The following is a 51,226-nucleotide window of genomic DNA, read 5'->3' as shown; positions in this document are numbered from 1 at the left end:
AAAATATAAAAACTTCCACCCAGAGCACTGGCGGGTACCTTATTGCCTATTGACTGGTTAATGGCTCATATGTGTTATGTGTAACCTTAAAAGCCATATATGTGTTTTAGCGCAGAGTCAATGTCAGCTTTTTTTGATACTTCAATGTACTTTCGTTCGGAGAAGTGACCATATGCAATTTTTACTGGTGAAGAGCCTTCGCCTGTGAAGTATGACTCTGAATCAAAACTATAAAGTACTGCCACTGTATATTTATGGTTTTTTCCACAGCTAAATTTTAAGCGAAAAAATCCGTGCTCATTACCATAGTTAATGTACTCCTCATCGTGATGATCAATTTTTACATTATCCCAGCCAGGGAGACTTTTTGGACAGCGTGAATTTTCCTCTAAGTACATTCGTATATTGAAGGCACTATTTAGGGCAAATTCATCAGTCATTCTCATAGCGCCACGATGACTTTTTACCGAATCACTGCAATATTTTACTCCTATAGAAATCATTAAAAATACTGTAGCTCTCCAAATATATTTGCCTTGAACATTAAGCATATCTAAAGCACATAAGGCCTGCAGCTGCGGTCGAGCGAAGCGAGGTCCTGCCCCAGCGTCTTTTCGCTGGGGCGAGGCAGGCTGCTCTGGTTAGGTGCTGATATTTGAGACTGCCGCATACCAAGCCCCCAAAATTAATAATTGAATAGCCAGCCACTGCAATGATGCTATTGATTGGCTGATACCATTTTTTACGCGGTTAACAACCAATCTTTGGTACAACACCCCTGAAATATATAACACCATTATGCCGCAAATAATGTAAGCAATAATATTGCTAGTAACGAGCGATAAACTTAAGAACGTCGCGATGTATAGTGGTATAGAAATGACACCCGCAAACCACTTATTTTCGACGATCATTTTTGACACCTAACGCCAGCCACGCAGGAGAGCGTTTTTCATGAGTCCAGGAAAATGCGTTTTTTGCATTTTCCGATTGTGCTGGCCCTTGTTATGGCATGGGCTCAAATTCAAAGTATTCACCATCAATGTAGACTCTAGTTGGAGGCAACTTTCCATCAAAGCTAATAGAGTTGCCAAACTCTGACTCAGGAAATACAAGCTGAAAACCCACTAATTTTGTCGGCATTTCATTGAACCCTGAATAAGCACCCAAATATTTTCCACCTTCTGAAAACACAGCTACCCTTCTCATTCCTTTATTCGTTGGGGTGACGTAGTACACCCCAACCAGATGAAAGCATGTATTCTCATTGCATGCATCTGGATATGTTGAGTAATCTCCAGTTTCTGGGAAGTATCCTTGCGGATTAGCATCCTTTAGCCACTCACTAATATCAGCCGCATCCACGGAACAAAATAGAAGCAAGCCTGAAATCAACGTGATAAATTTCATACGTGTTGAGCCATAACGCTTCAATAACCGGCGCAGTTTTTCTGCGTCCGGCGTCTGAAAGGCGCGTAGTTAATTGACTTGTTAAATCTATAATTCACTAGGATCTACCTCTATAACTGATCGCAACTCTTCAAATCCCCTATATCGATACCCAGATTTAGGAATAATTGGCAAAAAAAACGATGAAAATCTTGTTGTCGGGTGCGCCAGACCAAGGTTCAGTGACGGAATATGAATTTGCAGCCACACAAGTATGATATTTTTGTTTTTTAAAAACGGCGTGTAGAAGTCATACTCAGATTCGATTTTTTTTAGCTTTTCTTGAATTATGTCCCTGCAATGTTCATAAGTAACGCCCCAAGTTACACCCTGATGAGGGTATGCAATCTTCGTAACATCAAAGACGGCCACACCAAGTTCCTTACTTAAAAATTTTGTCTTTTTAGTTTTTCGATCTAGCTGTTTTGCAGCCTCTTTTATTCTAGACTCTATTTTTTTCTTACTACTTAACCTTTTACACTCAATATAGAAAGTGAATTTATTCTTTCTGGTGACGATATCTGTTCTAGTTCTAACATCTACTTCCCAGCCTCTCCTTAGAAAATAGGATAGTATTCTAAGCTCGAATTGATAGTTTCTGGCAGTAGTGTCTTTATCATTTCTGGCATAACTATTTCCGCCAATAGACTTCTTAAATAGGTCTACAACTCCTTCTGGAAATTTATTCTTAATCCCATTGAAAATCCATATGAGTTCATGCACCTCCCTTAGAACATAAAGGTACTCTGTAACTGTGTCTTGATCTTCTTCACTATTTTTAGGATCAAGGCTGTCATTCTTCTCGTAATCTTCTAGAAACTTAATGTATTTTGGAATTCTAGTATTCGAAGCATCTATATTCTCACTCTTAAGCCAATTAAGAAGTTCGTACAGAGGCATTATGTGTTCTTCATTTGAGATACCAGGAATCGCTTTGCTATCTACAGAATATGTTCTTGACTCATCCATGGAAATTTATCAATCCCTCAGGTTAAGGCAGATATAACGCTTGCATCAAGTGACGCCGAAGGCGGTCACCTGGATGCACTTGTTACATGCCGTATTATTTGCTCCACTCGCGGGTGCCACTAATTTGTGACATTACATCTTCAAAATCAAATCTTGGGTCGATATTTGCGTTAAACTCTCCATGGTTTTCACCATATATGAAGTTTGGGCAGTCGCAATTATCTCCATACTCTCCACAATCCATACATTCGGGATTGCAAGCATCTATCATTCTGTCAATTGAATCATGAGGCTCGTAGTCATAAGTAAAGTGACCATAACCAGTGGAGCCGCATATTCTGCCATTGATAAAATCATCAACATCGTTGGTAGTTTTCAATCCACAATTAAAAATGACTGCAATAGGGCGCATAACAACCCTACAATAATCAAATTTGTATGATGATGCCTCAAAGAAGACTTTTCCATCATGGGCTTTTAGGCTATGAAATGTAAGGTCACCATACTCTTCTATTAGATCAGGGTAACGTTTTTGAAGCAGCTCAACATGTTTAAAAGAGTTATTGATGGCATCCAGTAGTCTGAATTTATTGTTTATGTGAACGCATCCATCCACATAATATTGTTCATCAAATTGATTGATGAAGTCTTTTCTTTTAACACTGGTCATCTTGTTTGAGATGAAAACCATATAATCAATCGCATGAGCTAAAATGGCATTAAATGAAAAAGCATGATGCAGCGCCAGTTTATTTTCATCTAAAAGCCCGAAGAATTCTTCTGATGATGGAATTAGCACATCATTGATGTAGGATAATAAATATCCAGCATATTTCTCTTCAGATTTACCATTATAAATATTCAATTTTACTCCTTCGTTGAATTAGGCATGTAACGCCCACATAAAAAGGCGAGCGTTAGCGAGTCCAGCCCGCGCTTTTCGCGGGCGGTTTTTGATGTGCTTGTTATGCATTTGCTAGCACCTCAAACTTTTTGATTGGAAATTCATGCTCTACCCACCGATCCTTGTATTCCTCTACGCCAATGTTTTTATGGATATCCCAAAGAACGCTGGTTATTTGTTGGATGATCCTAGCAACGGAGCAACTGCCATGAACTACAACCTTATATTCTGATTCTGGATGCATATTCCAACTTGCCCAATCATTAAACCAGCGGCCTTCGTAGTTGGCTATCTGGTCCTTGACGATAACTACAAGTTGTAATTCTCCCGGCTCATTCATAAAAACAACTTTCGCTTCTGGTAGTCCGTTTTTTAAGTCTATTGCCATTTGGGCTAGCTCAGCGAGACTATCATGCAAGTAGGATACAGGAGATTTGTATTTCTCTGCATCATCAGTTAACACAACAGTCGCCCAACCATGATCTTCTAGCTTGTACTCAATTCCGAATTTCATCTTATGTCATGCATTGGCTGTCCCGGCCGCGTTTTTCAGCGGCCGTACTTGCTTGGCCTTGTTATATTTATTTACTTTTTGAAATTTTATTAACACGCCTTTTTTCTGAAAGATACTCATATATTGAATAGAGAGCCGCTAAAGTTGCCGCTACGGCAGCGATCAGATTTAAGAGCAGTAAAAGAGCGATTTTTGCTTTATAACCAATATATGCAAAAACACCACAAAAGAAAATAATAAAAACCTCTGTGATTATAGCTTCCACATCAAATGTGGGCGCAGTGTCTATTGTTTTGGAGGCGAAGTGCTTAACTCTAATAGCCATAACCTGACTCCCTAAAAAATATAACGCCCGCATTTGCGGAAAATTGGAGCGCAGCGGAAATTTGTCCGAAACATGCGCTTGTTAGGGCTTGGTATTGATGCCGAATTGCTTCGCAAACTCGGGATCTATCCAAGCCGATTCTACTTGACCATGCTCTAGTTCAACTTCTCCTAGAGCAGTACATCCAGAAACAAAATCATTTACTGATTCAGATAGAAACACGCTCTCTGTTGTTTCGTGATCCCAGAAGCACACTGCCTCATTGAGTAGAACGAAGTAGTTACCGCAACAGTCTTCGGCAAGTATACTCGATGAGGACAAGCCCTCAGGGAAAGGCTCCTTGGCTTCTCGGATTACACCGTACTCAACTCCAGATTCGCTTTTAAATACTTTACCGAATGCTCGATTCATATCTGAGCCCTAACGCCCGCCACTGTCGCGTTGCGCTTTTTGCAACGTCGTTAGCTGGCACTTGTTATAAACTGATGTCATTAATGGCACTTGACCTTAACGATTCGATGTTGTCTATGACCTCGATGGCATTGCCCTTCGAGATTTCATTTATAGTTACTGTACCGTGAGAACAGGCTTTTTCAAGTGAGGCTGGACTCTCACCTGAACTACCCACAGCCCACACCCCCTGACCTTTTCTCCTTGCACCCTCATGCTGGGGATCGACCAATAACGACAAATAAGCTGGCACTCCTTGAGGTGACCAAATAGAGCGCAACTCCCAAATTTCGTCGGCCCACCAATCAAGGTCATCGTATTGGACATTTTCGATGCGCCAACCGTTTTCGATAATGCAGCTCTCCAGTTTTTCTCTAGGAGTCTTCATCTTGCTCCAAGTTTATAACAGCTAAATAAACAGACAAGCAGAATTACAACCAAACAGCAGACGCGTCTTATTAATACGGGGATTTCAGAAATAATAGGATGGTGTCCGTTTTAATACCTAGCTGCATTCCTTTGTCTAAATCTCTAATTTATTGTTTTATCTGGGGTTTTACAAGTACTAGAGAAATCATACTTAATTAACGAGGCCTGGCGCTTAAGTCGTTATTTGTTGGCTGTTAAATTGCTTTTTCTCTTGTGTAGCGGATTAAGAGAACGCAGCTAACCCTCGTATGTGGTTGATTAACTTATAACTTTGAAAGGGTTAATTGTTAATTCCCCAATTAATAGGAAGATACACGGCTAATGGTTTTAAATTTAAACCGGTATTTCAATCCATATACCGTTAGGTTCAAGGTGTTTGCTCGCTTGGGGGAAGCTTTTGATATGGCGTTGGTCTAAGGCAGCTACTAGGGATTAAGGCACCTGGCACCTTTTTAAAAAGGCACCAAGTACAAGGCGGTAGCTAATCAAAAAAGCCAAACAACACTAAGCCGCTTGCGTTTTATTATCACTAAACTCATCAGCAATACGCACAAACTCGCTTTCGCAATCTATAAAGGCTTGGATTATATCGGGGTCGAAGTGTTTGGCGCTGCCTTCTAGGATGATGCTTTTGGCTTTTTCGTGGCTAAAGGCGGGTTTGTACACTCTGGCGCTGATGAGGGCGTCGTATACATCGGCCAGTGCCATTAGGCGGCCGGATACAGGGATGTCTTCACCGCTTAGGCCGGCTGGGTAGCCGCTGCCGTCCCATTTTTCGTGGTGGCTTAGGCTAATCTCTTTGGCGATTCTTAAGAAGGAGTTGCTGCCCAGTTGGCGTTCGGCAACCTCTAATGCATCGGCGCCAATTTGTGGGTGGCCTTTCATAACTTCAAATTCTTCATCGCTAAGCTTGCCGGGTTTTAGCAAGATATTATCGGGAATGCCTACCTTGCCTATATCGTGCAGCGGGGCCGATTTATAAAGCAGTTCTATGGTGTCGTCATCCAGTTGCTCGCGGTATTTTGGATTTTTACGCAGCTCTAACGCTAGCGCTTTTACATAGTTTTGGGTTCGCAGAATATGCCCGCCGGTTTCATTGTCGCGGGTTTCGGCTAGGCTGGCTAAGCCTAAGATGCTGGCATCGCGGGTGATGCTTAGCTCGCGGCTGCGCTCGGCCAGTGCGGCGATGGTTTTATTGGTGTGCAATGCCATAAGGCCAAATTCATCATTGCTGCTTACTGGCACTTCGGCTTCTAAATCGCCTTGGGCGACAGCGGCTAGGGCGCTTTGCTCCATGGTGATAAACATTTTTAAATTATTGGCATAGGCAAAAATAATGCGCAGCACGTACACCATAATCACGGCCACGACAAAAGAGACCTCAGTAAGAATATAACGCTGTGCGGTGGCCAGTGGCAGATCTTCACCCACCTGTTGTAGCCAATGTAAATCTTTATTGATCACCATAAACACTACGCCAATTACCGCGATAGCACAGGCGCAGGCAAAGTGACTGAATTTGTGAGTAAGCGGGTAAGGATTGCAATCTGGGGTGATATGCTCGCCGGCATCGGCTAGCTGCTCGGCTATTTTGCGCTCTTTCAGCAGGGCCTGATCGCAGGCGATAAAGAAGCCAAAGATCGCCATGCCAATAATAACCTTTAAGCCGCTTTCTAGGGGGGATTGGTGTAGCAGGCGAAAGTAGGCGGCCAGGGCAAGGCCGGTAAATAAGAATAGGCCCATATCCAGAATAAACTGGCGTTTAACCTGCTTTTTAAGCTCGGTATTGCTAATTTGCCCATCTAGCAAGTAGCGCCCAAGGCCAATAATGGCAAAGCTCAGCATTATAGGAATCAGCAGTGCGCCCAGGCTCAGGCTGTCTAAAAAGGGGCATACTTGTACGCCGTATAGCCCAAATAGCGCGGCCGCGACCAGATAGTGTTGTCGGTAGCTTTGTGTCATTATTCAGCAAGCCTTTCAGGTATCAATACACAGTTTTAGATTATGTCGGCGGTTTTTAGGCAGTCTTGAAAACATTGTGTTCAGCTCGGTCAACCCATAGCGGTAATGCCGCAAGGAGTCAGCATGGCGAAGGTATTAGGTGTCGGTGGTATTTTTTTCTTCTGTGAGGATCCAAAGGCCTTGGCGGCTTGGTATCAAGAGCATCTGGGCTTGCCGATAGATCCAAGCTATGGCGGCTGTGCCTTACAGCCTGCGGATATGCCCGAGCATGGCTACACCGTTTGGGCGCCCTTTAAACAGGGCAGCGATTATTTTAAGCCTTCCAGTAAAGAATTTATGATGAACCTGGTGGTGGATGATTTGCCCGCCGCACTAGAGCAGGTAAAACAAGGTGGCGCCGAGCTTATCGGCGAGCCGGAATCTTTCGATTATGGCGATTTTGGCTGGTTTATGGATCCGGCCGGTAACAAAATCGAGCTTTGGCAGCCCAAGGGCTAGTGTTTCTCTCTTAGCTGCCTCTCCTGGGCGTTGCTAATCAAAGTGTCGCTAATCTGGGCGGCGCTTGTTCGGGCTGTTTTCTAGGCCACTTTTCGGCTAGCGGCTGTAAAAGCCCCTAGCTTTACAGTTTTATGGCAGTTTTCATTGATTTTATCGCCCCTACACTCGTCTTAGCTCTATGAAGCGGCGGTAATGCAGTAATACCCATTGTTAATAGATATTGTTAAAAAATAACGATATGCCCAGATAATAAGAGAGAAACATGTCTGAATACCCCTTTATCCCACTAGATTTTCAACAGCAAAGCGAAGCCGAGATGGAAGCCAATGCCCTTAGCTTCTACGAGATGATCAAGCGCCGTCGCACCGTGCGCGATTTCTCGCCAGAGCCCGTGCCTCGCTCGGTAATTGAAAATGCCCTAAAAGCCGCGGGCACGGCGCCCAGTGGTGCCAATAAGCAACCGTGGCACTTTGTGGTGATTAGCGATGCGGAAACCAAAAAAGAGATTCGCCTGGCCGCCGAGGAGGAAGAGCGCCAGTTTTATTCCGAGCGTGCTACCGAAGAATGGCTAGACGATTTGGCACCTTTAGGCACCGATGATAAAAAGCCCTTCTTGGAAACAGCCCCTTATTTAATTGCCATCTTTTTGCAAAAGTTTGAATACGATGAAGAAGGCAGCAAGCATAAAAACTATTACACGGCAGAATCGGTAGGCTTGGCTTCTGGCTTTTTAATTACTGCCTTGCATCAGGCGGGTTTAGCGACTTTAACCCACACCCCAAGCCCAATGAAGTTTTTGAATAAAATCTGTAAGCGCCCAGAATACGAACGCCCATATATTTTATTGGTGGTGGGCTATCCAGAAGAAGGTGCCCAGGTGCCAGATATTACTAAAAAGCCCCTAGCAGATTTTACTACGTTTATTGAGTAACAAGGTTTTTTCACCTTTTAAAACACTACAAGACCAGCACTATGAAAATACTAAAATTTATCGCTTACGGTTTGCTGTCTATTATTATTCTGGGCGGCAGTTTTGCGGCCCACGAATGGTATGCCAAGCCATTTTTTATTAATAATTTCTTCAATCGTGAAATTCTTAAACAGGCCTTAAAAAGCCCAGAAATGCTAAGTCAGCTACATATGCTGGAAAACATTGGTATTCGCGGGCACAACAGTAAGCTGGATGACGATAGTATTGCCGCTGGCGATGCCATGATTGCCGATCTAAAAGCCGCCAAGGCGGTGCTAGATGAATACGCGGTAGAAGATCTAAGCGAGGCCGAGCAGTTATCAAAAGCCATTGCCGATTATCTCTTTGCCTCGATGGATGATTTTGAGCGTTATCGCTTTCATAATTATCCGGTAAACCAGTTGTTTGGTGCGCAAAACGGCTACCCAAGTTTTATGGAATCTACCCATGAAATTAAAATAGCCGAAGATGCCGAGAACTATATTTCACGCTTGACGGCGGTGGGTAAAAAGTTTGATCAGGTGCTAGAAGGCCTAAAAGAAAGGGAAAAACGCAATATTCTGCCTCCACGCTTTGTAGTAGATCGTGTGCTAGAGGAAATGAATAACTTTGTTGGCACAGCCCCCAAAGAGAATATTCTCTATACCAATTTAGAAAAGAAATCGGCAGAAATCGAAGGCTACGATAATAGCCAAGTGCTGGCCGATGCTGAAAAAGCGATTCAGGCTGATGTTTACCCGGCCTATCAAAAGCTGATCGATTACTTTACCGCACTGCGCGATAAAACCACCGAAGATGATGGCTTCTGGAAACTACCGGAAGGTGAGGGCGCCTATAAAGCGGCGCTGCGCTTGTTCACCACTACCGATTTAACCGCCGATGAAATTCACAATATTGGTTTATCGGAAGTTGCCCGCATCCAAGCTGAAATTTTGGCGATCTTAGCCGGCGAAGGCTACGATGTTAGCGCAGGCTTTAGCGCGGCTATTGATGAGATGGCCAGCAAGGAAGAGTTTTATTATCCCGATACCGATGAAGGCCGCGAGCAAATTATTGCCGATTACCAAGTAATCCTAAACGAGATTGATAAGGGCTTGGGGCAAGCCTTTAGCTTGCGTCCAGATACTGGTGTGGAAGTAAAACGTATTCCGGCCTTTAAAGAAAAGACCGCACCAGGCGCCTACTATCAGCCGCCAGCTATCGATGGCTCACGCCCTGGTCAGTTCTTTGCCAATCTCTACGATATCAAAGCCACGCCTAAATACAGCATGCGCACCTTGGCTTATCACGAAGGAATTCCGGGGCACCACTTTCAGGTAGCCATTGCTATGCAGCTAGAAGGCATGCCCTTGTTCCGTCGCTTCTCGCCATTTACTGCTTATGTAGAAGGTTGGGCACTTTATGCCGAGCAAGTCGCTTGGGAGATGGGCTTTCAAAAAGATCCTTTCGATAATATTGGCCGCCTACAGGCCGAGCTATTCCGCGCTGTGCGCTTAGTAGTCGATACCGGTATTCACGCCAAGCGCTGGACTCGCCAAGAAGCCATCGATTACATGATTGCCAATACCGGTATGGCCGAATCCGATGTAGTTTCCGAGATCGAACGCTATATCGTCATGCCAGGCCAAGCGACCTCTTATAAGATTGGTATGATGAAAATCTTAGAGCTACGCGAAAAAGCCAAAACCGCGCTGGGCGATAAATTTAACCTCAGTGATTTCCACGATGTGGTGCTTAAAAACGGCGCTGTGCCGCTGGATATCCTTGAGCAGTTGGTGGATGAATATATCCAGGGGAATAAAGCCTAGCCGCCATATTAGCAACTGTTTATCTACAGGCCGCCTTATGGGCGGCCTTTTTCGTTTCTGTATCCCAGGTTTTTTACATCTTGTTTCTGGTATTACCTGTTGCCGGTTTTGCCTATCGCTGGCACCTCCCTTATCCCACACCATTTGAATTTTGTCGCGATCAACCTGGCCAATATCGTTTTCAGCCGCTTGATTATGATTCGCTTGGCACTTTGCTTGGTACTTTGCTGTGGTAGACTCTTGTTTGATAAATGATAATAATTAATAATTGCATTACCATTTAATAACCGTGTTTCTATCTAATAAATACACGCAGCCCTAAGCTGCTGCGATTCATTGATCAAGGCCGATTATGTTCTTCCATCTTATGCCCTTGGCGCTGGCAGCCCTGGCGCCACCGCTGTGTTATGGGCAGTTAGTTAGCAATAAGATTCCCCTTATTATTCAACGTTTGTTAGCACTTGCTTGCTCGCTGGTAGCCGTAAACTATTGGGCTGCCGCTCTTGGCTGGGAATGGGCTATTCCCTTTTTGCTGTGCTCGCTGATGCTGGCAGGCTTTGCTTGGGTGCTGATACTGCGTCGCTACGAGGGTTTTAAAACCTCTTATCAATGGCTATGCCTTGGCCTTGCGGCGGCGGGTTTGCTGCTCAATCTGGGAGGGCTTTGAGATGGGTTTTTCAGCTAGAGCACTTACCGCGGCTATCGTTCTGGGCTTAATCTTTGCCTTGTTTGCAGCGGTTTTTATGGCGCAGTTCTTACCCTTAGAAAAACCTTTGCACCGTACCTTCTGGGCGGGCCTTTCGGTGCCTATCACTTGGGCTTGGGCTAGCTTGTGGCTATTTAGTCGCGAGCGATTTTCTCGCAGCGCATGGATTTTATTATCTGTAGCTTGTGCTCTGTTATTGATAGCCATCGGAGGTATGCAGTTGTGAGCGATCAAAAAAACAAACAGCGTGCTTTCTTCCAAGGCTTAATGCGCTGCCACAAGCAGCTGGGCGCAGCCCTTGGTATTTTTATTTTTGTGCTGTGCTTTAGTGGCACGGTCAGTATCTTCCACGGCGAAATCGCCATTTGGGAAAGTGCTAAGCTATCCAATGCTTATGGGCCCGTTGCCGGCCGTTTTGATGATGCGCCGGTAGATAAAATTATGCAGCGTGCCATTGCCGATTTTGGTGGTGAGGATGGTCGCGATGTCGAGGTCTTCAATGTTCGCCAGGATACCCCTGGACAACGCTTCTTGCTAAGTAATACCCATACCGAAAGCGATGAGGCTTGGCATTTAAGTTATTGGGATGGCAGCACTGGCGAGCTTATTGCCCACCAGCAAATGGGCATCAGTAAAATTGTACGTGAGATCCACACAGATTTTTATCTGCCTAGCCCTTGGGGTCGCTACGCCATTGGTGTGTTGGGTGTCATTTTTATGATGATGGCTGTCGGTGGTATTTTGATTCACCGAAACTGGCGACGCGAATCCGATCAGTTACGTTTCGATCAAAAAGATCGCCACAAGTGGAGCGATCTCCATAAGTTATCTGGTTTTTGGGCGCTACCTTTCCATATTACTATTGGTTTTACTGGGGCTTTGTTGGGCTTGCTGGGTGTCATTTTAATTATGATGGCATTGGTGGCCTACGGTGGCGATCAAGATGCTGCCATTGCGGATATCTTTGGTAAAGATCCAGAGATGTCTCATGAGCAAGCTCCTATTCCGGCTATGCAACCTTTTGTAACGAAGGCCCGTGAGGATATGCAAGCGGGTTTTAATCCTCAGCGTGTTACAGCGGTTTATCCTGGCGACAAAAATATGTTCGTTTTGGTTTACGGTAGCTACCCGGAAACTTTGGGTATCGATAGTTTTGCAAAATATCGTGTCGATACTGGCGAGCCAATTAAGTTTGTAGATTACATTCACGATAATGTTGCCTTACGAGTCTACTCAGCTTCGGTGCCTTTGCACTATGCAACTTTTGGTGGCCCTATGATGAAGTTTATTTACTTTGCTTTGGGTATTTTAAGTTGTTTGCTGCCGGCTACAGGTCTTTATCTGTGGTTACGCCGTCGTCCATTTGATTGGCAGGCTCGTTTAGTTTATTGGGGATTGCTTGCGGTTCCGGTTGCCAGTGCCTTTGGTTTTGCGGGGGCTCTTTTCGTTAAGTGGCTGCCAGCGTTTACGACTTTAAGTTTTGCGACAAGCTCTATTTGGTATTCTGGCGCTGCTTTTGTACTAGGCCTTCTATTTGTCGCTTGGCAAGCTTGGCGTGGTGATAATATGCAAGCAGGCTTTGTTCAGTCGATGGCTCTGAGTGCTATGTTGCTAGCGATTACGGCTGTGTTTGATGTTGTGTTGCAAGCAAGTCAGGGCTTTTCTTTGTGGGCGCCGCAGGCTTGGGGTACGGATGTGGCGTTACTGTTAATGGCGGCGTTGGCGTTTTATTTGAAGCAGCGTTTGCAGCTTAAGTCAGATGTTGCAGATGAGGCTGTAGTGTTGGCTAATTAGAATTTGCAGTTATGGTTTGATTAGAAGGCGTGATTTATTCACGCCTTTTTTATGTCTCTCTAAATGGTTCTTAGTGTTGGGGATACGTGCAAGTCGGGCCGACTATGGAGGGTAGGGTTCGCTATGCCGGGTACGCAAAAAGCAGCATCCATGCTAGCTCGGCTCCTCCTCCGAGTCGGAGACGCCCCAGCATAGCGAACCCTACCCTCCATATTCTACAGTTGTGTGTTTTTTGATTGCTTGGATTTTATTCTTTGGTAGGACTAAATCACTGGATAGCTTTTTGGTAGTTGTAAGCAAAGTTTCAGGTGTTAACAATGTAGATTTTAGGTTGTAGGGTAGCGGGTCAGGAACCGTGGAGCAGCATGGACGCTGCGAAGTCGAGCGCCCCGGATGGTTTAAGCGCGTTCCAGACCCGCTACCCTACGGCCTGAAATCGGTCAGTTCTAATTGATCTCTAAGAATCCCTATAGAGAATATTCGATCGATTAAACTAGGATCCACTTTCTCTACTAGGCACTGTCACACCACAAACATCAACAACACCCGGTTGCTCTACAAACCACTCCTCAGGTCGATTGGCTCGCGACAGAATCAGCTCCTTAAAATCCGCAGAATCGGTCTTCATAACTTGCCAATTCTTTTGCTCGGCCTTGCTTAGATCGGCCGCTACTTTCACAGAGCGGATAGGGTTGTACTCCTTGCTTTCATCCTTCGGCTTTTCACGCTGTAACGATAACAAAGCCCCCATACCGGAAATCACTCGACCAAAGACCGTCACATTTCTATCTAAATAGCGAGGGGCATGGCCAAGAACAACGTAGAATTCTGTACCGCCACTATCAACCGGATTGTTTCTGGCCATCGCAAACGCACCCGGGCAATGTACCATCCAACTTTCACCTTTCGAATTCTTAGCTGCCGCAAAGCCCGCTACAAACCCCGTGTCTTCCGCAAAACTGTCCTTAAAGCCTAGCGGAGTAAAGTCTACTTTATTGCTCGTGTAACGCTCGCTCTTAATCGCACGCTTAGCATTCTTAATGGCCTTCTCCTCAGAGGCATCGCCACCCTGAGCAACAAAGCCCTCAACAAAACGGTAAATGCTTAAACCATCGTAAAAGCCTTCGCGTACCAAAGCTTTAGTATTACTAACATGATTGGGCGCAAATTGCGGGGCTAGCTCAATCCAAACCGTGCCGGTATCAAGTTGCATGCGTAGCAGGTTTTCATTATCGATATCACGCCAGCTACTGTTCTTGGCTTGTGCGCTAATCTCGGAAGGGGATCTAGGCTTGGAGGCCTGCTTGTCTGTGCTCTTATCAGCAATTGCACTGGCGGCGCCCAAGCATAAAGTGGCGGCGGTAATAGAGCAGATTAGCTTCGCGGTAGTGTTCAACTTCGAGTACTTATTGTTTTTCATATTGGCTCCTGCGCTGGGCTCCTGTACTTGGCTAGACGGTGAGCTCGGTAAGCTCCTCAGATTGCCGATTGAGTCTTTGCTCGATAGTAACATTAATGCTAATGTTCGTATATTGTATACAATCTGTATTCTAAAGCGTGCAGCTACCTCTGTGTCGAAATGGAGCCTCTATGAAGATTTGCCTTTCCTTTCTTAAAAACGCCAGCCCAGTAAAAACGAAAGCCATAAAGCCCGTGGCCCTACTGACCGCCTTTTGTGTGGCGCTGACTTTGAGCTGGCAAACGCAGGCCGAGACCAAACGTCGCCATGCCTATGCCATCAACAACGTTACCGTGATTGACGGCAATGGTGGCACGCCCCTAAAGCGCCAGAGTGTATGGGTAGAAGATGGCGTGATTAAAGGCCTAGGGAAGGCGGGCAGCTTGAGCTTGCCGGACTATGTGCAAGTGATTGATGGCCGAGGTAAGTATTTGCTGCCGGGCTTTATCGATACCAATGTACATGCTTCTATTTATGGTAATGCCCGCCGCAAAGAAACCGTCGTGAAATACGGCGAGCGTAATGATGAGCTAGTGCTTGAGTTTGTGCAGCGTCAGCTTAAGCGCGGCGTTACCACCGTGCGTGATAGCTACGGCTCATTAATGCCGCTAATGCAGGTGCGTGATGATATTGAAGCCGGTAAAGCCGTGGGGCCTCGTATGTTGGTGGCCGGTAATATTATTGGTTGGGGGGGGCCGTTTTCCTTAACCTTCTCACTGATTAAAGAATCTGATCTAACCTTGTTCCAACAAAAATGGAATGACAGCATTGCACAAGGTGTTGGTGAAGAAACCATGGATATGGGGCCCGAAGAGCTGCGCAAAGCCATTAATGATTATTTGGATAAAGGGCCAAACTTTTTAAAGTATGGCGGCACTAGCCACTTTGGCTATCCGTCTTTGATTGGCTTCTCGCCGCGTACACAAAAAGTGATTGTTGAAGAAGCTCACAAGCGTGGTTTGGTTGCCGAAACCCATGCAACCAGCCCTGAAGCCCTACGCATGGCGGTGGAAGCCGGCATCGACTTAATTCAGCACCCAGAAATTTTAAGCCGCCGCTACCCGCAAGATTTAATCGATATGATTGTTGAGAAAGATGTGATCTGTGCAATGCGCAGCAACACCTTTACCGGAGATATGTGGCAGAAGCATTTGCAGCGTCGTAATGCCGCGCTAAAAGCCTTAGAAAATGCCCCCGCCCCAGTGACCAGCGCCGAGCAACGTGCACGTAATGGCCGCTTAGGTGAGTTTTATGAAATCGAACGCGATAATGCTATTCGCCTGATCAAAGCTGGTTGCCGTGTCACTATCGCAACAGATAATTACCAAGGTAAAGCACCAGAGTTTCGTAAATCTCCAAAGAGCATCGATCAAGAAGCGGGTATTGGTAGTTTGCTAGCGATTGAAGGTTTGGTAGAGCTAGGTATGAGTGAAATGGAAGCTATTGTAGCGGCCACAAAAAACGGTGCTATCGCCGCTCGCGGCCTAAAACAATTCGGCACGGTAGAAGTAGGTAAGTCCGCAGATCTACTATTGTTGGATGCGAACCCGCTAAAAGATATTCGCAACATCCGCAGGCAATCTATGGTGATGGCCAAGGGTAAGGTGATCAATACTGAAAAGTTGCCGCAGCAGGTGATTTTCTATACCGGAGTTTAATATCGCTGCCCGCGCTAAAGCGAACTATGAAATAAGCCTGTAAGCAAACAGGCAGAAATACCCAAAAAATGGCAGCACTGACCTGCCTATTCAGGGTATATTGCGGCTTCTCTACTGTAATAAACAGTTCAAAACTATAAGGAGAAGCCGCGATGCCAAAAGTGTATGGTGCAATTTTATCCCCCTATGTTCGTAAAGTGCTTTTGGTGCTAGAGGCCAAAGGTGTAGCCTACGAAAATGAGCAGGTTTTCCCAGGTGCTTTGCCAGAAGGTTATACCGATGTCAGCCCGCTAGGAAAAATTCCAGCGCTGAGCGATGGCGATTTCAATCTTTCTGATTCCACCGTTATTAATGAATACCTCGAAGAGCGCTATCCAGAGCCAAGCTTGATGCCGACTTCTGTAGAAGCTCGCGCCGAAGCGCGCTGGCTAGAAGAGTTTGCAGATACCGCATTGGTAGAGGCTTTGCTTGTTCCTTTCTTTCAGCGCGTAGTTGCTCCAATGCGTGGCTTAGAAACCAATGAAGAAGCTATCGCCAAGGCCGAAGCCGGTAGCATTCCTAAAGCACTGGATTATGTTGAAACAGTAGTTAATGGCGCCGAATTTTTGGCCGACGGCAAATTAAGCATTGCCGATATTGCCATGGTTTCTCCGTTTATCAATGCCGAAATCGGTGGCTATAAACTAGATGCCTCGCGCTGGCCAAAAACAGCTGCCTACGTAGCTTTTGTGCGCAGTCAGGAAGTTGTGCAAAAGCGTGAAGCTGAAGAAAAGGCACTGCTTGGCGGTTAACATTAATTTGTTGGCTGATTTTAATTATGAAGTTAAGTGTTCTCGATCAATCCCCATTACGCAAGGGCGGTAGTGCCGAGCAAGCCTTTAGTGAAACCTTGCGTTTGGCTAAGTATGTAGAAGAGCTTGGCTATCATCGCTTTTGGGTTTCCGAACATCACGGCACTGATGCCTTGGCAGGCAGTGCTCCAGAGGTTTTGCTTGGGGCATTGGGCGCGAGCACTGAGCGTATTCGAATCGGCAGTGGTGGCATTATGTTGCCCCACTATACGCCCTATAAGGTCGCCGAATTGGGGGCGACCTTATCCGCGCTTAATCCGGGAAGAATCGATTTAGGTATTGGCCGTGCGCCAGGTACCGATATGGTAACAGCGCGCTTGCTGGCGCAAAACGGCCAGCCAGACTTCTCACAATTTCCCGAACAGACCGCCAGGTTACAAGAAATTCTTTACGATAAAAAATTTCAGCCCAAGCTAAGGCCACACGCCGAGAGCGCGCCTGATTTGTGGATGCTAGGTTCCAGCCCAGACAGTGCCGCCTTGGCTGGGCAGTTGGGTTTGCCTTATAACTTTGCTTTGTTTATTAACTCGGCAATGGATGGGCGCATTCTGGCTTATTATCGCCATTGTTTTCAAAGTGAAGCTGGCCCTGGGCGTTTATCTAAGCCTTGTACCTCTTTGACTGTTAATGTGCTGGTGGCGGATACCGAAGAGCAGGCCTATTATTTGGCCCGTAGTCGTTTAGTATCTTATTTGAAGTTTATTGCGGGTAAAAGCGATACTGAAATCTGTTCACCTGATGAGGCCGCAGCCTATCAGCTAAGCCCCCAAGAAGAAGCTTTTGCAAGTCAGCGTATGCAAAGCTCAGCCATTGGTTCGCCCGAGCAAGTCAAAGCAAAGCTGCTTGCCTTGGCCGAAGAATATGGCGCTGATGAATTAATGACGGTGAGCATCTGTTACGATTTTAATGATCGTTTAAGATCGCACAAATTGTTGGCTGAAGCATTTGAGCTTGTTTGAGATCTGGTCTGGAAAAAAAGCCTTTCAAAGAAAGGCTAAAGCGAACTGAACTTTGTAATCAGCGGAGTAAGTAATTCTGCAAATTTCTCTGGTTCTTCAAGCATCAAGAAGTGGTTACTGTTTTCTACAACGCAAAGATCTATGCGCTCTGAAAAAGCTGGAATAAAACGTTCTTTTTCAATGGCGTATTTGTTCCCATCTACAATGGCGGCAACTGGACCCGGGTAGCTGCTTAGGGTTTTGCCCATATCGTAACTTAAAAACATCGCCAAAATTTTTATGCCGTCTCCTGGCTTACTGCTTCTAAACTCCCTTAACACCGAGGCTCTAATCGCAGGGTGGCAATTTTCTGTAAGATAACTGCTGCCGAGCTCCATCAGTGCTCCTTGATAATCAAGGCGGATATAGGCCAGCATTTCATCAATTGTTTGCTGGGCTTGTTGTGGGTACAAATCCATATGAATAAAGGAATCGGCACCGATAACAGCCAGCACCTGCTGTGGGCGAAGTTGGCCGATAGCCATTGCCAATAGGCCACCATAGGAGTGCCCAACGATAATGCACTGCTTTATATCTTCCTCATCTAGGACAAGACATAGATCTTTTGCAAGCTGATCAACAGTGCGTGTACCTAGTGGCAAGGCGGAGTGACCAAAGCCAGGGAAATCAATATTTAAGGTTCTAAAGTTCTGTGCCCAGTGCTCGGCATGGTAATCCCATACCCAGCGTGAACCGCCCCAACCGGGCAGAAAGCAAATGGCTATTTCACTAGCAGGGCCATTACGGGTGTAATGGATGTTGCTGCCACGTAATGCAATATGCTTCTCTATAGGGCGGTTGCTGGACATAGTCAGATACCTTAAAAGTTCATTTCAAATGTTAGGCCATAGGTGCGTGGCGGTGCAAAAAACTGCACGGTACCAATTAAGCCATCTACGCGAATAGAAGATTGAACCACTTCTTTATCGGCCAAGTTACGCCCCCAAAATGAGATGCGCATATCATCACTTAAATCATAGCCTACACGGGCATTGATGATAGTGTTCTGATCACGTTCTACAGCATTGTCCTGGAAAGGATCCAAAAACTGCTCGCTCTCATGGCGAACATCGACTCTTGCAGTAAGCGGGCGATCAGCAACTTGCCATTCATATTCGGCACTAAAGCTTAAGCTTAACTCCGGAGCACGAGGCATGCGGGCGCCAGAGCGATCCACTTCACCCTTATCCAGCTCATTCGGATTAAGTGCCGAAAAGTCTTCGAAAGTTGCATCTAGAATTTGCGCTGAAAAGTTCAGCTCTAAATCGTCAACCGGGAAAACGGTGGAGCTAAATTCAAAACCTTGCACCTTAGCGGCCGCAGCATTGATCACGATCTGGAAGGTACCAACGGCCGAACCCGGTGGGATGGTGTTTAGCTGTAGGTCGTCGTAATCATAATAAAACACGGCAGAGTTAAACTGCGCACGACCTTCCCATAGAGTTGACTTTAAACCTAACTCATAGGCCCAAACATATTCAGAATCGAAAGCGTTAGACTGAAAAGTGTTGGTACTGAATCCGCCAGCTTTGTAGCCACGCGAGATCGACGCATAGGCAAGGGTGTCCTCATCTGGTGTGTATTCTAAAACCATGCGGGGGGTTAGTGCTTCATAATCGGCATCTTGTTTTAGCTCATTAGTCGCTAGTACTTGTCTTGTGCTGGCCGTCATGATGGTTTGTAAAAAATCCAGTTCCCGCTCGTCTTTGCTATAACGAAGGCCGGCACTCAAAGCCCATTCGTCTGAAAAAGTGTATTTGGCGTTGCCAAATATACCAAATGACTTAGTGACAACATTGCCATCTGGCTGATCAAGCAAATCCGAAAGGCCGGGAACTGGGAAGGTAAGAGCTACATTTAACTGTTGGTCAGCCTGCTCTTTGAGGAGAAATATTCCTGTCACCCATTCTAAGTTACTGTCATTGTCTGAAATCCACTGAACTTCTTGGGTAATGGTTTCAGAGCCAAAGTTGGGTGAGTTTGAAGCGTAGTCGAGTTGGGATCCATCCAGGTCTAGATGTACATCCGCTTCTGCATCGCGATAGGAGGTAATCGATTTGATAATGCTGCCATCTAATTGCAGCTCGGCGCTTAGATTAACGCCAAGAGATTCCGAGAAGTTTCTGCTGTTTTCGTTAATAGCAACTTTATACGGATCGTCGTAACGAATAGCGCCAAAGCCATCGGCAATGCTTGAGCCGCTGCTGGTATCCACATAGATGCCCAAATTGCGAGTACTGTCTTCACGACTGTAATTAACGCTTAAAAGCAGGCTCAAATCATCACTTGGGTAAAACTGCAGATGACTGCGAAGGCCAATATAATCTTCATCGTCCAAAGTGGTGCCGCTAGGTAGGTTTTCTACATAACCATCACGACGGCTAGTCATACCGGCAATGCGCCAGTTCAGCTTATCTTCGATTAAAGGTACATTAAGCATGCCCTCAATGCGTTGCTTGCTGTAGTTACCAAGGCCGAGCGAAAGCTTGCCTTCAAATTCGTCGCTTGGCTTGTTGGAGTAGAAGCTAATGGCTCCACCAGCGGCGTTACGACCGAATAGCACGCCTTGTGGACCTTTGACCACATCTACCCGTTGCACATCAAAGAAATCCTGAAGCGAAGAGTAAGAGCGCGATTGGTAAACGTCATCGATAAAAGTCGCGATACTAGATTCTGCACCAGGTGAGAAAATATCAGTGCCTACACCTCGCAGATATGGCTGGCCAACCACCGAATTAGTGGTAAATACTAGGCTTGGATCTATCACTTGAAGATCAAGGGTGTTCTCTACACCCGCTTGCTCAAGCTTATTGCCTGAGTATGCGCTGATGGCGATAGGGATATCCTGAACGTTTTCGGCGCGCTTTTGCGCGGTGACCACCACCTCCTCAATGAGATTGGCGGCTGAAGCTTGGCTGCTAATCGCTGTAGCCAAAGCCAATGCGCTGAGCTTACAGCTGGTAGGGCGGCTATTGAATATAGTGCTTATCGTTCTCACAGGAATATCCTCCGATATTGTCTTGCCAGCGTTTCATGTTGAACCGATCTGGCGGCTAAGTATTCCAGGGGGCATTTCGCGATAAATGCTGCCTTGGATAATTATTATGCTTTACAATGTAAACCAATATAGTTTACTGTGTAAACAATAATTTTGAGAAAGCAGAGATTTTCAGCAAAAGCACTTAAATAGCGAGGCCTCGGGCTTCTTTATAATAGAAAGCTTGTTTTGAGGCGTAAACGCTATAAGTGGTAAAACTATAAAAACAAAATGATATGAGCGACTGAATATGACAACTGAAGATCAACAGCAGGATTTTGATATCGATAAGTACATTCCTTTTCAAATAGTTCTAACCGAAATGCTTATGTATCGGGTGGGCAAGCCAAACCAGGCGAAGGATGTGGCAGCGGTAGAGCCGCTCTCTCAAGGAGAGTCGAGAGTATTAACGTTTATATATTCTGGTAAAGCCTCATCGCCTTCCGATCTTATCGAGCATCTCTATATCGATAAAGCCCTGGTGACTCGCAATGTTAGCTCTCTAGTGAAAAAAGGCTTATTGGCAGTAGAGCAAGATAGCGAGGATCGTAGGCGTAAAAATCTGGCGATTACAGAAAAGGGCGAAAAAGCAGCATTAGCCTTAGTTGCTCGCATGAAGGATTTTGAACGTCACTTAGACACGGCTATTAGCTCTGAGGAAAAGGATACCTTAATGAAGACGCTGTCAAAATTAAACGATCTTTGCCACACATACAAAATCAAGGACTAAGTAGAAAGGTTTTAGATATGAAACTAGCCCAGAGTTACCAGGCTGCCCGCGAAGAATTTCTATCGCTTTGCCAAGAAAAAGAGCTGTATGTAGAAAGTTATGCTATGCCCGATAGCTTGGGTGTTAATGGCGAAGAGCTTGCGATTGATGTCGCTTTTTTTGGGCGCTTTAGTGCGAATCGTTGTTTGCTAGTTTCTTCCGCGGTACATGGTATCGAAGGCTATTGTGGCTCGGCTATTCAGTGTGCGCTATTGCGTTCAGATTTTCTCGATAGTTGCCCAGAAAATACCTCTGTAGTATTTGTGCATGGATTAAATCCTTATGGTTTTTCCTACGGTCGCCGAGTGAATGAAGATAATATTGATCTGAATCGAAACTTTGCTGACTTCTCATTAACTCCTGCCGTTAATGAAGCATTTCTTACTATGGCCAAAGAAGTCTTTCCTGAAAACTGGCAAGGCAGTGATCTAGAAGCTGTCCATAGCAATGTAGAACATTATATAGCGGAGCATGGCGAGACCAGTTTTCAGGCGGCTATGATGGGAGGGCAATACGATCGAGCCGACTGTACCTTCTACGGTGGTGCCGCTGAAAGCTGGTCCCGTGAGAATTGGCATCATATTGTTAAATCTCTTTCGGCCCGTTACAAATTCGTAGTTCATTTAGATATACATACGGGGCTGGGTGAAGCCGGTGAGTGTGAAGTGATTTATGCGGGGCGCCCTGGTGAAGCTGTAGTAGCGTTGGCGCAAGCATGGTTTGGTGATGTCTTTGTGCCGGGCTCGGCGCAGAGTAATGCAGAAGCAATTCAGGGTAACTTGGGCCAGTACTTGGATGAGCAAGGAATTTCAAATGTTTCAGTAGCTCTAGAGTTTGGTACCCAACCATTCGAAAAAGTTGCGCGCGCATTAATTGATGATAATTGGCTCGGCTTTAATCCGCACTGTGATGCAGAGTTGCGAAGCGAAATCAGTAGGCGTTTAAGGGCAGCGTTTGCGATTGATCATCCAGCATGGGAAGCCGAGGTTTGGCAGTTAGCGCTCAAGCACTGTAAAAGAGCAGTGCGTGGCCTTGGCGGGGTGAGCTTGGGCTAGTGTATTAACTCTGTGCTAGAGCTGATTGCTTATTTTAATCAAACCGCCGCGACAACAATAACGGGCCGCGGCGGCTGATCAGGCTTATTGAATCACTTATTTCTCAAAGTAAAAAGCTTCACGCTTTTTATCACGATTACCGACTTCATCCATGGTCTCTGCGTTAAATAGACGACCATTAACCATCACCAAATCAACACGATCAGTTTGGCGAATGTCTTCCAATGGATTGCCATCGATCACTATCAAATCGGCAAGCTTGCCTTTTTTGATTGAGCCAATGTGCTTGTCTAAACCGAGAGACTTGGCTGGGTTGGTGGTCGCTGTGCGTAAGGCTTGCATAGGCTCCATGCCACCTTGGGCATACATCCATAACTCCCAGTGAGCAGCCAAACCTTCACGCTGACCGTGCGCGCCGATATTGGTAAGAATACCGATATCGCTTAGCTCTTTAGCGGTTTTGGCAACACTAATATGGTTGTAGTGATGATGCGGAGCAGTAGGGCGGCGCATGGCGCGCTTCGCTAAAACATCAGCCGGTACATATTTGCTTAGGCGTGGGTGTTTCCACACTTCGGTTTTATCGTACCAGTAGTTTTCGCCCCAAATACCACCGTAGGCAACCACCAAGGTCGGCGTGTAGGCCATCTCGCCTGCAGTCCAGAATTGTTTAATATCATCATAAACTTTTTCTGTTGGGATGGAGTGCTCTAAGGTTGTGTGCCCGTCGGCTACCATGCTTAGGTTGTGTTGCAGCAAAGAACCGCCTTCAGGCACGACCATCATTTCCAACTCGCGAGCTGCTTGGATAACTTGCTGGCGTTGATTACGGCGTGGCTGGTTATAGCTCTTCACTGAGAAGGCACCTGCTTTCTTTAGGCGCAATAAATGGAACTTAGCATCATCCAAGCTATCCACATGGGAGGTATAACCCGGGCCTGAGGCGCCGTACAAAATAGTACCTGTAGAATATAGGCGAGGGCCTACAATTTTACCGGCTTTTTGCAATTCGCTAGCGCTGAAAAACTCGGTAGTGTCATTAGATGGGTCGTGAATCGTGGTTACACCCAATGCTAGGCCGGCGTAGTTCTTCCAGTTTTGCTGGGGAATAATTTCATTGCTGCCTTGCGGGCCGTGAGCGTGTGCATCAATTAAGCCTGGCATAATGGTTTTGCCAGAAATATCGATGGTCTTCGCGCCTTTTGGAATTTCCACTTCACCGGCTTTGCCAACCGCAACAATGTGGTTGCCATCAACAAGTACCACACCATTGTCGATAACTTTATCGCCATCTTCCATGGTCAGTACCTGGCCGCCAACAAAGGCAATGCTGCCGCTAGGAACATCGACCTTTTGATTAAAGCCAATGGCGGTAATGACAGGTTCCTTGTTTAAGGCTTCTTTGTTTTTGGTATCGGAGGAGCCTACATCAAACAAGCCTTGTAGCTCGGCTTGGTAAAGGTCGGCACCTAGGCTCCAATATAACTCATCGCTTTTGGCGTTCCAGCTGATGTTTTCGCCAGCGCGTACGGAAAGCTTTCTTACCGGTAGGTTTTTCGCTTTCGGGCCAATGGTAATTAAGTGGCCACTTTCTACAAATGGCGTTACAAAGACTTTAAAGCGCTCAGCGAATGCTAAGTACTTACCATCAGGTGAAACTTTAAATTCGGTAGCGTATTTACCTTCGTATAAAGATTGCTCTTTTTTGTCTTTGATATTTACGCGAACGAAGGATGGCTTCTCGCCATGGCGCATGACATAAATGCGATCATTGGCCGAACCGTACTGGGGTAATACGCCTTTTTCAGTAATTAATTCAGCTTTGCCGCCTTTGCTGCTTACGCGATAAATGCCTGGGTTTAGTCCCCATTTAGGGTCAGTAATGTATCCACCTTTGGCTTTGCGGTAGATGATATGTTTCCCATCAGGTGAGAAGGCCGCCTCGACATACTTGCCAGGCTCGCTGCTAATAACTTTAGCTTTACCGCCACGCGCTGACATTACACGAATACTACCTTGCTCTTGGTCATCCCAGGTGCTGAATACAATCTTTTTGCCATCGCGAGAAAAGCTTGGCTGTAATTCAAAGTGATCACTTTGCTTGGTTAAACGGCTTGGCTTGCCATTGGGTAAGTTGCGGCTGTATATATGCCCCAGAGCTTCAAAAATTACCTGCTTACCATTCGGTGAAACCTGCACATTGCGGAGCATGTTCACATCGAAGTTGTCTTGATCAATGTTCTGATCAAAGCGCACGGTGGTTTGCAGCTTTTTGCTCGCCTTAACATGGAATGGAATATTCTCGGCCTTTAGGCTGTCGATATTGAGCTTATGCAGTTTTCCCTTGGCCCAAAACACGAGGTTTTTATTGTCCGGTGTCCAAGCCATGCTTGGGTATACACCGTGAATAGCCCAGGTTTCTTGCATATCGCGCTCAAGCTTGTCATAAAGCTTGCGCTTCTCGCCGGTTTTCAAATCCAGTAAAAATAAAGTGGTTTGAAAATCTTCGCGAGCAATATAAGCAAGGTAGCGGCCATCTCTGGAAGGTGTTGGGCGAATAGCGCCACCACGGCCAGACAGAATCACTTTGATCTCGCCGGTTTCGCGATCATAGCGCTTTATTTTATAAATGCCTTTTTCAGAATCTTTACTGTAGTGGAAGGTTTTTCCAGGGGTGGCGTCTTGTGAAAAATAGACGTAACGGCCATCCGGTGAGAAGGCAGGCTCACCTAGATCTTTTTGCTGATTTGGGCGCTTGGTAAGCATCAAGCCTTTGCCGCCAGCTTTGTGATACATCCAAACTTCGCCGGCGCCCAATGAACGTGTACCCGTAAAGTGTTTGCGTGCCACTAAGTAGTCGCCATCTGGGCTCCACGCTGGGCTATTAAGCAAGCGGAAGGTTTCATCGGTAACGGCTGTTTGTCCGCTGCCATCGCTGTTCATAATCCAGATATTGTCGCCACCGCCTTGGTCAGAGGTGAAGGCAATGTGTTTGCCATCTGGGCTGAATTTTGGCTGCATCTGCCAAGCGATGTCGGTCATTAGTGCGGTCGCTTCGCCACCGCCAATCGGTAGGGTATAGATATCACCCAGCAAGTCGAAGGCAATGGTTTTGCCATCGGGGCTGACATCGATGTTCATCCAGGTGCCTTCACGCACGTCGATATTGGCATCGATAAACTCACCTTGGGGGGCGTTAACGTCCCACTTGGCTTTCTCGTCGTCTTTGGCTTTGTCGGCCGCGTGGGCCAGCGGTAGGGTTAAGCTGCTGCACATCAGGGCTGCGCTAATGCCGGCAGCCAATAAGCGGAGTTTCATCATAGTCTTCTTATTGCTGTTAGAAAGTCGGGCTTATTATGGCGGCAGGGATAATGTGGCGTCCAGCCGCTAACCGAAGCCGTAGTTATTGCTATAGGCTTCGGCTTGTCTGGGGGAATATTCTGCTTGAGGTGTTTTTGCCGAATATTATGCTTCAGATTTTAAAGTCTTGCGCCAAAGCTCTTTGCCAAGGCGATTAAAGTGCTTCACCGTCATGGTGTTCTCAAAGCCATCTATCTCAATCTCACCAAAGAACTGGTAGTTATCTGATGGTGGTGAATTGGGCGGCATATCGTCGGGTATGCCTTTAAATATCAATTCTGGGCCGAAGGTGTTATCGAGCTCGCCGGGGCCAAAGCTACCCGCATGAAGGGGGCCGCTGACAAATTCCCAGAAGGGTTTAAAGTTTTTGAACTGAGCTTTGTTGGGGTTGTAATAGTGGGAGGCACAATAATGCACATCGGCGGTAATAAAGTGCACATTGTGAATATCTTGCTTGGCAATAAACTCCAGCAGGTGCGCTACCTCTAATTCGCGACCTAGCGCTGGGCCATCGCCATTGGCCGCATTTTCGGCCACTTCACTTTGCCATTCTGTAACTCTCAGCCCAAGTGGCATGTCGCTAGCAATAATTTTCCAGCTGGCTTTTGACTCAGCCAGCGATTGCTCTAGCCACTGTAGCTGCTCTTCCCCTAAGAAGGCGGTCTCTGCTGAGGCTTTTTCTTGTCGGTTTAAGCTATTGGGGCCGCGATAACTGCGCATATCCAAGAAGAAGATATCCAACATAGGGCCATGACTGACCTTGCGATAAATTTGTCTTGGATCTTTGGCGTTTAGGCTGATGGGGTTACATTCTAGTAGTGCATGACGTGCGCGCTCAGCCAGTAGTGAGGCGCTTTTTACGGTGTAACGTTTATCATCGAGTAGTTGTTCGCCTGGGTACCAGTTGTTAACAACTTCATGGTCATCCCACTGTTGGTAGCTAGCCACTTGCTGGTGAAACTGGCGAAATTTGGGATCAAGAAAGTTGTAGTAATAGTTTTCCCGAAACTCTTGGGTGCTTTCGGCAACTTTGCTTTTACCTTGGGTTTCTACATTCTTCCAAGTGCTGCCATCTTTTAAACTTATCTCACTGGGGATAGGTCCGTCGGCATAAATTAAGTCACCACAATGCACTAAAAAATCGGGCTCGCGTTTTAACATTTCAGCATAGCTATGCATGCCGCCTCGGTTACTATCAATGCCGTAACCTTGCCCGGCAGTATCTCCTGACCAACAAAAGCGAATGCGGCCGGTATCTTTATGGGCTGTTTTAAATTGCCCTTGTTGTATATCACCAAATAGGCCTGGTTTGTCGAGGCTTTCAAATTGCACGCGATAAAAATATTGTTGCGCTGGGCTTAAACCTCGCAGGTAAGTTTTGGCGTTAAAGTCAGTTTCCTTTATTGCGGCGGTGCCGGCGAATCGTAGGCTCTGTTTGAAACTCGGATCTTTGCTAAGCTCAACCCACATTAATGATGGCTTTTCGGTACGCCCCCATATAACGGCACCATTGTGACTAACATCACCACTGCTTATGCCGGTTTGTATTTCCGGGCGCTGTGATAGAGCGCTAATGCTGGCGCTGGCCGGTACGCTGGCGATTCCAATACTTCCAAGCTGCAGAAACTGTCGTCTTTTTATCATGTTGAGGCTCTTGTATCTTCAGGCTCTGTAATCATCTTAATAACTGTATCTTACAGTAATATGTTGGGGATTGTTCTTTGTTGTGTGTTCCCTTCGAACCGGTAAAGAGTCCATATACCCATGCAAAACGCGCCGTGAACCCATGGATGAAAACCATCCGGGGTTTTCAGTTGGCACCAAGCCCAAATTCCCTCCAAGGGAATTAGTCCTGGGGGCTCTCCAAAAGCGTCCTTACTTTTGAAGGTTTTGCATGGGTATATGGACTCTTTACCTACCTGGGTGGGTTTACATAGCCTAAGTAGATTTTAGTTCCTACAAGAGCTGATCTAGAACCGTAAAGCGGTATGGACACCGCGACCCGAGCGCCCGCGGATGGTTTAAGCGCGTTCTAGGGCAGCTCTTGTAGGGACTAAAAACGGTCAGGCCTCATTGCTGCTTGTTTCAAACGTCTTGGCTAGTTATTGTTAAACTTGGAAATATATCAACACCACAGCTCGGCGAGTAAATCAATGAAAATCAAAGAAGTCAGTGAATTTACCGGCATTAGCGCGCACACCATTCGCTACTATGAAAAACAAGGCGTATTGGAACTGCCAAAAAAGGACAGCAGCGGCCATCGTAATTATTCAGATACCGACGTAGAGCTGATTAACTGGGTGGCCTGCATGAAGAATTCTGGCATGTCACTGCGAGATATCAAAGGTTACGTAACCGCCTCCATGGAAGGGCGTAATGAAGACGCCTTAGTGGCATTGAGAATACATCTAGAGAAATTAAAAGAACAAAAAAAGAATATCGACCACTATATCGACGTCACCGAAGCGAAAATAAAGCGCTTGTCTAATTAAATGTATCAGCAAAACCGCAAACTCAAACGACAAGTGAGCCCCCATCTGCAAAGATATGCAATTTAAGGCCTAAGTTTTATCAAGGCCTTTGACTTAGAGTATGCTCTAAGTTGCTAGTCTACAATGGCTCGTCAGCACTACTTCAAATACCACTGTTGATCAAATCGAATGGTGCTGGCGGGCACTTACTGGATCATCTGATGCTTGCTAGAAAGATATAAAGCGAGCAAGTAAATTGTAGAGGAAACGCCCATGAATATTGATGTCTCGATTGTAAATGCCTTCGTTGTAGATGGGCGTGGTGGTAACCCAGCTGGAGTAGTATTGGATGCTGATCGCTTTTCAAAGGAGCAGAAACTAGAAATAGCAGCACAAGTAGGGCTGTCCGAAACGGCTTTCGTCTCGCACTCCGATGTGGCCGACATCAAATTGGAATTCTTTACCCCCACCCGACAAATTGCCCACTGTGGCCATGCAACGGTTGCTACATTTAGCTATCTGTCTCAGCAAGGCTTATTAAAAAACAGTGAAAGCTCCAAGGAAACCATTGATGGTAACAGGGCTGTTAAGCTGGTATCGGGTGCCGCATTTATGGAGCAGATAGCCCCAATGTTTGTTTCGGTTAATAAAGACAGGGAAGAGGTTCTGGCGGCTTTGAACATAGCTGAAACCAAGTTGTCTTCAGAGCCCTTGATCGTTAATACCGGAAATAGCTTTTTGATTGCCGAAGTGGATAGCCAGAGCGCATTGGAGCAACTTAATATTAATCAAGAAAAAGTTGAAGCACTTTCAGAAAAATATGACTTAATTGGTTTTTATATTTTCAGTCGTGAAAGTTATACCGGTACAGCAGATGCCACGGCAAGAATGTTTGCCCCGCGTTATGGCATTGAAGAAGAATCGGCAACTGGCATGGCGGCAGGGCCGCTGGCTTGCTACTTGTATGAGAAAAAGGCCATCGATAAAAGTGAGTTTTTGATTGAGCAGGGCTATGCCATGTCTCCGGCATCACCCAGTCAAATCACCGTCAAGCTCGAATTGCATCAAGGTGGCATTCAATCATTGATGGCTGGTGGTCATGCGGCCGTTTCTGAAACGAGAAGCCTCAATGTTCAGTAAAGTTAATATAGTGCCCGCCTTTTGGGATTACAGTGCCTATATGGGCGCTGTAGTTATACCCCTGTTCTTTAAGCGCATTTATTAAAGCCTCGGATTTATCTGCAGAAATAGACATTAGCAAACCGCCGCTAGTTTGCGGGTCTGCCAATATTTCTGGGGCATCACCATTACAGTGTTTTGCTATTTCACGCATATTTTGCGGATACAAGCTGCTGCGAACTCCCCGTTCAATAAGGTTCTTTGCGCCTTCGAGATAGGGTAGCTTAGAGTCGTAAATATCTGCGCTAGCATTACTGCCGATCAGCATTTCTAATAGGTGGCCGCCCAAACCAAAACCGGTAATATCTGTGCAGGCCGATGCACCGTATTCGATCGCGAGTTGGGCTGCATTAAAATTCGATTGCAGCATTTGTTCAATCGCAGCATCCAGCCATGGGCCTTTGCTTGTTAGGCTTTGTTGACCTGCAAACATTAAACCATGACCTAGGGCTTTGCTGAGAATTAAGTGCTCGCCCTCACGCAATTCTGATTTCATCAGCTTATGGTTTTTGTCGGTATGACCGTTTACCACCAAAGCTATTTGGCTTGTTTCTGCCAAGCTACTATGTCCGCCAATCAATAATGCTTTGTGTCGCTCTAACTCATAAAGAATACCTTGCAGTATTCGCTTAAGGTCTCGATTTACAATGTTTTCGCCGGCATGGGCGATGCTGATGAGGGCTTGCACACTGTGAGCAGTGCCGCCCATCGCAAAGATATCACTCATGGCATGTAGGGTAGCGATGCGACCCTGTTCAAAAGGATCGCTCACTAAACCGTGGAAGCTGTCTACACTCTGGAAGATTTGCTTTTCTGTGTCGATATTTAAACGTGCAGCATCTTCACCAAGGTTTTTTTGATCGAGTGCCGGGCTAGTTTTAAGCTGATTGAGTATTTTACTCAGGGCGTCGCCGGCCACTTTGGCGCCGCAGCCGCCGCAGTGCATATCAGGTAGTCGCTGGCTTTCAGGGATGTTTATCTTATGCTTGCCCTTTTTCTTGTGGCTCGACATTTGTGCTGGAAGCTTTTCAAACATCGCCATAAATTTACGATCGATGCGATTCTTCCATTGCCACACTAAAGCTTCCGTCATGCCTGGCTTGGATACAGATTTATCCCCGCGGCTAGCGGCGGCTGATTTTTTACCTAGGCTGATCAGCTTTAAGAATTCTTTTTGGGGCTTGTGCTGCTTAAGCTTTTTACCTTGTGCGATACGCTTTAAGTTTTTAAATAGCGTTGGGCCCTGGCGCACTGCAAAGACTCCGGCTTGGGGTCTTGGATGCTTAATTTGTTGGGCAGTATCGCCCGCTGCGAATAGCCAGGGGTGGCTGATGGATTGCAAACTATCGTTCAGTAAAATAAAACCTTCTTCATCGCATTCTATACCTGACGCTTGAGCCCAATTTGCCGGTTTGGCTTGAGTGCATAGTAAGTGAAAATCTGAATTGAGATTTATTGTTTCGTCATTTAACGAACATTCAATACTTGATGCAAAAAAGCGATTGACGCGATGATTGGGAAAACACTCTACTTGGTATTCATCCAACGCTTTTTGTAAATGTTTGCGTAGCTTATCTGGTGCATTGGGTAGTAGCTGCTGCTGAGGATAAATCAGTTGCAGCTTGGCGGTCTTGTTTTCTTTTTTGAGCCGCTCTGCCATCGCTAGGCTGAGCTCAATGCCTGCGATACCCGCACCAACAACGCTGCTCACACTGTGATCATATTGCAAAAGCTGCTGCCATTTTTGATAAAACTGACTGATGGGCTTTACCCCGATGGCGAATTCCTTCGCCCCTTCGATATCTAGATCTGGTGTGATACCCGTGTTAATCGAAAGGTAGTCAAACTCGAGCTCGGGCTGCGCCGCAAGGCTTATGCTTTTCTCATCACAGTTAACGGCGAGCACCTGCTCATTGATGTAACGTACATTGGCCCACTGGCATAGGCGCCTTAAATCAATATGGCTTTGCTCGAAGCTGTAATGCCCTGCAACCAGGCCTGGTAGCATTCCAGAGTAGGGGGTGTAACTGCTGGGGCTAATTAAACTTAGCCGAATACCCGGCAAGGGTTTCATGCCCCACATTTTGATAACTTGGGCGTGGGCGTGACCGCCGCCGACGAGAATAATATCGATATAGTTTGCACTGTTCATGGCTGGATTATACGACAGTGCAATCAATAAATACTTGATGAAGGCCGATTAGAACATCGGCCTTTGCTGACAAGCTGCTTAAGGCTTAAGCAATGGCGTAGCTGCTTGGTAGCTCTTTAACGTCTTGGCTTGGAATATCGAATAAGTAGCTGTACAAAATATCAACCATATTCTTGTTGATGTACTGCTCTAGAGCATCAAGCGTTTGGAAAGAAGGGGAGACTTCTACGCTATTAATATCGAGATACTCACGTGTGCTCAATAAATAGGCACCTGCTTTCACAACGACTTTGAAATCAAAGTCTTGCTGCATACGCAGTAACATCGGGTAAAGAGCTTCCTGCTGACTATTGAACGCGAATTCCGTTTCCGAGTTCCAACTTCTATCTAAAGTGCCCATCGATGGCCCCTTGTCATCTGTATCATTGGCGGATCGGTTAAGGCCGCAAATTACAACATGAGGCGGCAATTACTGACGTGACTAGCGTCACATAAAATCTAATACTTATTGATTTTCAATGAACTGGGACTTAATGCTTATTAATTAGTTGAATGTTTATTTGTTGACCAGTCAGCAAAACCGCTGTGCAGCACATTAGGGCTTGGGTAGGTAGGATTTGAGAAGGGGGCTTCACAAAGGGGGCTAGCTCCCCTGCCAAGAGTGCTTAAAAGCTTAAGCGGGAGTTTGCTCGGCTTCAGCCGGGAAGCGCTCACGTAAGTAGTTGATAATGTCATTGGATTCGTAGAGCCAGGTGGTGTTCGCGCCTTCGTCGATACGCAAGCAGGGCACTTTGATGCGACCACCGCCATGCTCAAGCTCAGAGCGATAAAGCTCAGAGCCTTTGGCGTCACGTAATGGTAACTCTAAATCAAGACGTCGTAGCTCGCGGCGTACTTTTACGCAGAAGGGGCAGGCCGCAAATTGATAGAGCGCTAGATTGCCAGCCGCAGCTTGCTGAGCGGCTTTCGCCTCTGGGCTCAGTGGGCGCTTACTGGGGCGGAATACGGCATTCAATAAAAGAATAATGCGACCTAAGATCCAGCGAATGAGGGCCATGTTTACTCCTGCTAATGTGCTTAACATCTTGCTTATGCCTTGCGGCGTTTAAAGGTTTTGCTCGCGACACCAATCAACCAGCTCTTGGCAGCGACCGCGGAATAGTACTTGTCCCTGCCGCTGTTGCAACTGGTATTTGTACATCGGGTCGTAATAATCACGCAGCAACTGCTCAATGGGGCCATAAAAGGCGCTGGCTTCCTGCTGCTTAGACCAGCTTTGACAAGCCAGCTCGAATTCTTTTTGAAGTGCCTGGTAGCGTAAGCCGCCTAGACGCTTACGGATACGGTACAAATTAGCACTCAGGTTTTGGCTAAATGCCGCTATCGAGATTTCCCGCAGTGGGCTTAACACATAATCCTCAATCACCCACTGGCAGCGTTGCTCCAGGGGCTCTTCTATTTGGACTAAGGGGGCCTTTTGCATGGCGGCTTGTAAGTAATCCGGCAGGTTCAAGCGGCCAATTAAGCGCCCTTCGTCCTCCATAAGCACCGCTCTTTCTCGGCCGAGCTTAAGCCAGCGCTGGCTAATATTGTTTTCAAAGCTTATCTGAGCGGGTTGCTGGGCGTTTAGCAGTTGCCCAAAGGCAGAGCCTCGGTGGCAAGCCTCGGCTTCTAAATCGATGCTGCGCTCGATTTGCTCTATCGCCTTAGTTTTACCACTACCCGTAGGGCCGGCGATTATGATGAGAGGAGCATTTTGGCAGGCTTGCTCAAGCTCTTGCAGCAAGAATTGGCGCATGGCCTTATAACCGCCTTTCACAATCGGGTAGTCGATGCCATGCTGCTTGAGAAGCTGCTGGCTAAATTGCGAACGTAGTCCACCGCGAAAGCAATATAAACAGCCATTGGGGTTTGCCTGGGTAAACTCGGCCCAGTGACTGATGCGCGCTTCAATAACTTCTTCGGTGGCCATCTGCCAGCCCATTTCAATGGCAGCGTCTTGCCCTTGCTCTTTGTAACATAGGCCAATGCTTTGCCTTTGCTGATTATCTAGTAAGGGCTTGTTTTGGGCGTGCTGGAAATGTCCTTGCTCGAACTCTATGGGCGCCCGAACGTCCAGCATGGGGCGATCCGATAGAAAAATCTTCTGGTAATCATCAATAAACATAATGCGCTCGAGCTAAAAAGCGTAATTGTAACAAGGCTTGCACTAGGCTCGCTAATGGGGCTGAATTGACTTCAAATTAGAAGTTTATGTTACACTCAATTTATTAATAAGATAAAAAGAGTAATAAGTGATGATACGTATAGAGAAGAATGGCCCTGTCAGCACGATAATCATTGACCGCCCCCATGCTAAAAATGCTGTGGATGGCCCAACCGCTAGAGCACTAGCGGAAGCTTTTATGGCCTTTGAGCAGGACGATGAGGCAAAGGTGGCCGTGTTCTATGGGGATGGTGGTTTCTGTGCTGGCGCTGATCTAAAAGCTGTAGCTACGATGGATGGTTCCAACCCTATGGTAGATCCTGCGCCTATAAAGGGCGAAACCGTCAGCTTAGATGATACTGGTCCGATGGGGCCTTCGCGCCTATTGCTCAGCAAGCCAGTAATCGCGGCCATCGAAGGGCATGCCGTAGCGGGGGGGATGGAGTTGGCCTTGTGGTGTGATATGCGAGTGATGGAAGAGGATGCAGTATTCGGTGTGTTCTGTCGTCGTTGGGGCGTTCCGCTAATTGATGGCGGCACCCAGCGCTTGCCGCGCCTTATTGGCTTAAGCCGAGCAATGGATTTAATTTTAACTGGCCGCCCAGTAGATGCAGAAGAATCCTTGCAGATGGGCTTGGCAAACCGAGTTGTGGCAAAGGGCACTGTGCGTGAAGAGGCCGAACAACTGGCCCTTTCCATTAGCCAGTTTCCACAAGAGTGTCTGCGAGCGGATCGCCTATCGGCTTATCAGGCATTTGATGGCAGTATTGAAGAAGGCTTAACTCTGGAGTTCAGCCGTGGCCGCCCGGTGGTCGATCTTGGTTTGGCCAGCTCTGGTGCGGCGCGTTTCGCGTCAGGTAAAGGGCGTGGTGGTGATTTTTCGGATATCTAAATTTGATATTTTAAGGAAGGCCGCTCATCCCTGAGCGAATAGTTTTATTTGATAACTTGGTAATCCTGTTCGCTCAATAAGTCTACCCCGCATTTTAAATTGCTAATCCATTTTAAGAATTGTGCAATCATGGTGCGGCCAACAAATGGTCGACCATGTTGCGGCACAATCATTTGCACATCCAATTGGCTGACCATTTTCGCCCACAGGCGGCAGGCTTTGTTGCTGGTCATGTAGCGGCGGTGAAAACCTTCCATTAATTTAATATGGGCAGCAAAGTCATCCACGGGCTCAGCTGCATCGCTATCAACCATTGATGCACCCATGTCCCCTGAAAATAAAATTTTACTCACGGGGTCATAAAAATTTATGTTACCAACGGAATGTAAAAAGTGTGCGGGTAAGCAAATGATGTCGCTACGCCCAAACGGCACTTTCTGGCCTTCATCGGGTACTGCAATAATTCTTTCATCAACCGAAGAGCTGAGTTTGTCGGTAATAAAGCTTGATGCCAAATGCGGTAAAAATCGCGACCAAAGTTTTGGGGTTACTACCTTGCAGTGGCTGTGCATCATCCAGCGTGGTAGTGAGGCAATAATATCTGGGTCTTGATGCGACGCAAAAATATAATCTAAGTCTTGTAGGCTAACGTGCTTGCTGATTTCAATCGAAAGCGGCGTATAGGTTAAATCGCCACCGGGGTCGATCAGTGCGGTATGGTTTTCATCAATAATCAGAAACTGATTGGCCTGAACGCCATGGCCTTCCACCAGATCTGAAAATACAATACAGCTATGGTTATCTTTCCGGTAAAGAACCGTCGCTGCTTTACTAGAGATATTCATGAATGAAGGCCTCTTTTGGGCTTTTATGATAGGGTTTTAATAATTGGGCCGTGCACAGTAATGCTGAGTGCCGCTAGAGGATATGATCTGGATCAAGCTCGTGGTGATAGTTAGCGCAAAGAATTAAAAACTGAGCTTGATTCAGGAAGAATACAGCCCAGTTTTTGCAGGGAAGCTTATGCGTCAATTTTTTTGACAAAAACCTTGGAGTTACGCTGGTAGTTATAAAATGACTGCTTTTCGTCGGGCAAAATAGCAACGTTAGCGGTCTCAAAGCCTTGCTCAATAAACCAGTGTGCGGTTTGTGTGGTTAGTGTAAAGAGCTGCTCAAAGCCTAATTTTTTAGCCTGGCGTTCGATATGCTTTAGCAGTTTTGCTGCGCGCCCTCCACCTTGGTATTCTGGCGAGGTAACAACACAGGCAAGCTCACCAGAATTGGCAGAATTAAATGGATAAAGGGCTGCGCAAGCAATAATAGCGCCGTCTTTTTCCATTACGGTAAAATGCTCAACCTCCATCTCTAGGCGCTCACGTGAACGGCGCACTAATATGCCTTGTTTTTCAAGCGGGCGAATCAAATCTAATATGCCACCAACGTCACTAATGCGCGCCCGGCGAATCAGCTCATAGCTGTCGCGGTAAACCATGGTGCCAGCTCCATCGCGGGTAAATATTTCTTTCAATAGTGCACCATCGTCACCGTAGTTCAGTACATGTGCACGGGCAACGCCCTGCTCGCAAGCGCGATAGCAAGCTTCTAAGGCCAGGCGGTGATCGTTTAAATCGCCATCGTTGCCTAGGGTTGCTTGGCATTCCAGTAATGTTAATTCACGATACAGTTCGCCTTTGGCGTTGTAAGCGCCATCCTCAGAGCAAAAAGCGATTAACTTATCGGCCTTAAGATCGATAGCAACTCGCGTGGCCAGCTCTGCATAAGATAAGTTAAAAGTTTCGCCGGTAGGGGAGTACCCTAGCGGTGAGATCAGTACTAGCTGGCGGTTATCCAACATGGTTTCGATGGCGTCGGTGGCGAGTCGGCGTACTTTGCCGGTATATTGCAAATCTACCCCATCAATTACGCCTGTTGGCATTGCGGTTACTAAGTTGCCGCCAACCACCTGTACATACTCTGCCCCTTTCGGTGCATTCAAGTGTCGGCTAAAAAATGCGGCCTCGATTTGGTTGCGAACTTCACCTACCGACTGGCATACCAGGCCCATGCTCTGTTGATCGGTAACACGTTTGCCCTTGTGTAGCTGGCTATCAATTCCGGCCGCGGCAAAGCGAGACTCAATCTGCGGTCTGGCGCCATGAACTAAAACTAAGCGCACTCCCAAGCTGCTTAGTAGATTGATGTCGCTGACGATGTTTAAAAAATTATCATGGGCGATAGCTGCACCGGGCAGCATCAATACGATTGTTTTACCACGTTGCGATTTAATATAGGGCGTGGTGTCACGGAACCATTTTACGTAGTCTTGCTTGTTCACTTTGCTAGGCTCTTGTTAAAACAGGCTTTGAGTATAGCCCGTCAATCGGGCCAATTAAAAGCGTGAATCGCCCCATGATAGGGCGGTTTTGGTCACTCGCTACCGGGCCACTATTTTTGCGGCATGCAGAACTTGTTAATCAGGCCCGAGATAATATCGATAGCTGGGGCTATTTGATCTTGTGCAATAAACTCATCCGGTTGGTGGGCTTGGTCGATGCTGCCAGGGCCAAGTACCAAGGTTTCAATGCCTAGTTGCTGTAGGAAGGGCGCTTCGGTGGCGTAGGCAACAGCCTCGCTATCTTGCTGACAGAGCTTTTCGGCGGCTTTTACCAGCTCGCTGCTTCTATCTTCAGCAAAAGGCTCGACGCCACCGAATAAGGTTTCCAATTCGATAGTGACTTGACGTCTTTGGGCAACGATAGCGATGCGTTCTTTGATTGCTTGGCGCATCTCATCGTTACTCATTCCAGGGATTGCCCGCAGATCAAATTGCATGGCACAGTCGGCACAAATTCTGTTGGGGTTATCGCCACCGTGAATGCAGCCAAAATTCATAGTGGGGGTGGGAACAGCAAAACCTGGGTTCTGGTAGCGTTCCTGCAGTTCACTGCGAAATAGCATTAGCTCACTCATCACCTCATGCATGGCTTCCATGGCATTATTACCCAGCGCAGGGTTTGAGGAGTGGCCACTTTGACCGATAATGCGCAGCTCCTCCATCATAATGCCTTTGTGCATATAGATGGGTTTTAATCCTGTTGGCTCACCCACTACCGCATAACGCGCCTGCCCTTGCTCATTAAAGCCTTGTGCCGCTAAGGCATTCGCTCCACTCATGGAGCTTTCTTCGTCGGCCGTCGCAAGGATAATGAGGGGTTGCTGGAATTCGGCTTGCTCGAAGCGCTCGATGGCCGCTAGGGCAACCGGAAAAAACCCTTTCATATCGGTTGCACCTAAGCCATAAAAGCGCTCATTACTATCGGTCAATACGAAGGGGTCACTTTGCCAGCGGCCTTCATCATAGGGCACGGTATCAGTATGGCCGGCGAGCACCAAGCCGCCTTTACCCTTGCCGCGACTGGCGATTAAATTGGCCTTATTTTCTTGGCCCTCAACGGGGAGAATTTGTACATCGAAGTTTAGTGCTTCTAGCCAATTGGCCAGGGTATGGATGACTTCAATATTGCCCATATCCCATTGGGATGAATGGCTACTAACCGAAGGGATCTTTACCAGTTCGGCAAGACGTTGCGTGAATAGTTTTTCGTTCATTGCGGTTCATCCATGGGCTTAGGATTAGAACAGTTTTGGAGCGGTACAACCCTACTGTGGATGAAAGCTTGGGGATTTGCAATCGCCCATTTTGCGATCTTCATGGTCGCAGAATCCGATGTTATGAAGCTAGTCCCCTTATTGGTGATGTAAGCAATAGTGGTTTTAGAGGCCGCTTAGAAATCAGTCGATAAAGTTAGGTATCGTTCATAGCTTGATCTAAATTGATTCATCCTGTTCGGTTCAATGCAGATCAAGTGGTTGTGAGCAATGTTCAAACAGTGTTTATAAGTAGTAATTTAGTTAACTTAGTGAGCTTTGAATACTTGACTGATCGGCATAGCTCGGTATGCTGCTGGGAATAACTTATAAGTAGAAACAAGATAAAATCAGAGAGATCAGAGGAAGATCCAGTGACGTCTGCTATTAAAGCGCACCCTCATGTTAGCCGTGAAGCGGCCCCCTGCGTTATCGAGCTTCAGCAGCTCAATAAAACCTATCAAAGCGGCGATCTACGCGTCGAAGCTATCAAATCCATCAGCTTGCAAATCCGAGAGAATGAATTTGTCGCGATCATGGGCTCTTCGGGTTCTGGTAAATCGACCCTGATGAATATTCTGGGTTGCTTAGATAAGCCCAGTGCCGGTTCCTATTTTCTTAATAATCGCGATGTGTCTGAATTAGAAGACAAGGAGTTGGCGGCTATTCGCAATCGCGAGATTGGTTTTGTATTTCAGACCTTTCATTTGTTACCACGCTTAAGTGCTTTGCAAAACGTAATGCTGCCTTTGCGCTATGCTGATGTGGAGCGCGCTGAAGCCAGTACTCGAGCGAAAGAAATGTTGCAAACCGTTGGGCTTGCCGATCGAGTTGATCATTTACCTTATGAGCTTTCAGGTGGGCAAAGGCAGCGAGTGGCAATTGCCCGAGCCTTAATTAACAAACCCAAAATTATATTCGCTGATGAGCCAACCGGTAACTTGGATAGCAAAACATCCCTAGAAATTATGGCTCTGCTGCAAGATCTGCATGAGCAGGGGCAAACGATTGTGTTAATTACCCATGAAGCGGAAATTGCTGAATTCTCCCAACGATTACTGCTGATGAAGGACGGGGAGTTACAGGATGTATAAGCTCAACAAAACTATTTCCTGCTTGTTATTAAGCACGTTCCTCATCTTTGCAAATTTTGCCTCAGCCCAATCTTTGCTGATCAGCGGCTTTGTGGAAGCCCGCTTTAAGCAACAGTTCAGCGCGCCAGATTCTGATTCTTGGCAATTGCAAATCAAATGGCTGGAACAGGAAGGCAAGCAAGTAAAGGCAGGCGATACGGTGGCGGTATTTGATGCGGCGGCTTTGGAGTCGGAAGTAGAAGCTGAAGAAGCAAAGCTGAGAAAAACGGAGGCTGAAGCCAAAAAGACGGAGCAGAAGCTAAGACTCGAGCGTCTAGAAGCGGAATTTCTGATGAAAATCGCGCGCCTAGACCTTGAGAAAGCTGATTTGGAAGCCTCGATCCCAGCCAACCATTTAACAAAAATTGTATTTGAGAAAAACCAGCTAGAAAAGAAAAAGATGCAATTGGCTCTGCAAGAGAAAGAGCAGGCGCTCGCTCAAAAGGAAGTAGAGCTGGCGAACCAAATCGCGACGGCGAAAATACAATATAAATCTGCCCTAGCTGAACTTAATCGTAAGCAAGTGATGCTAAAAGGATTAAATCAAAAGGCAAAACGCAGCGGTGCGGTGGTGTATGTCAGACATCCATGGACTGGGCAGACCATTAAAGCAGGTGATACCGTTCAAAAAGGTTTTGTGGTGCTTGAGATCCCAGATACTAGTCAGCTGTATATCAAGGCGTGGTTGAATGAAGTTGATATTGCAAGGGTGAAAACCGGGCCGGTTGAACTATATGTGGATGCCCTAAATAAAGCGGGTATCAAAGGACAATTAAAGCAAATCAGTTTGCAAGGTGAATCTCGCCCAGTCTGGGGGGAGGCCTATTATCATGCATTAGAAATTGAACTTGATGATAGCAATTTTGATTCCAGCCAATTGCTACCAGGCATGAGTGTGATGGTAAAGCTTCGGGCTCATGAGCAGCAATTGGGGGGAGAAATCTAATGAAAAGAGCTCTGTTAGTGCTGATGATCACCACATTAACCGCCTGTGTGGATTCTGGCCAAGCCTATTATCGAGTCAAGCTTGAAACGATTGATCTCAGTATCGACTCGACCGGGGAGTTAATTTCTTCTGACTCTATTAAAGTTAGTGCGCCATTTATTAAACGAACTTGGCAGTACAAAATTACTTATCTAGCTGCAGAAGGCTCAGATATAGAAGAAGGCGGAAGATTGTTGGAATATGATACTCAACAACAAATGCAGCGCTTACAAAAAAGCAGTGCGGCTTTGCAGGCAGAGCAAAAAAAGTTAGAAAGCGAAGATCTAGTTAATGAGCAAGCCTCTGAAGATTTAAAATTGTCGCTGTCAGAAACCAGAATGCAACTTAAAAAAGCTCAGCGTAAGGCTTCCCAAGATGGCGACTATGCCGCTAAGTTGGATGTTAAACGTCTAATCGTGGAGTTGAAGATTGCCGAGCAAGAGCTGTTGCTTGAAAAGGCGCGCTTGGACAGCCAGTTAGCCGAAGCGAAAATGCAAAAAGAGATCACCGAATCAGAAATAGCGCGCTTAAGTGCCGAAGTGCAGGGGCATCAAAAAGGTTTGAACAATCTGCATCAGAAGGCCAAGAAGTCGGGTGTTGTTGTACATCTTAAAGATTATCAAGGCAATAAATACTCAGTAGGTGACACTGTTTATATGTCGCAGAATATTCTGGAGATACCCAATCTCAATAAAATGCAGGTAAAAACGACCATTCAAGAGCATCATTTTTCTGATCTAAAACTGGGTAAAGAGGTGAAAGTAAGATTGGATGCTTTACCTGATCGCGTGTTTCAGGGGCGTCTGCTTAAAATAGGTAAGATCGTTCGTATGAAAGCCCATGATGACCCTAGCATGGTTTATGACGCAATTGTTGAGCTAGAGGAATCTGACCCACAGATAATGCGTCCTGGTATGGCTGTTCGCTTAGAAGTGCTCAAGCAGAGACTCGAAAATGTGGCGGCACTACCAAAGCGGTATGTAAAGTACGATGGCGAGCAAGCCTATGTGGAGCTGGAATCCTGGCTGGGTGTAAGCCGAAAGGATATTCATGTTGCAGGGTTTGTCGGGGATAGGGTGGTTGTTGATAAAGGCCTAGCGGGTGGGGAGCAGCTATTATGAAAAGATGGTTTTCGCTGCCCTTTATTCTGAGCCTACTCGCATGTTCCGAGGTGGAACAGCAGCAAACCATATCGGTTATGGTGGAGCGAGCCGACTTTAATGTTGTTTTGAAAGCGAAGGGTGAGCTGCAGGCCAAAGAAAATAAAACGGTTTCTGCACCGATGAGCTCTATGAATGCACTGCGTTTAGATTGGCTAAAGCCAGAGAACAGCACGGTAAAAAAAGGTGATCTGCTGGCGAAATTTGATGCCAGTCGTTACCAGTTGAGCTTGCAAAAAGCACAATGGTCATTACAGCAGCATGCTTTGGCGAAGAATAATACCCAGTCAAAACTCAGATTAGATGAAATGTCGGTACAAGGCGAAAGCCATGTGGTTGATGAGGAGCTCGCGCTAAGTAAGCGTTTTTCAGTGGATGATTTGCTGGTCTATAGTAAAAACGAAATTGCCGATCAAATGTTGGATAAGGAGTATCTAGCTTCGAAACGTGAATATTTGGATTGGCGAAAGAAAACTTCTGTAGCTCAAGGCCAAGCGCAAGTGGCGGTTCACGAAGTCAAAGAGCAGGCCGAGCAGCGCACCATTGATCGCAATGATAAGGTCTTGAAGCAGTTAGAAGTATTTGCTCCGCAAGATGGCATTTTTATCTACCATAAAAATTGGCGCGGTGACAAAGTTCAAGTAGGTCAGCAGCTTTGGTCGGGCAGTCGTATTGGTAACATCCCCAACCTTGAAGCTTTGCAGGCTAAATTATTTGTCTTAGAGAGTGAGGCTTTAGGAATAGAGCCTGGCCAGGCGGTAGAGCTGAATCTGGATGCTTTCCCCGATAAGCGGATTGATGGCGAGCTTTTGTCGATCTCCTCTGTCGCCGCACCGCGTTCTAGAAAAAGCCCTATTAATTACTTTGAAGTTATTGTTGACATAAAAAATACGGACTCTAGTTTTATGCGCCCTGGGCAGCGTTTGCAAGGAGATATATCTATCGTTAGCAAGCCCAATACCTTGACGGTGCCGCGACAAAGTTTATTTAGCAAGGATGGTGTTCATTGGGTCTATGTTAAAAGCCCAGCAGGCTTTGAGAAGAGATTGGTTAGCTTGGGCTTGAGAAGCTTAAGTCGTGTGGAAATTAGTAGCGGTTTGGAATCCGGTGAGCAGGTAGCGCTGAGCTTGCCCGATAATTTGGTGGAAATCTAATGGCACTTAGAGATGATTTTTATGATGCGGTTGATCAGCTCTGGCATCACAAACTTAGAACTCTGCTTACCCTATTGGGGATTGTGTTTGGAGTAGGTGCCGTTATCGCCATGATCAGTGTGGGGGAGGGTGCCGAGGAGGAGGCCCTTAACTTGATTGATTCCATGGGGGTTAGAAACCTCATCGTAGAAGAGCGGGATATCGATAAGGAGCGATTAAAAGAACTGCGCAAACATTCCATAGGGCTAACGCTTTCTGATGTGGAGTCGGCGCTGGATACCATGCCTTTTGTTCTCAATTACTCAGCGGAAAAAGACTTGGATGTGCATACTTTGTTTAGTGCTTATGCACAGGGCGATAGTAGCGTACAAGGGGTGAGCGAAAGTCACTTTGAGCTATCCAGGAGTGCTATGTATGAAGGGCGTTGGATTAGTGAGCGAGATGATCGCTTATTTGCCCAGGTGGCTGTTTTAAGTGAAGAGGCCGCCGCCCAACTTTTTCCTCAGCGCAGCGCGGTTGGAGAGATATTCAAAGTAAATCATGTCTGGCTGGAAGTGATTGGTGTACTTAAAAATAAGCACTTATCGAAAGACAGTTTTCAGGGGGTGGAGCTGTCGGTTAATGGTAATACGATATACCTTCCTCTAAGCACCGCACAAAAGCGTTTCAAGCATGCCGAGCTTAGTAGTGAGCTGGATAGATTCAAGTTGGAGTTGAAAGAGGGTATTCCAGCGGTGGCTGCCGCTAAAAGCTTGGAGCATTTGTTGCTTAAGCGCCATGGCCAAGAGAAAGACTTTGATGTATTGGTGCCGGCGGCGCTATTACAGCAGCATAAAGCTACCCAAAGAATTTTTAATATTATCATGTCCTGTGTAGCTGGTATCTCATTACTGGTCGGTGGTATCGGTATTATGAATATTATGTTGGCCAGTGTTTTAGAGCGTACAAAAGAGATTGGGTTGCTGCGCGCTGTAGGTGCAACTCAAGAAGATATTCGCAATCAGTTTATGGTGGAGAGTTTTACCATCTCGGCCATTGGAGGCTTATTGGGCATTGCCTTAGGTTTTGCCTTGGCGGCTGTAATTTCCTTGTTTTCAGGTTGGCCTGTAGCTTGGTCGCCTGTAGCGATCTTGATCTCGGTGGTGTTTTGCTGTGGAGTCGGGCTGCTCTTTGGTATCTACCCAGCCATTAAGGCCTCCAAGCTCGATCCCATTACGGCATTGCAACGTGAGTAATCGAGCTTGAAATGCGGTTTCTAGTGGCTAGCGCTCGCTACTGGCTAACTTGATAGCCAAGGCGACAAATACGGTGCCAGCGATACGGTTTAAAATAATTTGAGCTTTAGGCGAGCGACGCAGTAGCTGGCTAAGAAATCCAGACAGAATCGCAATCAGCGAGAAACAGACAAAGGCTACCGCCATAAATACCGCCCCTAAGCTGACGATTTGCAGGCTAACATTGCCAGCGTTTGGGTTGGTGAACTGAGGTAAAAACGCCAAGAAGAAAATGGCCACCTTGGGGTTGGTGATGTTCATGATGATGCCGCGGCGATAAAGCTCGAAGGCCGATAGATTATTACTTTCACCTGCCTCAATATCTTCGGCGCCAGCTCTAAAGGCGCCCCAGGCTAGATAGAGCAGATAAGCTGCGCCCACCGCTTTTAGCGCAGTAAAGGCTACTGCACTTACCTGAAATATGGCCGCAACTCCTGCGGCAACAGCAATAGTGTGCACAATTAGGCCGGTGCAAAGGCCGAGTGTGACCAATATGCCAGCTTTGCGACCACTGAGTGCAGATTGGGTTAATACAAAAATATTATCAGGCCCGGGTGCGAAGGCAAGCAGGGCTGATGCGGCTATAAAGGCAAGGAGAATATCTATACTAATCATGGGCGCAGCATACCACTATTGCCTGCTTTAGAGGGCAGTGAATTATGCTGAATTCGCTTGATCAGTAGTGTTCCAGTTTGCAACGCTGCATGGGTCGTGGCATGGGGCGTGAAATAGGTACGCAAACAAAATACAAGCAGGCGCTAAAAAATAAAGTGCCCAGCAATACATCCTGCAAACCACCAGCGGCGCTCATCTGCATTAAGGCAAAAATAATGGCGATAAAAATCGCGGCGCGACTGTAGCTGTCTAGCTTAAAGTTGCACAGCTCTTGCCAGCTGATTTTTAGTGGGCTAATAAATGTTTCAACACAGCGCCGTCCAAGCTCAATAGAGGAAAATAGTAAGAAAGCTGCCAGCAATACATCAGCAAAGTGTTGGCCAAGACCTGATGCAAGATACACACTCAGCATTAAACTGAGCAATGTGGCAAAGGCCAAAGCAACGATGGTATGTGACTTTTCAGTGTTGAATGTTTTAGGGGCCTTAAACATATCCCTAATCTCCCAGATAATTCAATAGTGAAGCAAACTCCTTGTTATTGCTTCACTGTTGCTGTCTTATTCTGGAGTGTAGACCAGTGAGAAGAGGCCAGTGTTAAACTTTTTTGAAAGGTTAACTGTTGCTGTGCTGCCATTTTAATTTGCGTTCAATAGCACCAATCAATAAGCCCGCAATATCTTTTTCCGTCGCAGACTCAATACCTTCAAGTCCTGGTGAAGAATTTACCTCAAGCAGAAGTGGGCCTTTATTGGAGCGAATAATGTCTACGCCTGCCACTTTAAGCCCCAGTACTTTGGTGGCTTTAATGGCAATGGCGCGTTCCTCCTTGCTGATGCGCACAATCTTGGCGGTGCCACCTTGGTGGATATTCGCACGGAATTCCCCCGGTGCGGCGGTGCGTTCAATGGAAGCGACTACTTTGCCATCAATCACAAAGCAACGCAGATCTTTACCTTGTGCTTCTTTTACAAATTCCTGTACCAAGAGATTTGCACGCAGAGATTTAAAGGCATTGACCACCGATTCGGCCGCCTTGCGCGTTTCTGCTAAGACGACTCCACGACCTTGTGTGCCCTCTAGAAGTTTGATAATAAGAGGAGCTCCACCAACCATATCGATAAGCTCATTGGTATCGCTAGGGGAGTTTGCAAAGCCGGAGGTGGGAATATCCAAGCCGTTTTTCTGCAATAGCTGCAAAGAAAAAAGTTTGTCTCTCGATTGGCTAATAGCTTCAGATCGATTCAAGCAATACACACCCAGGCTTTCAAAGTGCCGGGTTAGGGCACAGCCATAAAAGGTTACGCTTGGGCGTATGCGAGGAATCACTGCATCCAAATCATTCAGCAGGCTGCCGCCACGATAATGCACCTCTGGGTTGTCGGCGTCGAGCTTCATATAGCACTGCTTGATGTTTAAGAAGTGCATTTGATGGCCGCGTGCTTGGCCGGCTTCCATGATACGTTTATTGCTGTAAAGCTCAGGGTTGCTAGCTAATATGCCTATTTTTAAGCCACCGCTTTGATTGTCTTCGCGGCCGTAGAGGCTTTTAATATCTTCGTCGCTACGCTCCCCCAAGTAAAAGCTACCTGCCGGGTCTACCAGCATTCTGTGCTGCATGGCTTCTCGGCCTAGCAGCATGCGGTAGCCCATGGTGTCGCGATTACTTAGGGTTAGTTCGATATCCCATTGATTGGCACCAATTTTAACTGGCGCTTTGATCACATAGCGTTTTTCGGTATTGCCGCTAGAGCTTTTGATGGTTCGGCGATCAATAATTTGGGCTTCGCAGCGCACCACGGTGTTGCGGTTTTGCTGCAAGGGGTGAACTTCAAAACTTACCCAGGCGGCATTATCTCGCTTAAAGGTCTGGATGTTAAAAGCGTGTAGCGACGAGGTTTTTGCCCCAGAGTCGACACGCGCTTTAATGGCGGGGATATTTAGGTTAGGGAAGCAGCACCACTCTTCGCTGCCTACAATGATTTTGTCATCGTGCATGGCAAAAAGTCTCAAAACTAAGGTTTATATTAATGGGGGAGTTTGTTGCAAGCTTGTGAAGCTTTGGTGACAGGACTTAGAAAAAGCCCTGTCACCCAGGGGGCAGATTATCCCCCTAATTCTCAGCTAAAACAGCTTAGCCGAAAATTCCTTTAAATAGGAAGAAGAATATAATGGCCAAGCCGGCACCTGCCGGAAGGGTGATAACCCAAGACATGGCGATGGTGCCAATAACACGTAGGTTCAATGCACCAATACCTCGAGCCAAGCCAACACCTAAAATTGCACCTACCAAGGTGTGTGTAGTTGAGATCGGCAGGCCAGTGCCTGATGCCAATACTACCGTGCCAGCGGCACCTAGCTCTGCGGCAAAACCTCGGCTTGGAGTAAGCTCGGTAATCTTCTTACCAACGGTAGCTATCACCTTAAAGCCGTAAGTCGCCAAACCTAAAACAATACCTACACCACCCAGTAAAAGGATCCAGCTTGGCATCATAGATTTAGCTGCAACACCGCCGCTCTGGATCACATTAACAACAGCAGCTAGAGGGCCGACAGCGTTAGCAACATCGTTAGAACCGTGGGCAAAGGCCATCGCACAAGCGGTAAATACCATTAGGATAGCGAATACTTTTTCTACACTGGCGAAGCGATTGTTCTCGTCTTCTTGGTACTTCACCTTGTTGAGCAAGAAGATACCAAAGGCCGCAACAGCTAAACCAATAACGGCAGCGATACCGATAGATTCGATAAAACTTAGCTTAAAGCCAGCATCTTTAAAGACGTGTTTAAGGCCTTTAAGAATAGTCACCATGGCGATCAAAAAGCCCACCGCAAACATATACATCGGGATATAACGTTTAGCATTGGCGAAGGGGTTATCGGTATCCAAAATCAGCTTCTGTACGCTGCGGAACAACATAAATGAGATGGTGCCCGCCAGTACGGGTGAAACGACCCAGCTGGCAACAATCTTCATGACTTTGCCCCAAGATACGGCATCTACCGAAATGCCGACCGCCGCAAAACCAACAATCGCGCCTACGATAGAGTGGGTCGTAGAAACCGGCCAACCCATGATGCTGGCAACCAATAGCCAAGTACCGGCGGCTAATAAGGCCGAGAGCATCCCATAGACCAGGAGTTCGGGCGTATCATTAAATAAATTGGGGTCGATAATGCCTTTGCGAATGGTGGAGGTTACCTCACCACCAGCCAGATAGGCCCCTAAAAATTCAAACACCATGGCGATGATAATCGCCTGTTTAATGGTTAAAGCTTTAGAACCAACAGAGGTTCCCATGGCATTAGCAACATCGTTAGCGCCGACACCCCAAGCCATGAACAGGCCAAAGATACAGGCCATAATTAATAGCACATTGCCGTATTCTGCGAGCACGGTCATAGTTAACTCCACATATTCTTATGCTCCCCTTATTTACAGCGGGGAGGTTTTATAAATTATTCGTTGTTGGATTTCTATCGGGCCAGTAATAGCTGTAAACGAGAGCCTACTTTTTCGGCTCGGTCGGCTAAATCACCAATCCACTCGATTACGCGATAAAGGAACATTACCTGCACAGGCGGTAGGTCTTCTTCGATTTTGAAAAGCGCCAGACGCATTTGGATCTCTAGTTTATCGGTATGGCTTTCTTGGGCATCTAGATCTTCGATAAGTTTTTCGACCAAATCCATTTCTCGGCCCGAGAAGCCGGTTTCTAGCAGCTCGTCTAGCTCATTGATGGCTTTATGAGCTAAGCGTGCGGTGTCAACTGCAGCTTGTACAAAGGCGGTTAGCTCCGGAGCAATTGCTGCAGGTGGTACCATTTGGCGCCCCAGCATAATTCCAGCAATATCTTTTGCACGATTAGCAATCTTGTCTTGCATCGCCAGCAGCTCTAGCAGATCTGTACGGGGTACAGGCAAGAACAAGCTTTTTGGCAAATGGCGGCGTAATTCGCGCTTTAGCTCATCGGCCTGGTTTTCTTTTTCTGAGATATCTTGTTGTATTTGCTCGGCTTTTTCCCAGTCGTTCTCAAGAGCGGCTGAAAAGAACTCTAATAGCAATTCAGCGGCACTGGTGGCCACTTTCATATGCTCCTGCATAGGGGTAATGGGTGACTTGCCAAATAGGCTCGTCAGGGGGTTACCAATAACCATAGGAAGCTCCCAATTTAGGGTGTTGATTTGGGCTTGCCGAGGGTCGGCAAAGTGGGCGCAGTATAGTGCTAGCGGGGCTGGTCGTCATCACAAATATGACAAAAAAATGAACTTTATTTGACAGTGTCTGATCTAGCTCTAGTGGGCGCCAAACAAGGCCTTTAGCTCGCGATAAAAGAGGGGCTGTAAGCCTTTGATTTATGGTGTTATTTAAGGTGATATATCCAGCGACTGTGCTAAGCTAGCTGGCAAGCACAATCTAAACGAGAGCCCATTATGAATGCCGTTTCAGACCGAATACTCAGTTTGCGTAGTGTCCTTGATGACCTCCGGGCGGATGGCCGGCTGAGTGCCGCTGATGCAAACGTGCTGATTGGCTCCAGTCGCAGCAAAGATGAAGCGGCGATGCACCCCATAACCTATATCGCCAATCAGCGTTTGGATGACCAGGGCCAAGAAGGGCAGATTCTCAATGCTGATGTCTTAAGTCAGTGGATGGCCGATAAGGCGGGCTTGCCAATATTTCACTTAGATAGCCTAAAGCTGCGAGCGGCTGAAGTGACTAAAGTGATGTCCTTTGCCTTTGCAAAGCGCCACGACATTCTTTGTGTAGAGGTTAGCTCTGATCATATTACTGTGGCTAGTAACCAGCCTTTCAATAACGCATGGGTTGAGCAGCTAGAGCATGTGGCGCGCAAAAAAGTGCGACAAGTTTTTGCCTTTCCTGGTGATGTGGATAAGGCGAGGGCAGAAATTTATACCTTGTCTAGGTCGATTTCTGGTGCGAAAGGCCTGCAAGGCGGTACTTCGGTTAGTAACTTTGAGCAATTATTAGAGCTCGGTAAGTTAAAAGACCCTGAGGCCAATGATCAACATATTATTAATATTGTTGATTGGTTGCTGCAGTATGCTTTTGATCAGCGCGCCAGTGATATCCACCTAGAGCCGCGTCGTGAAACTGGTAAATTACGCTTTCGTATTGATGGCATCTTACATACGGTTTATGAGTTGCCAAAAGGAGTATCGACAGCTGTTTTGAGTCGCATGAAGATTCTTGGTCGAATGGACATTGCTGAAAAACGTAAGCCCCAAGATGGTCGAGTAAAGACCAAGCGCCCAGACGGTAGCGAGGTAGAGCTTCGCCTGTCAACTTTACCGACAGCTTTTGGTGAAAAGCTGGTGATGCGAATTTTTGACCCTGATGTGTTGTTGCGCAGCTTTGAGGATTTGGGTTTGCTAGGCGATGACCTTGACCGCTGGCAAGAAATGGTTGGCCGCCCAAATGGTATTGTTTTGGTTACTGGGCCAACTGGCTCGGGTAAAACCACCACGCTTTACACCAGCCTTAAAAGCTTGGCCACCAGCGAGGTGAATGTTAGCACCATTGAAGATCCTATTGAGATGGTTGAAGACAGCTTTAACCAAACTCAGGTGCAAAATAACATTGGTTTAGATTTTGCTGCCGGCGTAAGAACTCTGATGCGACAAGACCCCGATATTATTATGGTGGGTGAGATTCGCGATCAAGAAACGGCGCAAATGGCTTCGCAAGCAGCTTTAACAGGTCACTTGGTTTTAAGTACTTTGCATACCAATGATGCTGCAGGAGCATTAAGCCGCTTGCTGGATCTTGGTTTGCCGGCTTATATGATTCGCTCTACTTTAAGTGGGGTGGTTGCTCAGCGCTTGGTCAGAACTTTATGTCCTCATTGTAAGCAAGAAACAGCCGTAGATTTAGATTTGTGGAATAGTCTGGTTGCTCCCTGGAAGGTAACGCCCCCTAAACATGTTTATAAGCCAGTTGGCTGTAATGAGTGTCGCCACACGGGTTATCTAGGCCGCCAGGGAATTTACGAGATCTTGCTATTAAGTGAGCATTTGCGTGGCTTAATCGATGATCAATTAGATTTACAAGCCATGCGTAAAGAAGCGATGCGAGAAGGGATGCGTACTTTGCGCTTATCCGGCGCACAAAAAGTTTCTGCTGGCACCACCACCATCGAAGAAGTTATTCGAGTGGCTCCTCCGCCGGAAAAATAACTTTACAGCCCGCTGAGCTGATACTTTTCTAATAGTTCTTTAAATTCTGGGCTTTGCTTAAATTTTCTCATGGCCGACGAAAAGTTTTCCGCTTGTTGTCGGCTGGTGGCTGCTTTTGAAAAAGCTATAAATTCAGTAGCCCCGATTATCTTTTCATTTAAACAGCATAGCTCTTTTTTTCGCGGGTGATTTTCA

At 46.6% G+C, this 51,226-nt stretch carries 48 protein-coding genes and 1 pseudogene (1 of these 49 running past the window's edge); 20 read left to right on the top strand and 29 right to left on the bottom strand.

Features of this window, described 5'->3' with window-relative positions; all coding sequences use genetic code 11:
- Positions 1 to 86: 86 nt before the first annotated feature.
- The 10 genes from Q1A41_RS09700 to Q1A41_RS09655 form a co-directional block, all read right to left on the bottom strand.
- Positions 87 to 551 (bottom strand): hypothetical protein, encoded by a 465-nt coding sequence (locus Q1A41_RS09700; protein WP_299977802.1) that lies wholly within the window; start codon positions 549 to 551, stop codon positions 87 to 89.
- Positions 552 to 641: 90 nt separating this feature from the next.
- Positions 642 to 914, bottom strand: a complete 273-nt coding sequence (locus Q1A41_RS09695) for a hypothetical protein (protein WP_299977799.1) — start codon at positions 912 to 914, stop codon at positions 642 to 644.
- A 91-nt stretch (positions 915 to 1,005) separates the two neighbouring features.
- The gene (locus Q1A41_RS09690; RefSeq protein WP_299977796.1) at positions 1,006 to 1,410 is read right to left on the bottom strand and encodes a hypothetical protein; all 405 of its coding nucleotides are present in this window, start codon (positions 1,408 to 1,410) and stop codon (positions 1,006 to 1,008) included.
- A gap of 87 nt (positions 1,411 to 1,497) precedes the next feature.
- Positions 1,498 to 2,418 carry a hypothetical protein gene (locus Q1A41_RS09685; RefSeq protein ID WP_299977793.1) on the bottom strand — a complete coding sequence of 307 codons (921 nt, stop codon included), beginning with the start codon at positions 2,416 to 2,418 and terminating at the stop codon, positions 1,498 to 1,500.
- A 94-nt stretch (positions 2,419 to 2,512) separates the two neighbouring features.
- Positions 2,513 to 3,283, bottom strand: coding sequence for a hypothetical protein (locus Q1A41_RS09680; protein ID WP_299977790.1), 771 nt, complete (start codon positions 3,281 to 3,283; stop codon positions 2,513 to 2,515).
- Positions 3,284 to 3,383: 100 nt separating this feature from the next.
- Entirely contained in the window at positions 3,384 to 3,836 is a 453-nt protein-coding gene (locus Q1A41_RS09675; protein WP_299977787.1) for a hypothetical protein, read from the bottom strand.
- Positions 3,837 to 3,903: 67 nt separating this feature from the next.
- The gene (locus Q1A41_RS09670) at positions 3,904 to 4,161 is read right to left on the bottom strand and encodes a hypothetical protein (protein ID WP_299977784.1); all 258 of its coding nucleotides are present in this window, start codon (positions 4,159 to 4,161) and stop codon (positions 3,904 to 3,906) included.
- A gap of 81 nt (positions 4,162 to 4,242) precedes the next feature.
- Positions 4,243 to 4,572 (bottom strand): hypothetical protein, encoded by a 330-nt coding sequence (locus Q1A41_RS09665; protein WP_299977781.1) that lies wholly within the window; start codon positions 4,570 to 4,572, stop codon positions 4,243 to 4,245.
- A gap of 64 nt (positions 4,573 to 4,636) precedes the next feature.
- Positions 4,637 to 4,999 carry a hypothetical protein gene (locus Q1A41_RS09660; RefSeq protein ID WP_299977779.1) on the bottom strand — a complete coding sequence of 121 codons (363 nt, stop codon included), beginning with the start codon at positions 4,997 to 4,999 and terminating at the stop codon, positions 4,637 to 4,639.
- Positions 5,000 to 5,544: 545 nt separating this feature from the next.
- Complete coding sequence (locus Q1A41_RS09655; protein ID WP_299977776.1) at positions 5,545 to 7,002, bottom strand: HD domain-containing phosphohydrolase; 1,458 nt, start codon at positions 7,000 to 7,002, stop codon at positions 5,545 to 5,547.
- Between the two features lie 123 nt (positions 7,003 to 7,125).
- Between Q1A41_RS09655 and Q1A41_RS09650 the strand changes: the two genes are divergently transcribed.
- The 6 genes from Q1A41_RS09650 to Q1A41_RS09625 all read left to right on the top strand — a co-directional run bounded on the left by Q1A41_RS09650 (position 7,126) and on the right by Q1A41_RS09625 (position 12,778).
- Positions 7,126 to 7,500, top strand: a complete 375-nt coding sequence (locus tag Q1A41_RS09650) for a VOC family protein (protein ID WP_299775233.1) — start codon at positions 7,126 to 7,128, stop codon at positions 7,498 to 7,500.
- Positions 7,501 to 7,762: 262 nt separating this feature from the next.
- A complete protein-coding gene (locus tag Q1A41_RS09645; RefSeq protein WP_299977772.1) occupies positions 7,763 to 8,431 on the top strand; it encodes a nitroreductase family protein in 669 nt (222 codons plus the stop codon).
- A gap of 41 nt (positions 8,432 to 8,472) precedes the next feature.
- Positions 8,473 to 10,278: a DUF885 domain-containing protein gene (locus Q1A41_RS09640; RefSeq protein WP_299977769.1), complete on the top strand. Its 1,806-nt coding sequence runs from the start codon at positions 8,473 to 8,475 to the stop codon at positions 10,276 to 10,278.
- A gap of 352 nt (positions 10,279 to 10,630) precedes the next feature.
- Entirely contained in the window at positions 10,631 to 10,945 is a 315-nt protein-coding gene (locus Q1A41_RS09635) for a hypothetical protein (protein WP_299977765.1), read from the top strand.
- Between the two features lies 1 nt (position 10,946).
- On the top strand, positions 10,947 to 11,210 hold the full coding sequence (locus Q1A41_RS09630) for a hypothetical protein (protein ID WP_299977762.1): 264 nt from the start codon (positions 10,947 to 10,949) through the stop codon (positions 11,208 to 11,210).
- Positions 11,207 to 12,778, top strand: coding sequence for a PepSY-associated TM helix domain-containing protein (locus tag Q1A41_RS09625; protein ID WP_299977759.1), 1,572 nt, complete (start codon positions 11,207 to 11,209; stop codon positions 12,776 to 12,778). The genes Q1A41_RS09630 and Q1A41_RS09625 overlap by 4 nt, the downstream gene beginning before the upstream one ends.
- A 493-nt stretch (positions 12,779 to 13,271) precedes the next feature.
- Here Q1A41_RS09625 and Q1A41_RS09620 read toward each other — a convergent pair whose 3' ends face one another.
- Entirely contained in the window at positions 13,272 to 14,198 is a 927-nt protein-coding gene (locus tag Q1A41_RS09620; RefSeq protein WP_299977756.1) for a peptidylprolyl isomerase, read from the bottom strand.
- A 170-nt stretch (positions 14,199 to 14,368) separates the two neighbouring features.
- Between Q1A41_RS09620 and Q1A41_RS09615 the strand changes: the two genes are divergently transcribed.
- The 3 genes from Q1A41_RS09615 to Q1A41_RS09605 all read left to right on the top strand — a co-directional run bounded on the left by Q1A41_RS09615 (position 14,369) and on the right by Q1A41_RS09605 (position 17,705).
- Entirely contained in the window at positions 14,369 to 15,895 is a 1,527-nt protein-coding gene (locus Q1A41_RS09615) for an amidohydrolase family protein (RefSeq protein WP_299977753.1), read from the top strand.
- Between the two features lie 152 nt (positions 15,896 to 16,047).
- Positions 16,048 to 16,686, top strand: a complete 639-nt coding sequence (locus tag Q1A41_RS09610) for a glutathione S-transferase family protein (protein WP_299977750.1) — start codon at positions 16,048 to 16,050, stop codon at positions 16,684 to 16,686.
- Positions 16,687 to 16,712: 26 nt separating this feature from the next.
- A complete protein-coding gene (locus Q1A41_RS09605; protein ID WP_299977747.1) occupies positions 16,713 to 17,705 on the top strand; it encodes an LLM class flavin-dependent oxidoreductase in 993 nt (330 codons plus the stop codon).
- 35 nt (positions 17,706 to 17,740) lie between these two features.
- Here Q1A41_RS09605 and Q1A41_RS09600 read toward each other — a convergent pair whose 3' ends face one another.
- Both Q1A41_RS09600 and Q1A41_RS09595 read right to left on the bottom strand, forming a co-directional pair.
- The gene (locus Q1A41_RS09600) at positions 17,741 to 18,553 is read right to left on the bottom strand and encodes an alpha/beta hydrolase (RefSeq protein WP_299977744.1); all 813 of its coding nucleotides are present in this window, start codon (positions 18,551 to 18,553) and stop codon (positions 17,741 to 17,743) included.
- A gap of 11 nt (positions 18,554 to 18,564) precedes the next feature.
- Positions 18,565 to 20,742, bottom strand: coding sequence for a TonB-dependent receptor (locus Q1A41_RS09595; RefSeq protein WP_299977741.1), 2,178 nt, complete (start codon positions 20,740 to 20,742; stop codon positions 18,565 to 18,567).
- Between the two features lie 289 nt (positions 20,743 to 21,031).
- On the opposite strand from Q1A41_RS09595, the gene Q1A41_RS09590 reads away from it, so the two are divergent.
- Positions 21,032 to 21,511 (top strand): MarR family winged helix-turn-helix transcriptional regulator, encoded by a 480-nt coding sequence (locus Q1A41_RS09590; RefSeq protein ID WP_299977738.1) that lies wholly within the window; start codon positions 21,032 to 21,034, stop codon positions 21,509 to 21,511.
- 17 nt (positions 21,512 to 21,528) lie between these two features.
- Positions 21,529 to 22,605 carry a DUF2817 domain-containing protein gene (locus Q1A41_RS09585; RefSeq protein ID WP_299977736.1) on the top strand — a complete coding sequence of 359 codons (1,077 nt, stop codon included), beginning with the start codon at positions 21,529 to 21,531 and terminating at the stop codon, positions 22,603 to 22,605.
- A gap of 96 nt (positions 22,606 to 22,701) precedes the next feature.
- On the opposite strand, the gene Q1A41_RS09580 is transcribed toward Q1A41_RS09585, so the two are convergent.
- Complete coding sequence (locus Q1A41_RS09580) at positions 22,702 to 25,926, bottom strand: amidohydrolase family protein (protein WP_299977733.1); 3,225 nt, start codon at positions 25,924 to 25,926, stop codon at positions 22,702 to 22,704.
- A gap of 144 nt (positions 25,927 to 26,070) precedes the next feature.
- Positions 26,071 to 27,609 carry an alkaline phosphatase D family protein gene (locus Q1A41_RS09575; RefSeq protein WP_299977730.1) on the bottom strand — a complete coding sequence of 513 codons (1,539 nt, stop codon included), beginning with the start codon at positions 27,607 to 27,609 and terminating at the stop codon, positions 26,071 to 26,073.
- 509 nt (positions 27,610 to 28,118) lie between these two features.
- Between Q1A41_RS09575 and Q1A41_RS09570 the strand changes: the two genes are divergently transcribed.
- Together Q1A41_RS09570 and Q1A41_RS09565 are read left to right on the top strand one after the other, a co-directional pair.
- Positions 28,119 to 28,457, top strand: coding sequence for a MerR family transcriptional regulator (locus tag Q1A41_RS09570; RefSeq protein ID WP_299977727.1), 339 nt, complete (start codon positions 28,119 to 28,121; stop codon positions 28,455 to 28,457).
- 252 nt (positions 28,458 to 28,709) lie between these two features.
- Complete coding sequence (locus tag Q1A41_RS09565; RefSeq protein WP_299977724.1) at positions 28,710 to 29,576, top strand: PhzF family phenazine biosynthesis protein; 867 nt, start codon at positions 28,710 to 28,712, stop codon at positions 29,574 to 29,576.
- Here the strand turns inward: Q1A41_RS09565 and selD are convergent.
- The 4 genes from selD to mnmH all read right to left on the bottom strand — a co-directional run bounded on the left by selD (position 29,563) and on the right by mnmH (position 33,934).
- Complete coding sequence (gene selD, locus Q1A41_RS09560) at positions 29,563 to 31,767, bottom strand: selenide, water dikinase SelD (RefSeq protein ID WP_299977721.1); 2,205 nt, start codon at positions 31,765 to 31,767, stop codon at positions 29,563 to 29,565. The two genes, Q1A41_RS09565 and selD, sit on opposite strands and share 14 nt — an antisense overlap.
- A gap of 85 nt (positions 31,768 to 31,852) precedes the next feature.
- Positions 31,853 to 32,167, bottom strand: coding sequence for a hypothetical protein (locus tag Q1A41_RS09555; RefSeq protein ID WP_299977718.1), 315 nt, complete (start codon positions 32,165 to 32,167; stop codon positions 31,853 to 31,855).
- A 273-nt stretch (positions 32,168 to 32,440) separates the two neighbouring features.
- Positions 32,441 to 32,824 carry a glutathione S-transferase N-terminal domain-containing protein gene (locus Q1A41_RS09550; protein ID WP_299977716.1) on the bottom strand — a complete coding sequence of 128 codons (384 nt, stop codon included), beginning with the start codon at positions 32,822 to 32,824 and terminating at the stop codon, positions 32,441 to 32,443.
- A 48-nt stretch (positions 32,825 to 32,872) separates the two neighbouring features.
- A complete protein-coding gene (gene mnmH, locus Q1A41_RS09545) occupies positions 32,873 to 33,934 on the bottom strand; it encodes a tRNA 2-selenouridine(34) synthase MnmH (protein WP_299977713.1) in 1,062 nt (353 codons plus the stop codon).
- 130 nt (positions 33,935 to 34,064) lie between these two features.
- On the opposite strand from mnmH, the gene Q1A41_RS09540 reads away from it, so the two are divergent.
- Positions 34,065 to 34,865, top strand: coding sequence for a crotonase/enoyl-CoA hydratase family protein (locus Q1A41_RS09540; protein ID WP_299977845.1), 801 nt, complete (start codon positions 34,065 to 34,067; stop codon positions 34,863 to 34,865).
- A 44-nt stretch (positions 34,866 to 34,909) separates the two neighbouring features.
- Here Q1A41_RS09540 and Q1A41_RS09535 read toward each other — a convergent pair whose 3' ends face one another.
- From Q1A41_RS09535 to argE, 3 genes are all read right to left on the bottom strand, one after another.
- Positions 34,910 to 35,710 carry an MBL fold metallo-hydrolase gene (locus Q1A41_RS09535; protein ID WP_299977710.1) on the bottom strand — a complete coding sequence of 267 codons (801 nt, stop codon included), beginning with the start codon at positions 35,708 to 35,710 and terminating at the stop codon, positions 34,910 to 34,912.
- A 176-nt stretch (positions 35,711 to 35,886) separates the two neighbouring features.
- Positions 35,887 to 37,200, bottom strand: a complete 1,314-nt coding sequence (gene argA, locus Q1A41_RS09530) for an amino-acid N-acetyltransferase (RefSeq protein ID WP_299977708.1) — start codon at positions 37,198 to 37,200, stop codon at positions 35,887 to 35,889.
- Positions 37,201 to 37,310: 110 nt separating this feature from the next.
- A complete protein-coding gene (gene argE, locus Q1A41_RS09525; protein WP_299977705.1) occupies positions 37,311 to 38,474 on the bottom strand; it encodes an acetylornithine deacetylase in 1,164 nt (387 codons plus the stop codon).
- A 413-nt stretch (positions 38,475 to 38,887) separates the two neighbouring features.
- On the opposite strand from argE, the gene Q1A41_RS09520 reads away from it, so the two are divergent.
- Genes Q1A41_RS09520 through Q1A41_RS09500 form a run of 5 tightly spaced genes read left to right on the top strand, consistent with a single transcriptional unit; the run spans position 38,888 to position 44,180 of the window.
- On the top strand, positions 38,888 to 39,607 hold the full coding sequence (locus tag Q1A41_RS09520) for an ABC transporter ATP-binding protein (protein ID WP_299977702.1): 720 nt from the start codon (positions 38,888 to 38,890) through the stop codon (positions 39,605 to 39,607).
- A complete protein-coding gene (locus Q1A41_RS09515; protein ID WP_299977699.1) occupies positions 39,600 to 40,592 on the top strand; it encodes an HlyD family efflux transporter periplasmic adaptor subunit in 993 nt (330 codons plus the stop codon). Before Q1A41_RS09520 ends, Q1A41_RS09515 begins: the two co-directional genes overlap by 8 nt.
- Complete coding sequence (locus Q1A41_RS09510; RefSeq protein WP_299977697.1) at positions 40,592 to 41,752, top strand: efflux RND transporter periplasmic adaptor subunit; 1,161 nt, start codon at positions 40,592 to 40,594, stop codon at positions 41,750 to 41,752. The genes Q1A41_RS09515 and Q1A41_RS09510 overlap by 1 nt, the downstream gene beginning before the upstream one ends.
- A complete protein-coding gene (locus tag Q1A41_RS09505; protein WP_299977693.1) occupies positions 41,749 to 42,945 on the top strand; it encodes an efflux RND transporter periplasmic adaptor subunit in 1,197 nt (398 codons plus the stop codon). The genes Q1A41_RS09510 and Q1A41_RS09505 overlap by 4 nt, the downstream gene beginning before the upstream one ends.
- Positions 42,945 to 44,180 (top strand): ABC transporter permease, encoded by a 1,236-nt coding sequence (locus tag Q1A41_RS09500; RefSeq protein ID WP_299977690.1) that lies wholly within the window; start codon positions 42,945 to 42,947, stop codon positions 44,178 to 44,180. The genes Q1A41_RS09505 and Q1A41_RS09500 overlap by 1 nt, the downstream gene beginning before the upstream one ends.
- Before the next feature lie 27 nt (positions 44,181 to 44,207).
- Here Q1A41_RS09500 and Q1A41_RS09495 read toward each other — a convergent pair whose 3' ends face one another.
- The 6 genes and pseudogenes from Q1A41_RS09495 to Q1A41_RS09470 form a co-directional block, all read right to left on the bottom strand.
- Positions 44,208 to 44,834: a LysE family translocator gene (locus tag Q1A41_RS09495; RefSeq protein ID WP_299977687.1), complete on the bottom strand. Its 627-nt coding sequence runs from the start codon at positions 44,832 to 44,834 to the stop codon at positions 44,208 to 44,210.
- Between the two features lie 61 nt (positions 44,835 to 44,895).
- Positions 44,896 to 45,327 carry a hypothetical protein gene (locus Q1A41_RS09490; RefSeq protein WP_299977685.1) on the bottom strand — a complete coding sequence of 144 codons (432 nt, stop codon included), beginning with the start codon at positions 45,325 to 45,327 and terminating at the stop codon, positions 44,896 to 44,898.
- A gap of 121 nt (positions 45,328 to 45,448) precedes the next feature.
- On the bottom strand, positions 45,449 to 46,387 hold the full coding sequence (rimK, locus tag Q1A41_RS09485; protein WP_299977843.1) for a 30S ribosomal protein S6--L-glutamate ligase: 939 nt from the start codon (positions 46,385 to 46,387) through the stop codon (positions 45,449 to 45,451).
- Positions 46,388 to 46,426: 39 nt separating this feature from the next.
- Positions 46,427 to 46,831: pseudogene (locus Q1A41_RS09480) on the bottom strand (ATP-dependent zinc protease); the annotation flags it as partial.
- A 136-nt stretch (positions 46,832 to 46,967) separates the two neighbouring features.
- The gene (locus Q1A41_RS09475; protein WP_299977682.1) at positions 46,968 to 48,236 is read right to left on the bottom strand and encodes an inorganic phosphate transporter; all 1,269 of its coding nucleotides are present in this window, start codon (positions 48,234 to 48,236) and stop codon (positions 46,968 to 46,970) included.
- Between the two features lie 74 nt (positions 48,237 to 48,310).
- A complete protein-coding gene (locus tag Q1A41_RS09470) occupies positions 48,311 to 48,991 on the bottom strand; it encodes a TIGR00153 family protein (protein WP_299977680.1) in 681 nt (226 codons plus the stop codon).
- Between the two features lie 276 nt (positions 48,992 to 49,267).
- Between Q1A41_RS09470 and Q1A41_RS09465 the strand changes: the two genes are divergently transcribed.
- Positions 49,268 to 51,031, top strand: coding sequence for a GspE/PulE family protein (locus tag Q1A41_RS09465; RefSeq protein ID WP_299977678.1), 1,764 nt, complete (start codon positions 49,268 to 49,270; stop codon positions 51,029 to 51,031).
- A 2-nt stretch (positions 51,032 to 51,033) separates the two neighbouring features.
- On the opposite strand, the gene Q1A41_RS09460 is transcribed toward Q1A41_RS09465, so the two are convergent.
- On the bottom strand, positions 51,034 to 51,226 hold the end of the coding sequence (locus Q1A41_RS09460; protein ID WP_299977675.1) for a transporter substrate-binding domain-containing protein. Its footprint extends 524 nt past the window's final position; only the last 193 of its 717 coding nucleotides appear in the window; its start codon lies off the right edge, out of view; the stop codon is at positions 51,034 to 51,036.

It is taken from the genome of uncultured Pseudoteredinibacter sp. (genome assembly GCF_947502065.1).
Taxonomy (GTDB): Bacteria; Pseudomonadota; Gammaproteobacteria; order Pseudomonadales; family Cellvibrionaceae; genus Pseudoteredinibacter.
The sequence above is the reverse complement of the archived record's forward strand: the minus strand, read 5'-3'. Positions and strand labels throughout refer to the sequence as shown.

Coding starts and splice junctions, on each gene's coding strand:
- Q1A41_RS09515 (WP_299977699.1), top strand. CDS start 39,600: ATGTATAAGCTCAACAAAACTATTTCCTGCTTGTTATTAAGCACGTTC.
- Q1A41_RS09650 (WP_299775233.1), top strand. CDS start 7,126: ATGGCGAAGGTATTAGGTGTCGGTGGTATTTTTTTCTTCTGTGAGGAT.
- Q1A41_RS09475 (WP_299977682.1), bottom strand. CDS start 48,236: ATGACCGTGCTCGCAGAATACGGCAATGTGCTATTAATTATGGCCTGT.
- Q1A41_RS09700 (WP_299977802.1), bottom strand. CDS start 551: ATGCTTAATGTTCAAGGCAAATATATTTGGAGAGCTACAGTATTTTTA.
- Q1A41_RS09550 (WP_299977716.1), bottom strand. CDS start 32,824: ATGGCCCTCATTCGCTGGATCTTAGGTCGCATTATTCTTTTATTGAAT.
- Q1A41_RS09665 (WP_299977781.1), bottom strand. CDS start 4,572: ATGAATCGAGCATTCGGTAAAGTATTTAAAAGCGAATCTGGAGTTGAG.
- Q1A41_RS09505 (WP_299977693.1), top strand. CDS start 41,749: ATGAAAAGATGGTTTTCGCTGCCCTTTATTCTGAGCCTACTCGCATGT.
- Q1A41_RS09535 (WP_299977710.1), bottom strand. CDS start 35,710: ATGAATATCTCTAGTAAAGCAGCGACGGTTCTTTACCGGAAAGATAAC.
- Q1A41_RS09570 (WP_299977727.1), top strand. CDS start 28,119: ATGAAAATCAAAGAAGTCAGTGAATTTACCGGCATTAGCGCGCACACC.
- Q1A41_RS09630 (WP_299977762.1), top strand. CDS start 10,947: ATGGGTTTTTCAGCTAGAGCACTTACCGCGGCTATCGTTCTGGGCTTA.
- Q1A41_RS09610 (WP_299977750.1), top strand. CDS start 16,048: ATGCCAAAAGTGTATGGTGCAATTTTATCCCCCTATGTTCGTAAAGTG.
- Q1A41_RS09470 (WP_299977680.1), bottom strand. CDS start 48,991: ATGGTTATTGGTAACCCCCTGACGAGCCTATTTGGCAAGTCACCCATT.
- selD (WP_299977721.1), bottom strand. CDS start 31,767: ATGAACAGTGCAAACTATATCGATATTATTCTCGTCGGCGGCGGTCAC.
- Q1A41_RS09620 (WP_299977756.1), bottom strand. CDS start 14,198: ATGAAAAACAATAAGTACTCGAAGTTGAACACTACCGCGAAGCTAATC.
- Q1A41_RS09580 (WP_299977733.1), bottom strand. CDS start 25,926: ATGATGAAACTCCGCTTATTGGCTGCCGGCATTAGCGCAGCCCTGATG.
- Q1A41_RS09615 (WP_299977753.1), top strand. CDS start 14,369: ATGAAGATTTGCCTTTCCTTTCTTAAAAACGCCAGCCCAGTAAAAACG.
- Q1A41_RS09685 (WP_299977793.1), bottom strand. CDS start 2,418: ATGGATGAGTCAAGAACATATTCTGTAGATAGCAAAGCGATTCCTGGT.
- Q1A41_RS09540 (WP_299977845.1), top strand. CDS start 34,065: ATGATACGTATAGAGAAGAATGGCCCTGTCAGCACGATAATCATTGAC.
- argE (WP_299977705.1), bottom strand. CDS start 38,474: ATGAACGAAAAACTATTCACGCAACGTCTTGCCGAACTGGTAAAGATC.
- Q1A41_RS09465 (WP_299977678.1), top strand. CDS start 49,268: ATGAATGCCGTTTCAGACCGAATACTCAGTTTGCGTAGTGTCCTTGAT.
- Q1A41_RS09600 (WP_299977744.1), bottom strand. CDS start 18,553: ATGTCCAGCAACCGCCCTATAGAGAAGCATATTGCATTACGTGGCAGC.
- Q1A41_RS09590 (WP_299977738.1), top strand. CDS start 21,032: ATGACAACTGAAGATCAACAGCAGGATTTTGATATCGATAAGTACATT.
- Q1A41_RS09670 (WP_299977784.1), bottom strand. CDS start 4,161: ATGGCTATTAGAGTTAAGCACTTCGCCTCCAAAACAATAGACACTGCG.
- Q1A41_RS09500 (WP_299977690.1), top strand. CDS start 42,945: ATGGCACTTAGAGATGATTTTTATGATGCGGTTGATCAGCTCTGGCAT.
- Q1A41_RS09675 (WP_299977787.1), bottom strand. CDS start 3,836: ATGAAATTCGGAATTGAGTACAAGCTAGAAGATCATGGTTGGGCGACT.
- Q1A41_RS09695 (WP_299977799.1), bottom strand. CDS start 914: ATGATCGTCGAAAATAAGTGGTTTGCGGGTGTCATTTCTATACCACTA.
- Q1A41_RS09585 (WP_299977736.1), top strand. CDS start 21,529: ATGAAACTAGCCCAGAGTTACCAGGCTGCCCGCGAAGAATTTCTATCG.
- Q1A41_RS09635 (WP_299977765.1), top strand. CDS start 10,631: ATGTTCTTCCATCTTATGCCCTTGGCGCTGGCAGCCCTGGCGCCACCG.
- Q1A41_RS09565 (WP_299977724.1), top strand. CDS start 28,710: ATGAATATTGATGTCTCGATTGTAAATGCCTTCGTTGTAGATGGGCGT.
- Q1A41_RS09555 (WP_299977718.1), bottom strand. CDS start 32,167: ATGGGCACTTTAGATAGAAGTTGGAACTCGGAAACGGAATTCGCGTTC.
- Q1A41_RS09490 (WP_299977685.1), bottom strand. CDS start 45,327: ATGTTTAAGGCCCCTAAAACATTCAACACTGAAAAGTCACATACCATC.
- mnmH (WP_299977713.1), bottom strand. CDS start 33,934: ATGTTTATTGATGATTACCAGAAGATTTTTCTATCGGATCGCCCCATG.
- Q1A41_RS09605 (WP_299977747.1), top strand. CDS start 16,713: ATGAAGTTAAGTGTTCTCGATCAATCCCCATTACGCAAGGGCGGTAGT.
- Q1A41_RS09660 (WP_299977779.1), bottom strand. CDS start 4,999: ATGAAGACTCCTAGAGAAAAACTGGAGAGCTGCATTATCGAAAACGGT.
- Q1A41_RS09640 (WP_299977769.1), top strand. CDS start 8,473: ATGAAAATACTAAAATTTATCGCTTACGGTTTGCTGTCTATTATTATT.
- Q1A41_RS09690 (WP_299977796.1), bottom strand. CDS start 1,410: ATGAAATTTATCACGTTGATTTCAGGCTTGCTTCTATTTTGTTCCGTG.
- Q1A41_RS09645 (WP_299977772.1), top strand. CDS start 7,763: ATGTCTGAATACCCCTTTATCCCACTAGATTTTCAACAGCAAAGCGAA.
- Q1A41_RS09655 (WP_299977776.1), bottom strand. CDS start 7,002: ATGACACAAAGCTACCGACAACACTATCTGGTCGCGGCCGCGCTATTT.
- Q1A41_RS09495 (WP_299977687.1), bottom strand. CDS start 44,834: ATGATTAGTATAGATATTCTCCTTGCCTTTATAGCCGCATCAGCCCTG.
- Q1A41_RS09510 (WP_299977697.1), top strand. CDS start 40,592: ATGAAAAGAGCTCTGTTAGTGCTGATGATCACCACATTAACCGCCTGT.
- Q1A41_RS09575 (WP_299977730.1), bottom strand. CDS start 27,609: ATGATAAAAAGACGACAGTTTCTGCAGCTTGGAAGTATTGGAATCGCC.